Annotated in this window: 49 protein-coding genes (2 of these 49 cut by a window edge); 19 read left to right on the top strand and 30 right to left on the bottom strand. The window is 67.1% G+C overall.

All coding sequences use genetic code 11. From position 1 onward, the window contains the following. Positions 1-80: the 3' end of a hypothetical protein gene (locus V7787_RS12185; protein WP_336088455.1), read on the top strand. 556 nt of this gene lie to the left of the window's left edge; only the last 80 of its 636 coding nucleotides appear in the window; its start codon lies off the left edge, out of view; it ends in the stop codon at positions 78-80. A gap of 31 nt (positions 81-111) precedes the next feature. Beyond that, entirely contained in the window at positions 112-1,533 is a 1,422-nt protein-coding gene (locus tag V7787_RS12180; RefSeq protein WP_336088454.1) for an XVIPCD domain-containing protein, read from the top strand. An 18-nt stretch (positions 1,534-1,551) separates the two neighbouring features. Here V7787_RS12180 and V7787_RS12175 read toward each other — a convergent pair whose 3' ends face one another. The 5 genes from V7787_RS12175 to V7787_RS12155 form a co-directional block, all read right to left on the bottom strand. After that, on the bottom strand, positions 1,552-3,603 hold the full coding sequence (locus V7787_RS12175) for a carboxypeptidase-like regulatory domain-containing protein (RefSeq protein ID WP_336088452.1): 2,052 nt from the start codon (positions 3,601-3,603) through the stop codon (positions 1,552-1,554). Positions 3,604-3,613: 10 nt separating this feature from the next. Next, a complete protein-coding gene (locus tag V7787_RS12170; RefSeq protein WP_336088451.1) occupies positions 3,614-4,417 on the bottom strand; it encodes a hypothetical protein in 804 nt (267 codons plus the stop codon). Next, positions 4,417-4,890 (bottom strand): hypothetical protein, encoded by a 474-nt coding sequence (locus V7787_RS12165; RefSeq protein WP_336088450.1) that lies wholly within the window; start codon positions 4,888-4,890, stop codon positions 4,417-4,419. The genes V7787_RS12170 and V7787_RS12165 overlap by 1 nt, the downstream gene beginning before the upstream one ends. Then, entirely contained in the window at positions 4,887-5,510 is a 624-nt protein-coding gene (locus V7787_RS12160; RefSeq protein ID WP_336088449.1) for a hypothetical protein, read from the bottom strand. Before V7787_RS12160 ends, V7787_RS12165 begins: the two co-directional genes overlap by 4 nt. A 69-nt stretch (positions 5,511-5,579) precedes the next feature. After that, entirely contained in the window at positions 5,580-6,203 is a 624-nt protein-coding gene (locus V7787_RS12155; RefSeq protein WP_336088448.1) for a hypothetical protein, read from the bottom strand. A 435-nt stretch (positions 6,204-6,638) separates the two neighbouring features. Between V7787_RS12155 and V7787_RS12150 the strand changes: the two genes are divergently transcribed. Further along, positions 6,639-7,157 (top strand): DUF6622 family protein, encoded by a 519-nt coding sequence (locus V7787_RS12150; RefSeq protein ID WP_336088447.1) that lies wholly within the window; start codon positions 6,639-6,641, stop codon positions 7,155-7,157. Between the two features lie 159 nt (positions 7,158-7,316). Here V7787_RS12150 and phhA read toward each other — a convergent pair whose 3' ends face one another. Next, positions 7,317-8,210, bottom strand: coding sequence for a phenylalanine 4-monooxygenase (phhA, locus tag V7787_RS12145; protein ID WP_336088446.1), 894 nt, complete (start codon positions 8,208-8,210; stop codon positions 7,317-7,319). A 136-nt stretch (positions 8,211-8,346) separates the two neighbouring features. On the opposite strand from phhA, the gene V7787_RS12140 reads away from it, so the two are divergent. Next, positions 8,347-8,823 (top strand): Lrp/AsnC family transcriptional regulator, encoded by a 477-nt coding sequence (locus tag V7787_RS12140; RefSeq protein ID WP_336088444.1) that lies wholly within the window; start codon positions 8,347-8,349, stop codon positions 8,821-8,823. Here V7787_RS12140 and V7787_RS12135 read toward each other — a convergent pair. Beyond that, positions 8,795-9,385: a cytochrome c oxidase assembly factor Coa1 family protein gene (locus tag V7787_RS12135; RefSeq protein WP_336088443.1), complete on the bottom strand. Its 591-nt coding sequence runs from the start codon at positions 9,383-9,385 to the stop codon at positions 8,795-8,797. The two genes, V7787_RS12140 and V7787_RS12135, sit on opposite strands and share 29 nt — an antisense overlap. A gap of 79 nt (positions 9,386-9,464) precedes the next feature. After that, positions 9,465-10,175, bottom strand: coding sequence for an aspartate/glutamate racemase family protein (locus tag V7787_RS12130; RefSeq protein ID WP_336088474.1), 711 nt, complete (start codon positions 10,173-10,175; stop codon positions 9,465-9,467). 297 nt (positions 10,176-10,472) lie between these two features. On the opposite strand from V7787_RS12130, the gene V7787_RS12125 reads away from it, so the two are divergent. The 5 genes from V7787_RS12125 to V7787_RS12105 are packed head-to-tail and all read left to right on the top strand — an operon-like array spanning position 10,473 to position 17,886. Then, on the top strand, positions 10,473-15,821 hold the full coding sequence (locus V7787_RS12125; protein ID WP_336088442.1) for a hypothetical protein: 5,349 nt from the start codon (positions 10,473-10,475) through the stop codon (positions 15,819-15,821). A gap of 15 nt (positions 15,822-15,836) precedes the next feature. Beyond that, a complete protein-coding gene (locus V7787_RS12120; protein ID WP_336088441.1) occupies positions 15,837-16,772 on the top strand; it encodes an RHS repeat domain-containing protein in 936 nt (311 codons plus the stop codon). Further along, positions 16,769-17,287: a hypothetical protein gene (locus V7787_RS12115; protein ID WP_336088439.1), complete on the top strand. Its 519-nt coding sequence runs from the start codon at positions 16,769-16,771 to the stop codon at positions 17,285-17,287. The genes V7787_RS12120 and V7787_RS12115 overlap by 4 nt, the downstream gene beginning before the upstream one ends. A gap of 24 nt (positions 17,288-17,311) precedes the next feature. Further along, the gene (locus tag V7787_RS12110; RefSeq protein WP_336088437.1) at positions 17,312-17,533 is read left to right on the top strand and encodes a hypothetical protein; all 222 of its coding nucleotides are present in this window, start codon (positions 17,312-17,314) and stop codon (positions 17,531-17,533) included. A 38-nt stretch (positions 17,534-17,571) separates the two neighbouring features. Further along, positions 17,572-17,886 (top strand): hypothetical protein, encoded by a 315-nt coding sequence (locus V7787_RS12105; protein ID WP_336088436.1) that lies wholly within the window; start codon positions 17,572-17,574, stop codon positions 17,884-17,886. A gap of 195 nt (positions 17,887-18,081) precedes the next feature. Here V7787_RS12105 and V7787_RS12100 read toward each other — a convergent pair whose 3' ends face one another. The 4 genes from V7787_RS12100 to V7787_RS12085 form a co-directional block, all read right to left on the bottom strand. Continuing rightward, positions 18,082-18,678 carry a hypothetical protein gene (locus V7787_RS12100; protein ID WP_336088435.1) on the bottom strand — a complete coding sequence of 199 codons (597 nt, stop codon included), beginning with the start codon at positions 18,676-18,678 and terminating at the stop codon, positions 18,082-18,084. A gap of 58 nt (positions 18,679-18,736) precedes the next feature. Further along, the gene (locus V7787_RS12095) at positions 18,737-19,504 is read right to left on the bottom strand and encodes a transporter (protein WP_336088433.1); all 768 of its coding nucleotides are present in this window, start codon (positions 19,502-19,504) and stop codon (positions 18,737-18,739) included. Then, on the bottom strand, positions 19,501-19,869 hold the full coding sequence (locus tag V7787_RS12090; RefSeq protein WP_336088431.1) for a hypothetical protein: 369 nt from the start codon (positions 19,867-19,869) through the stop codon (positions 19,501-19,503). The genes V7787_RS12095 and V7787_RS12090 overlap by 4 nt, the downstream gene beginning before the upstream one ends. A gap of 436 nt (positions 19,870-20,305) precedes the next feature. Beyond that, complete coding sequence (locus tag V7787_RS12085) at positions 20,306-21,094, bottom strand: rhomboid family intramembrane serine protease (protein WP_336088430.1); 789 nt, start codon at positions 21,092-21,094, stop codon at positions 20,306-20,308. Positions 21,095-21,220: 126 nt separating this feature from the next. On the opposite strand from V7787_RS12085, the gene V7787_RS12080 reads away from it, so the two are divergent. Then, the gene (locus tag V7787_RS12080; RefSeq protein ID WP_336088429.1) at positions 21,221-22,390 is read left to right on the top strand and encodes a class I SAM-dependent rRNA methyltransferase; all 1,170 of its coding nucleotides are present in this window, start codon (positions 21,221-21,223) and stop codon (positions 22,388-22,390) included. A 160-nt stretch (positions 22,391-22,550) separates the two neighbouring features. Here V7787_RS12080 and V7787_RS12075 read toward each other — a convergent pair whose 3' ends face one another. From V7787_RS12075 to V7787_RS12060, 4 genes are all read right to left on the bottom strand, one after another. Continuing rightward, positions 22,551-22,787: a hypothetical protein gene (locus V7787_RS12075; RefSeq protein WP_336088428.1), complete on the bottom strand. Its 237-nt coding sequence runs from the start codon at positions 22,785-22,787 to the stop codon at positions 22,551-22,553. Between the two features lie 16 nt (positions 22,788-22,803). After that, positions 22,804-23,553 carry a hypothetical protein gene (locus V7787_RS12070; RefSeq protein WP_336088427.1) on the bottom strand — a complete coding sequence of 250 codons (750 nt, stop codon included), beginning with the start codon at positions 23,551-23,553 and terminating at the stop codon, positions 22,804-22,806. Positions 23,554-23,682: 129 nt separating this feature from the next. Then, positions 23,683-24,420: a hypothetical protein gene (locus V7787_RS12065; RefSeq protein ID WP_336088425.1), complete on the bottom strand. Its 738-nt coding sequence runs from the start codon at positions 24,418-24,420 to the stop codon at positions 23,683-23,685. 101 nt (positions 24,421-24,521) lie between these two features. Beyond that, on the bottom strand, positions 24,522-24,845 hold the full coding sequence (locus tag V7787_RS12060) for a hypothetical protein (RefSeq protein ID WP_336088424.1): 324 nt from the start codon (positions 24,843-24,845) through the stop codon (positions 24,522-24,524). A gap of 410 nt (positions 24,846-25,255) precedes the next feature. On the opposite strand from V7787_RS12060, the gene rmuC reads away from it, so the two are divergent. Further along, positions 25,256-26,836, top strand: a complete 1,581-nt coding sequence (gene rmuC, locus V7787_RS12055; protein ID WP_336088423.1) for a DNA recombination protein RmuC — start codon at positions 25,256-25,258, stop codon at positions 26,834-26,836. Here rmuC and V7787_RS12050 read toward each other — a convergent pair. The 7 genes from V7787_RS12050 to V7787_RS12020 form a co-directional block, all read right to left on the bottom strand. After that, positions 26,833-27,123 (bottom strand): hypothetical protein, encoded by a 291-nt coding sequence (locus V7787_RS12050; RefSeq protein WP_336088422.1) that lies wholly within the window; start codon positions 27,121-27,123, stop codon positions 26,833-26,835. The genes rmuC and V7787_RS12050 overlap by 4 nt on opposite strands. A 259-nt stretch (positions 27,124-27,382) precedes the next feature. After that, positions 27,383-28,669: an MlaA family lipoprotein gene (locus tag V7787_RS12045; protein ID WP_336088421.1), complete on the bottom strand. Its 1,287-nt coding sequence runs from the start codon at positions 28,667-28,669 to the stop codon at positions 27,383-27,385. 119 nt (positions 28,670-28,788) lie between these two features. Further along, positions 28,789-29,070 carry an STAS domain-containing protein gene (locus V7787_RS12040; protein WP_336088419.1) on the bottom strand — a complete coding sequence of 94 codons (282 nt, stop codon included), beginning with the start codon at positions 29,068-29,070 and terminating at the stop codon, positions 28,789-28,791. Position 29,071: 1 nt separating this feature from the next. After that, on the bottom strand, positions 29,072-29,734 hold the full coding sequence (locus tag V7787_RS12035) for an MlaC/ttg2D family ABC transporter substrate-binding protein (RefSeq protein ID WP_336088417.1): 663 nt from the start codon (positions 29,732-29,734) through the stop codon (positions 29,072-29,074). Continuing rightward, positions 29,731-30,291, bottom strand: a complete 561-nt coding sequence (gene mlaD, locus V7787_RS12030) for an outer membrane lipid asymmetry maintenance protein MlaD (RefSeq protein WP_336088416.1) — start codon at positions 30,289-30,291, stop codon at positions 29,731-29,733. The genes V7787_RS12035 and mlaD overlap by 4 nt, the downstream gene beginning before the upstream one ends. A 215-nt stretch (positions 30,292-30,506) precedes the next feature. Beyond that, a complete protein-coding gene (locus V7787_RS12025; RefSeq protein ID WP_336088414.1) occupies positions 30,507-31,256 on the bottom strand; it encodes an MlaE family lipid ABC transporter permease subunit in 750 nt (249 codons plus the stop codon). Beyond that, a complete protein-coding gene (locus tag V7787_RS12020) occupies positions 31,256-32,044 on the bottom strand; it encodes an ABC transporter ATP-binding protein (RefSeq protein WP_336088413.1) in 789 nt (262 codons plus the stop codon). Before V7787_RS12020 ends, V7787_RS12025 begins: the two co-directional genes overlap by 1 nt. Before the next feature lie 436 nt (positions 32,045-32,480). Here V7787_RS12020 and recC point away from each other — a divergent pair, with 436 nt between their 5' ends. The 3 genes from recC to recD are packed head-to-tail and all read left to right on the top strand — an operon-like array spanning position 32,481 to position 41,280. Continuing rightward, a complete protein-coding gene (gene recC / locus V7787_RS12015) occupies positions 32,481-35,873 on the top strand; it encodes an exodeoxyribonuclease V subunit gamma (protein ID WP_336088411.1) in 3,393 nt (1,130 codons plus the stop codon). Further along, positions 35,870-39,439: an exodeoxyribonuclease V subunit beta gene (gene recB, locus V7787_RS12010; protein ID WP_336088409.1), complete on the top strand. Its 3,570-nt coding sequence runs from the start codon at positions 35,870-35,872 to the stop codon at positions 39,437-39,439. The genes recC and recB overlap by 4 nt, the downstream gene beginning before the upstream one ends. Continuing rightward, positions 39,436-41,280, top strand: a complete 1,845-nt coding sequence (recD, locus tag V7787_RS12005) for an exodeoxyribonuclease V subunit alpha (protein WP_336088408.1) — start codon at positions 39,436-39,438, stop codon at positions 41,278-41,280. The genes recB and recD overlap by 4 nt, the downstream gene beginning before the upstream one ends. Positions 41,281-41,535: 255 nt before the next feature. Here recD and V7787_RS12000 read toward each other — a convergent pair whose 3' ends face one another. Further along, entirely contained in the window at positions 41,536-42,705 is a 1,170-nt protein-coding gene (locus V7787_RS12000) for a LysR family transcriptional regulator (RefSeq protein ID WP_336088407.1), read from the bottom strand. A gap of 517 nt (positions 42,706-43,222) precedes the next feature. Between V7787_RS12000 and V7787_RS11995 the strand changes: the two genes are divergently transcribed. From V7787_RS11995 to V7787_RS11975, 5 genes are all read left to right on the top strand, one after another. Next, a complete protein-coding gene (locus V7787_RS11995; RefSeq protein WP_336088405.1) occupies positions 43,223-43,504 on the top strand; it encodes a DUF2798 domain-containing protein in 282 nt (93 codons plus the stop codon). After that, positions 43,501-44,487 (top strand): SDR family NAD(P)-dependent oxidoreductase, encoded by a 987-nt coding sequence (locus V7787_RS11990; protein WP_336088403.1) that lies wholly within the window; start codon positions 43,501-43,503, stop codon positions 44,485-44,487. The genes V7787_RS11995 and V7787_RS11990 overlap by 4 nt, the downstream gene beginning before the upstream one ends. Beyond that, complete coding sequence (locus V7787_RS11985) at positions 44,484-45,701, top strand: efflux RND transporter periplasmic adaptor subunit (RefSeq protein WP_336088401.1); 1,218 nt, start codon at positions 44,484-44,486, stop codon at positions 45,699-45,701. Before V7787_RS11990 ends, V7787_RS11985 begins: the two co-directional genes overlap by 4 nt. 264 nt (positions 45,702-45,965) lie before the next feature. Next, positions 45,966-49,136 (top strand): efflux RND transporter permease subunit, encoded by a 3,171-nt coding sequence (locus tag V7787_RS11980; RefSeq protein WP_336088400.1) that lies wholly within the window; start codon positions 45,966-45,968, stop codon positions 49,134-49,136. After that, positions 49,129-50,580, top strand: coding sequence for an efflux transporter outer membrane subunit (locus V7787_RS11975; RefSeq protein WP_336088398.1), 1,452 nt, complete (start codon positions 49,129-49,131; stop codon positions 50,578-50,580). Before V7787_RS11980 ends, V7787_RS11975 begins: the two co-directional genes overlap by 8 nt. 584 nt (positions 50,581-51,164) lie before the next feature. On the opposite strand, the gene V7787_RS11970 is transcribed toward V7787_RS11975, so the two are convergent. The 6 genes from V7787_RS11970 to V7787_RS11945 form a co-directional block, all read right to left on the bottom strand. Beyond that, positions 51,165-52,442: a clostripain-related cysteine peptidase gene (locus V7787_RS11970; protein ID WP_336088396.1), complete on the bottom strand. Its 1,278-nt coding sequence runs from the start codon at positions 52,440-52,442 to the stop codon at positions 51,165-51,167. 431 nt (positions 52,443-52,873) lie between these two features. After that, positions 52,874-53,302 carry a ketosteroid isomerase-related protein gene (locus V7787_RS11965; protein WP_336088395.1) on the bottom strand — a complete coding sequence of 143 codons (429 nt, stop codon included), beginning with the start codon at positions 53,300-53,302 and terminating at the stop codon, positions 52,874-52,876. A 412-nt stretch (positions 53,303-53,714) separates the two neighbouring features. Continuing rightward, positions 53,715-54,464: an MHYT domain-containing protein gene (locus V7787_RS11960; protein ID WP_336088393.1), complete on the bottom strand. Its 750-nt coding sequence runs from the start codon at positions 54,462-54,464 to the stop codon at positions 53,715-53,717. Positions 54,465-54,609: 145 nt separating this feature from the next. Next, entirely contained in the window at positions 54,610-55,431 is an 822-nt protein-coding gene (locus V7787_RS11955; RefSeq protein ID WP_336088392.1) for a 4-vinyl reductase, read from the bottom strand. 221 nt (positions 55,432-55,652) lie between these two features. Beyond that, positions 55,653-56,633 carry a pyridoxal-phosphate dependent enzyme gene (locus V7787_RS11950; protein WP_336088391.1) on the bottom strand — a complete coding sequence of 327 codons (981 nt, stop codon included), beginning with the start codon at positions 56,631-56,633 and terminating at the stop codon, positions 55,653-55,655. 194 nt (positions 56,634-56,827) lie between these two features. Next, positions 56,828-57,671 carry the 3' portion of an ABC transporter permease gene (locus V7787_RS11945; protein ID WP_336088390.1) on the bottom strand. It continues 407 nt past the right edge of the window, so the window shows 844 of its 1,251 coding nt (coding positions 408-1,251); its start codon lies off the right edge, out of view — the gene reads right to left on this strand; its stop codon occupies positions 56,828-56,830.

Below are 57,671 nucleotides of genomic sequence, written 5' to 3'. Positions count from 1 at the left end.
GGCCGCAACATGCGTCTAAATCCAAGAGGTGCCTGTCCGAGATCACGGCGGCGGTGCGGCCTGCATCTTCGACACGCTGATTGCTTGGAGGCTGCAGGTTAAGGAAGAACGATGATGCGCGATATGCCTGTGGAACTGGTTCCGTTGTTGAATGGATTGTCGCCCGCCAGCAAGGCCGACATCGTAGCCTCGATAGAAAGCTCTCCCTATCTGGCCGCTACTCTGACGGACGCCGTTAGCCAAGGGCGTGTGGACCACATCGTCGTGACGGTCGATCCTCATGAGGGCGGGCACTACGACGTCACTACAAGAACCATTTCCGTAAGCGCCGACCTGTTCGCCGAGAAGAATGCCGGCGTGCGCATCGATGGCATTACCGCGACGCTGGGACACGAGGCCAGCCACGCTTACTTCAGCGGCCATCTTGAGAAAGCGCTCGCACGCTTTGACGCAGAAGTCTCCGGTGCCATCGGTCATGCGGAACCCGGCCACCGTATCGATTTGACCGGAACTTTCGAGCGTTATCTGTTGGCTGCGCGGGAAGGCGAGGCCCTGGCCGAAATCGGCAGCATGAACGCGCTTGCCAGCCGGGTACGCGAACAGAACGATGGCGAGTTCGACCGCAAGGACTTTCTTGTGCGGGCGGATGCGAGCACCCGCTGCATCGGTCGCGGAAAGGACGGTGTCCCAGCCTTCGCACGTGACATTCGCATGAGCGATGACGGACGCATTTACGCGGGTAGCGTCCCGCTCATCGCGGACAAACACAACCCGAATCCCAACCGGGAAGCCGTCGCCCTGTGCCATTTCGATTTGAAGCCCCGGCAGGCGAATTTGGGCCGTCAAGGCGAGTCGGACTATCCAAACTACTACGCTACCCGCGCGATCGAATTCGCATCGGACAGGCTGAGTAATCGGCTAAATCCCCTTGAGATATCGCTCGACCTGGACCGCCTGAAACTAGACCCCGCTCTGCTCGAACGCAACGGCCTCGACCTGGGCGGCCCCAACAAAGTCTTCAGCTTCATCGACACCAGCAAAGGCGGCATGGAGTGGAGGACGCTGCACCACACCAAGGTCGAACCGTCCGCGGTCGTTCCCGATTTACCGACCGAGCAACGCGCGTCACGCGCCGATCAATCCGAACACCCCGACCATCCGCAGTTCGAAGCCATCCGCAGCGTCGTCCACGCCGACGGCCGTTGGGATACGCAACAGACCCGCAACATCTCGGCGGCGGTATTGGCCGCGACCAAGGCCGACCCAGTCGTGGCCGACCGCATCGCCGGTGTCGTCGTGGGCAGAACCAGCGCGGACGGCAGCGTGCAGGTTTTCGCGTATTCGTCCCCGCATGGCCCACAAGGCCCGCACCACCACGTCGGCGTCGATGCCGCCACTGCGGCGCAGGCGTCGGCCGAGCGCAGCCTGGATCGAGTCGAACAGTTGAGCCAGCAACGACATGTTTCGCAACAGCCGGAGCAGCAGCCCGACCCTACCCAACCCGGCCCCGGCGCACCAACACCACGACACTGATCTTTCTGTCGCGAACCCTCAACGCGCCCGCGTCGCCCCGATATCCACCCGCCGCGTATCGCGCACCTCCACCGTCACCGGCACCGCGCCCTCCTCCAGCGACCACGGCAGCGGCAGGTTGTCGGCGATCGCCTGCACCCGGTGCGCGCCGACCGAGACGCGTTCGAACGCGAATTGGCCGTTGCTGTCGGTGCGCACCGAGTAGCGCCCGTCCAGCACCACGGTGATGTTGGCCGCGGCCAGTTCGGAGGCGGCGCGCACGCCGTCGCCGTTGTCGTCGAGGAAGATCGAGCCGGCGATGTCGCCGGTCGCCGCGCCCGGTGCGCCGCCGATCACCGGCAGCGCGCGCCCGGCGCTGTAGTCGTAGCGCAAGGTCAAAAAGCCCGAGCGTTGCCGCGGCAGGTTCTGGAACGGCGAATCCAACGCCAGCGGATCCAATGCGAACGGCGAGCGCTGCGAGCCGCGGCTTTGGTACAGCGCCGCGCTCAAGCCCCAGCCCGGCGCGATCCGCCAGTTCAAACCGACGTTGAGGTCCACCCCGCGCAGCGCCGACGGACCGTCGCCGCGGGTCCAGCGCGCGTTGCCGTCGAGCGACCAGCGTTGGCCCAGTTCGATGCCGCCGTAGACCGACAGCGTGGTGCCGCGGGTGCTGCCCTGGTCTTCGTAATGCAATTCGCCGTAACCCAGCGACACCGACAGACGCCGGCCTTCGCGCAGCGGCAAGGCTTGATCGATGCTGGCCTGCCAGCTCGCGCCGCTGCCGCCGCCGTCAGCGCGGTCCAACTGCAATCGGGTCAGGCCCCAATCGCTGCGTCGGTCGAGAAAGCCTTGCACCGCGTAACTGTCGCTGCCGTCGACGTGACGCAGGCTGGCGCTGGCGCCGTAACCGAGCGCGCTGCTGGCCTGGTAGCGCGCGAACGCGGTCGCGTACTGGCCGTCGAAGCCTTCGCCGCTGATCGAACGGATGTCGTCGACGCCGGCGTTCCAGATCCAGCGCCCGTATTGATAACCGATGCGGTAGTAGCCGCCGCGCACGTCGCGATTGATCGGCAACGCGCCCCAGACCAGCCCCGGATCGAGCGAGAACACGCCGTACTGATGACGCAAGCGCCCGCGTTTGGCGCTGGCGTCGATCCAGCCGCCGCTGGCGTCGCGGCGCACCGCGCCGGGATCGAGCGCGCTGGGATCGGGGCCGCGGCTGTTGAGCAGGTTGATCTGCACCGAGTCGCGCGCCGAACCCCAGGCCGCGGCCCAATGCACGGCCTGGCTGGAACCGCCGGCGAGGTCGGGTTGGCCGAGCGCGTCGGGCACGATCCGGCCGTCGGTGCTCAGCAGCGAGGCCGACGCGGTCCAGCCCGGCGCCGGCCGCCATTGCGCGCCGAGCGCACCGACCTGGCCGTCGGCGAGATCGAAACCGACCACGCGGGTGCCGCGGTACACGCCGGCGCGGCCGTAGGCGCCGTACACGCTCAGACCGTCGGCGTCGCGATGCCACTGCGTGCTCAGGCCGGCCAGCGAAACCGTGGGCAGGAAGAAGCGGTATTGATTGCGCTGCAGATCCAGCGATGGGGTGTTGATCGCGCCCAGGCCGTTGTCGACGCGCCAGCCGCCGTCGAGGAACAGGCCGCGTTGCCACAGCGTCGCCGCCCCGCCCGAGCCGCCGCGGCCGTTGTCGCGCTCGCGGTCGCTGTGGAACACGGTCGCATCCAGCGACCAACTGCCCCAGTCGGCGGTTTCCCAATAGCCGCCGGCCGACAGGCCTTGTTCGTCGTAGCGTTGCTGGCCTTGTTCGTTGCGGGCCAGATCCAGTTGCAGCCGCAGCGAGCGCGGCAGGCCGCTGCTGTCGCGGTCTTCGTCTTCGTCCGGCGGCAACGGCGCCAGCGATTGCGCGGCGATGATGCGGTCGCGGTACTCGCCGGGGGCGACCGCCCTGCCCTCGCCCGCGCTGGCGCTGGCGCCCGCATCGCTCGCCGCGCTTTCGCCGGCGTGCGCGCACGCGCCAACCGCCGCGAGCGCGACGGCTAGGCAGGCGGCGAGCCTGTGGCGGACGAAGGTTCGCGGCGGACTCAAAGCTTCGCGCTCACGGAGTCAGCCGGGCGTCGATCGGCAAGCGCTGCTTGTCCCAATCCAGCGCGCCCTTGAGCTGCAACGGATACACGAGCGTCGGCGCCGCGGAGTTGGCGTCGTCGGCTTGCGGATTCAGCGCGACCATGCGGGTTTCGCCCGGCATCAGCGGCACGCTGTCGGGCATGAAGCTGAGCTTGCGGCCGTTGCCGTCGGTGCCGTCGATCAATCCTTCCAGGCGGCTGTGCGCATTGCCCTCATTGCGTACTTGCAGCAGCGGCAGCTTGTTCGCGCCGACGCTGGTGCCGAGCAGACGCAGTTGCGCGGCGGCATCGCCGACGCCGAGGTACAGGATGATCCCGATGCGTCCTGACACCGGCAGCGCCATCGCCCCGCCGACGCTTTCCGGCTCGCCTTCCAGCAAGATCGCGAAGCGGCATTCGCCGACCGGCGCATCGGCCGGCACCGCCACTTCGAAGCGATAACGGCGCTTGCCGTTGGCCGCCACCTGGATCTGCGCGGCTTCCAGCCCCACCCACGGCCGGCAGCTGCCCGGCGCCAGCGCATCGTCGAACACCGCCGTGCCCTGCGCATCCAGATGCCAGTCGGCGGTCTTGAGCGTGTAGCGCGCGGCTGCGCCGGAGACGTTGGTGATCTCCACCACGTTGCGGTACACCGTGCCCGGGCGGACCCGGTCTTCGAACCGCGGCGGCGAGACCAGCGCGGAAAATCCCTGCGCGAACACGCAAGCCGGCGCCAGCGCGCACAGCGCGAACAACACGACGCCGCGCACGCGGGCGGCGGTAAGCGAGCGAGGCATCAGGATTCGTCCAGGTCGATTTCGAAGGTGAAGTTCAAGGTTTCCGCGCGCTGCAGGCGCTGGCCGTCGGTGTGCAGGGTCAGGCGCAGGCGGTCTTCCAACGCGGCGTCGGGAATCAACCCGCTGTAGACCAGGCCGCGCTCGCCCGCGCGCAACTGGCCCGACAACAAACGGCCCTGCGCGGTCCAGGCGACGTTGAGCGAACCCGACGGCGAGGCCGGCAAGCTCATGTAGATGCGGCCGACGCGGCCGCGCCAGGCGGCGACGTTCAAGCGCAGCGCGACGTCCAGCACGCCGGTCACTCCGCTGCCGGCGCCGCCGCCGGGCAACGGCGAATCCCAGCGCATCTGCACGTTCGGCGCCAACACCACGCTGCCGGTGTCGTCGACGCGATGGGTCGCCGCGGGCGCTGCGAACGCGGCGGCCAGCAGCGCCAGCGCGACGGCGCTGCGGATGTACCGAGCGCGGCTCATGGCGCGCTCAAGGTGTAAGTCACCCGCCCGTTGTAGACACCGGCGGCGACCAAGGCATCGTTGGAGTAACTGAAGCTGTGGCAGCTTTCGCGCCAGGTGTTGACCGGGAAGCTGGCCAAGGTCTGGCTGCCGCCGGTGAACTGCCCGGCCGGAATCGGCTGCGCGCCGGTTTCGTTGTTGCCGCTGCTGGTCCACTTGATCTGCGAGAACGCGATCGTCTCGCCCTGCGCATTGGTCAGCCCGGTCGGCGCGGTCGCGCTCAAGGTCGCGGTGCCGGTGGTGCCGGGGCGGCGATAGAACCCGCCCACGTAAATCTGCGCCGGCACGTTGCAGAACGCGAAGCCGTCGTAGTTGCTGTTGGGCTGGTTGGCGTTGGTGGTCATGGTCTGGTCGGTGCCGTTGCCCAGCGCCGCGGCCGGCACCGTCACCGACACCACGTTGAGCGTGCCGCCCGAACCCGGCGTGCCGCCTTGGCTGTAGTTGCCGGTGAACACGCCGTTGCCCACGCGCAGATAGACCGCGCGGGTGCCGGGGTTGATCGTGGCGGTGAACGCGCCGGCCGTCTGGCTGTACGCCGAAACCAGCAGCAACAGCGTGCAGCCGCGGGAAAGTGCGGTCATCACGGACCTCGGGGAGAAAACGCGCCGTCGCCCGAATGGCGACGGCGCGGGACGCGCGTGCAGTGCCGCTTACGGCATCGACGCGGTGTAGGTGACGCGGCTGTTGTTGGCGTTCACGCCGCCGTAGGTGCCCGGGGCGACCAGCGCGGTGTTGTTGTACTTGTAGGTCCACTTCGCATCGGAGTTGACCACCTTGCCGGAGGTCGGAGCGACCGCGAGCGTGGTGGTGGCGCCGTCGGCCAGCGCGGGGTGCAGCAACTTGGTCGGCAGCGCGCCCGGATCGGAGGTCACGTTGATCTGGCCGTAGGAAATCGTGTCGCCCGAACCGTTGCCGAGCGCGCCCAGCGTGGTCGAGGAGAAGCTGATGTTGCCGTTGTTGCCGACCAGCTTGGCGGTGACCGCGCCGTTGCCCTGATCGCCCGAAGCGGCGGTGGCGTCGACGGCGGTGCCGTTGCCGATCTGCGCGGCCGGAACCGCGAAGGCGATCTGGTTGATGGTCGCGCTGGTGCCGAAGTCGGTGCCCGCGCCGACGCGCAGGAACAGGATCTTCGGCACGGTGATCTGGAAGTCCAGGCGCGCGGTGGCGGTGATGGGGGTGGTGCTGCCGGTGGTGAACTGCGACTCGGCCTGGGCGATCAGGGGCACGCTGGCCAGCAGCGAAACGGCCAGAAGGGCTTTCGTGAGCTTGCGCATGATGGGTTGGGGTTCCACAGAAGGGGCTGCCGGGGAATCCGGAGCTCCGGCCAAACGAAGCAAAATCTGTGCCATAACCGTGATTTATGTCGCATTGTGATTTGTTACGGGGACGTGATGAATTGCTTTGAAAATGTGACCGGTGTCCGATCCGGATTACGTGCACCGCGCCGGGGCGGGAAGCGTCGTGTTTGGTCAGGTGGTATCGAAAGCATGTGACGCGCCGGGGCGGAAGCCTTAACCCTTCAGCTGGGCGAACCCCGACCCTCCCCCCGCGATGACTTCCGGCAGGTCGGATCGATGACCGCCGGGACTGCGCCGACGCCGCGCCGCGGCCGAGCATGGGCACCGCAACGCTGCCGCCCGCGACCTTCCGATCGAAGCCCACGGCGGCGCCCGACCCTTCCTTCGTCGTTCCAGCGCCCGAGGCCCGTCATGCCCCTCTCCGCCCTGCTCACCCACACGCCGATCTGGGTTTATGCCCTGCTCGCCCTGTTGATCTGGCTCGGTGCGCAACGCCTGCGCCCGCGCACCACCTCGATCGCGCGGGTGTGGGCGGTGCCGGCGATCTTCATCGCCTGGGGACTGGCCGGCTTGTTCACTCACGACGGCGGCGCGGCCGCGGTCTTGGGCCATTGGTTCGCCGGCGCGCTGATCGGCGTCGGCCTGGGCGCGTGGTCGCTGTCGCCTGCCAGCTTGAGTTTTGATCACCGCAACGGCCTGGTCCGCCAGCCCGGCAGCGTGCTGCCGATGCTGCGGATGCTGGCGATCTTCCTCGGCCACTACGTGTTTCAGGCGATCGCCGCGGCCAGCCCGCAACTGCGCAACGGCGCGATGACCAACGACATCTACGTCTCCGGCATCAGCGCCGGCTTCTTCATCGGCTGGACGATCCGCTTCGTACTGGCGCAGCGGCGCGCGCCGCAGACCGATTTGCTCGCGGCGGCGGCGTGAACCCGGCGACTTTCGGCTGACTGCCTGCAGGAGCTGCGCAAGCTGCGACCGCGAACCCGCAACGATTGCGCAAGTTTCGAGGTAGCCGAACCCACGCGGTCGCGGCTTGCGCCGCTCCTACAGCTAGGCCATGCGGCCACGGTGGTGCGCTCGGCGCGATCAAACGTCGCCGTCGAGCAACCAACCCTCGCCGGTGCCGCGGTTGTAGACCGTATCGCCCGCCAGCACCTCGCCGGCCGGAATCGAATCCTGATGCGCCAGGCGCTCATAGATCGGGGTGAAATCCGGCTCGGTCGCGCGCATCAACTGCTCGAAGCTGTCGATCACGAAGTAGGTCTTCTGGAACGTGTCGATGCGGTAGCGCGTGCGCATCACCCGTTCCAGATCGAAGCCGAACCGGTTGGGCGCGCTGGATTCCAGGCTGTAGATCGATTCGCTCTTGGACGAGACGATGCCGCTGCCGTAGATGCGCAAACCGTCGGCCTGCTTGATCAAGCCGAACTCGACCGTGTACCAGTACAACCGGGTCAGATGCACCAGCGCATCGGGATTGATGCCGTGCGCCTTGACGCCGCCGCGGCCGTAGGCCTGCATGTAATCGGCGAACACCGGATTCATCAGCAGCGGCACGTGACCGAACAAGTCGTGGAACAGATCCGGTTCGGACAGGTAGTCGATCTGCTCGGGCGTGCGGATCCACCAGGTCACCGGGAAGCGGCGGTTGGCCAGGTGATCGAAAAAGTCCAACTCCGGCAGCAGGCCCTGCACGCCGATCAACTCCCAGCCGGTGTGCGCGCGCAGCACCCGGTTGAGATCGTCGAACTTGGGAATCGCGTCGGGGCTCATCTTCATCGCGCGCTGGGCGAGGATGAACTCATCGCTGGCGCGGCCGACCAACACCTGCTGCTGGCGCTCGAACAACTGCGCCCACACCGCATGGTCGGCGGCCGAATACGACGCCCACGGCTGCTCGATCACCGCGGTCGTATAGACCGGCACGTAGCCCTTGTCGGTGAGCTGATGTTCGACGCGCTGCGGGGTGGCGGTATTCATGCCGTGACGCTCCAGACCACGAGGGGAGGGGATCACACGACTCTAATCGCGTTACGGCGCAATTAGCTTGCGTTGTTGCGCACCCAGCCCAGTTTGGCGCAACATTATTGCGTCATAAAGGGGTAGGGCGCTGAAAATGGCCACCATCGAACTGGACCGCACCGACATCGTCCTGCTGGCCGAATTGCAGCGCGACGGCCGCCTGACCAACGCCGAGCTGGCCGAGCGCGTGCATCTGTCGGCCTCGGCCTGCCTGCGCCGGGTCCAGCGGCTGGAACGCGAGGGCGTGATCTCCGGCTACCACGCCGAAGTCGACGCCGCGCGCCTGGGCCTGGGCCTGCAGGCGTTCGTGCGGGTGCGCCTGGGCCGCCACGACAGCGAAGCGGTCGGCGCCTTCGCCGAGTTCGTCGAGACCTGGGACGAGGTGGTCGCCTGCTACGCGCTCACCGGCGACATGGACTACCTGCTGCAGATCGTGGTGCGCGACCTGGAGCACCTCTCGCGCTTCCTGCTCGACCGCCTGCTCAATCAGGCCGGCGGCGCCGACATCAATTCCAGTCTGGTGCTGCGCACGGTCAAAGCCTTCAAGGGGCTGCCATTGCCACCGCGTTGACCTTCGGGCCGGATTGTTCCTGCTCCGGATCGGCTTGCTCCGGGTCGGCAGGCTCCGAATCGTGTTGCGGCTCGGCATCCGACGGCGGCCGATCGATATCCGGCGGCGCGATTTCGCGATCGCGCGGCGCGGCGCCGCCTCGGCCGAGCAGATCGAAGCGCTGATCGCTGCCGTCCACGGCGATTTCGATCAGCGAATACGTCCAGCGCCCGGCCGAACGTTCGGCCTTCAGATACAGCTTGCCGCTGCCCTTGGGCCCGGTGACCGGCAACGACAGATCGGCGCTGCCGTCGTCGTTGTGGGTCTGCATGCTGCCTTGAATCATCATCCCGGCCTTGAGCGGCTTGCCCAGGGCCGCGACCACGCCCGGATCGGCCTCGGCCAACTGGATCGAATGCTTGACCGGTTCGGAACCGGCGAACAGCCCGGACATGCCCTTCAGGCCGAGCCCGACCAGAAGCGCCACCAACAGCGCGCCCAACAGCAGCAGCGTCAGGCAGCCGGTGGGCACGAACCATTTCCAGTTACGGCCGAACCAGCCGGGATTGGGGCGGTCGTTCATCGCAGGCTCCGTTTGCGCGAGTCAGGCGCGCAGTGTGGCTGCAGCGCGCCCGCGACGCCACCGTGGCGTCGCCGGCGCGTCAACCCGGCGCTTCGGCATCGCCGACGCAAACCAGCGCCGCCGCCCGCGCATGCAAGGCGGTGGTGTCGAACAACGGCGTCGCCACATCGTCCGGCCCGATCAACAGACCGATCTCGGTGCAGCCCAGGATCACGCCCTGCGCACCGCGTGCGACCAGGCCGGCGATGATCCGCCGATACGCCTGCCGCGACTCTTCGCGGATCTGGCCCAGGCACAGCTCCTCATAGATCACCCGATGCACGATCTCGCGCTCGGACGCTTCCGGCACCAGCACCTCCAGTCCGTGACGCTCGATCAAGCGTTGCCGATAGAACTCCTGCTCCATGGTGAAACGCGTGCCGAGCAGCCCGACCCGCTGCAAGCCCGCCGCGCGGATCGCCGCGCCGGTCGGATCGGCGATGTGCAGCAGCGGCAACCGCGACGCCGCCTCGACCGCATCGGCGACCTTGTGCATGGTGTTGGTGCAGATCACCAACACCTGCGCGCCGCCATCGCGCAACGAAGTCGCCGCGCGCCCGAGCAAGGCCCCGGCCGCGTCCCAGTCGCCGGCATGCTGCAAGCGCTCGACCTCGGCGAAGTCCACGCTGTAGAGCAGCAACTTCGCCGAATGCAGACCGCCGAGGCGCTCGCGCACGGTTTCGTTGATGAGGCGGTAGTAGGGCAGGGTGGATTCCCAGCTCATGCCGCCTAGCAGGCCGAGGGTTTTCATGGGGGTTGGGGTCATGTTTCGAGTATAGCCATGGCCGTATCGGGCCCCCGACCACAGTCAAAGGATGCGCTCGCGCAGCGATGGGTGGAAAAACGGAGTTGCTCTTGATCTAGCGCCGGCACGGAAACTCGACAGTCCTCGTGCAACTGGCGTGCTCGGCAGTAATGCGACTTGCGTAGTGCTCAATTAGGGAGTTGCATCTCATTCTCCGGGCAGCGAGTATCGCGAAACGGGGCGGGCAATCAGGGCCCGGGAAGTCAGTTTCGGCCGCAATGGCCGAGTCACAGGGACGGACGCATGGAATCTTCTGTTTCGCAGAACGGTCGCGGCGCGCTGCGAGTCGTATTGGCGTGGTTCGCTTTCATCGCATTGTGCGTGGCCTTGGGCGACGCCAGCGCACAAGGCACGGACTGGCCCAACGAATACGCCAAGCGCGTGCGTTCGACCGAGAACGTTTCGCCCCTGGGCGATGAGGCGTTCGGCGACAAGGTCAACTTGTTCAACGGCACCGTGCGCTTTAGTCACGATTTGATTTCGATACCGGGCAACAGTGGATTGCCGGTAGCACTAGGCATTTTCTTCGACCCGCACGACATCACCCAAGGCCACCTCAACGGCTATTGGGATCTGGATATCCCGCATGTCAGCGCGACCCACGCCGCCGAGGATTCCAAGACCGCCGGTTGGCAGCCCGAGCCGCCGCATCAGGTCAGCAATGGCTACGTCAACTTCAACCGTTCGATGTTCTGGAACGGCAATCGGCTGACCATCAACGGCGGCGGCGGTGGCGACCTGCTCAAGATTCCGGTCGATCCCAAGCGGGTCAAGCCAAACAACTCGGTCACCTACACCTATGCCACCAAGGACGGCTGGTTCTTCTCCGAGCTGCCCAGCGTGCAGAACGGGCCGGGCAAGGGGCTGATCGGGTACGCGCCCGACGGCACCAAGTACACCTTCGATTGGCTGGTGTACCGGCGCTACTCCACCATCTCCCATCCCTGGGGCTACAACGTCGCCAACGCGCTGATGCAGCGCTACAAGCTCAAGCTCTACGTCAGCAAGATCGAGGACCGCTACGGCAACTGGGTCAAGTACGAATGGGAGCACGACTATCCCAAGCGGATCTACGCCAACGACGGTCGCCAGATCACGATGGCGTACACGGCGCCGCGGACGGATTTGTTCGAAGGCAACTACCATGCCGAAATCCTGTCGGCCACCGCCAACAACCGCACCTGGACCTTCACCGATCAATCGGCCACTGGCGGAAACGTCCAGAACCCCGATGGGACCCAATGGAAGTTCGAGGGCATCGGTCAGCCGACACCTTTTGGCGAGACCACGCCGTACCGACTGTCCGTTGCCGAATACTTGCGAGATCCCAGGAACAACCAAACCTATCAGGATCAGAAGGTTCCTTGCTCGCCCGGCTCCATCCTCGCCGACACCCGATACAGCGTAAGGATCACCCATCCATCGGGCGCGATCGGCGAGTATCTGTTCAAGCCCATGCGGCACGGCCGTACGAACGTTCCCTATCTGTGCATGACCGGAGCGGACGAAGGCAACAGCCAACGCAACTTCTATTCGACCTATCACGACACCTGGTCGCTGATCGAGAAGCGCATCTCCGGCCCCAACGTTCCGGCCCAGACCTATGCCTATGCGTACGACGGCCGGGGCGAGGGCTATCAGACCCAAGACGAATCGCGCTGGGACATCGGCCCGGGCTGGAACGCTCAGTACGCTCCGCCGGCGCCGAACTACAAGATCGTCACGGTGACCGAACCGGACGGCACCCAGAATGTCCACACCTTCGGCCGCGACCGCGACATCAACGAAGGCCAACTGTTCCGGGTAGAGACGCGCAAGAACGGCACGGTCTACAAAACCGTGCAGAACGAGTACATCTCCGAGGCCGAAGCCGCCAATCAGCCGTTCCCGGCGTGGATGGGCTCCAGCGGCGACGATTACGCCGATCGCCTGCCCAACTCCAATCGGCCGCTGAAGCTGGTGGTCACCTCCCAGGACAGCGCGACGTTCAATCGCAGCTACAACAGTTTCGACGCCCAGGCGCGCCCGCTCAACATTCGCAAGTGGGCCGTGGGCACGCTCAGCGACCGCAGCCGCAGCGACACCAGCGAGTACCACGACGATCTGGCACTGTGGGTGCTCGGTCAGTCCAAGAAAGAAACCAACACCGACACCGGCCGGGTGGTTTCGGAAACCGTCTACAACGACAAAGCGCAACCGGTGCAGCGCTTCTCGTTCGGCCGCCTGGTCGAAAGCTACGGCTACCACGCCGACGGCACCTTGGCGAGCGTGACCGACGGGCGCAACAACGCGATCTCGCTGAACAACTGGAAGCGCGGTTTGCCGCAATCCATCGGCTATCCCGATCAAACCGGCGAATCGGCGGTGGTGGACGACAACGGCTGGATCACTTCGGTGACCGACGAGAACACGTTCACGACGTCCTACGCCTACGACGCGGCCGGCCGGTTACAAACGATTTCCTACCCCGGCGGCGACACCAACGCGTGGTCGGCGACCACCATGAGCTTCACCCGCCGCGACATCGACGAGCACGGCTTGGCGCCCGGCCACTGGCTGCAAAGCACGGTCACCGGCAACCGAAGCAAAAACGTGTTCCTGGACGCGCTGTGGCGGCCGGTGCTGACCCACGAATGGGACAGCAGCGATCTGGCCGGTACCTTGCGCACCACCGCGGCGCGCTATGACGACCAAAACCGGCCGGTGTTCGCCAGCTACCCGGGCGCCACCACCGTCGCGCCGACCCAAGGCACGTACACCGAGTACGACACCCTCGGCCGCACCACGCTGGTCAAGCAGGACAGCGAACTCGGCCAGTTGATCACCCGCACCGAATACCTGCCGCAGCTGATGACCCGGGTGACCAATCCGCGCTTGCAAACCACGGTGACCTCATTCCAAGCCTACGATCAGCCCGGTTACGACCTGGCCGTCGGCATCAATCACCCCGAGGCCATGTTCACCGAGCTGTATCGCGACGTATTCGGCTCGTTGCAGGCTCTGCGCCGACGCAATGCCGATGGCAGCGTTCAAGCCTGGCGCCAGTACGTTTACGACGACCGCAACCGCCTGTGCAAATCGATCGAACCGGAAACCGGCGCGACCATCGTCGACTACGACGCTGCCAGCAATGTCGCTTGGTCGGCCTCCGGCGTGGCGGCGCCGGCGACGAACGACTGCAATCGCAGCCAAGCCGTCGCATCAGGGCGCGCGGCCGTGCGCGGCTACGACAGCCGCAACCGCGTCAAAACCCTGAACTTCCCGGACGGGCGCGGCAACCAGAGCTGGTACTACTACCCCGACGGCCAGCTCAAGCAGATCGTCACCGACAACATCAGCGGCAGCGCCACCGTCGTCAACACCTACGAATACAACAAACGCCGCCTGCTGACCCGCGAACGCCTGCAGTTCGACGGCATCGACTGGGCGATTGGCTCGAGCTACACCAACGACGGAAACCTCGACGCCCACAGCTATCCCAACGGACAAGCCGTGGCCTACGCCGCCAACGCCCTGGGTCAACCGCGCCAAGCCGGCACCTACGCCACCGGCGTGAGCTACTTCCCCAACGGCGGCATGTCGCGCTTCACCTACGGCAACGGCATCGTCCACACCTTGCAGCAGAACCTGCGCGGTCTGGCCGAACGCAGCCGCGACGCCGGCAACGCCGTGGTCCACGACGACAGCTACGACTACGACGCCAACGGCAACGTCGCCGCGATCAGCGACGGCCTGCCCGGCGCGCGCGGCAACCGAAGCATGGTCTACGACGGCGTCGACCGCCTGACCGCCGCCGCCTCGGCGATGTTCGGCAACGCCAGCTACAGCTACGACGTGCTCGACAACCTGCGTACGGTCAAGGTGGCCGGACGCGATCACACCTACGTCTATGACGGTTCCAATCGCCTGACCAACGTGCAGTTGACCGGAACCGGGCAATCGGTGATCGGCCTGGGTTACGACGTCCAGGGCAACCTGGACAACAAGAACGGCCAGCAATTCCAGTTCGATTTCGGCAACCGCCTGCGCACGGCGGTGGGCAAGGAAACCTACCGCTACGACGGCCACGGCCGGCGCGTGCTCTCGACCAGCCCGACCTTGGGCAACATCGTCTCGATGTACGGCCAGGACGGCGTGCTGCGTTACCAGCGCGACTACCGCAAAGAGAAAGACATCGCCTACATCCAGTTGAACGGCAGCCTGGTCGCCCGCGCTACCACACCGATCGCCCCCGACGTGCCGGTGTTGAGCGCCCCCAACTTCGTCTCGCAAAGCAGCTTCACCGTTCAATGGACGGCGACCACCACCGCCGGCAGCTACGAGCTGCAAGAGCAGGCCAACGGCGGCGCCTGGCAGAGCGCCTACAGCGGCAGCGAACGCAGCCGCGCCATCTCGGGCAAGACCGACGGCAGCTACGGCTACCGCGTGCGCGCCTGCAACAGCGCAGGCTGCGGCGGCTGGAGCGCGACCGCGACAGTGGTGATCCAGCGTCCGCCGAGCGCCGCACCGGGATTGAACGTCCCGGGCACGGCCTTGAACGGCCAGTACAGCGTCAGCTGGTCCGCCGCCGGTGGCGCGACCGACTATGTGCTGGAAGAAAGCTTCAATAACGGCGCATGGGCTACTGCCTACAGCGGCAATCAGTTGAGCCGGTCTTTCAGCGGCAAACCGTCCGGCGCATTCGCCTACCGGATCAAGGGCTGCAATCCGGCTGGCTGCGGCCCAGTTTCCGCCGTGGGCACCGTCAACGTGATCTACCCGCCCGCCAGTGCGCCGACGATCAGCGCACCGGCGCAAAGCAACGCGGGCAGCTTCACCGTCAGTTGGAACGCGATCGGCGGCGCGGCGAGCTATCAACTGGAACAAAGCGCCTTAGGCGGCGGCTGGGCATTGATCCAGGACGCCAACGCCACCAGCCGTGTCATCAGCGGCGGAGTCACCGGCACCTACAGCTACCGCGTGCGCGCCTGCAACGCCGCCGGCTGTGGCGCCACATCGGCGCAAGCCAACGTGCAAGTGATCGGCCCGCCGACCGCCGCACCTACGGTCAGCGTCGCCGCCGGCAGCAACACCGGCACGTTCGCGGTCAACTGGACCGGTGTGGCCACGGCTACGGTCTATCACCTGGAAGAAAGCCGCGAAGGCGCGGCGTGGAATCTGATTCACCAGGACGGCAGCGGCGGCACCACCGTCGGCGGCCGCGGCGATGGGCGCTATGGTTATCGCGTGCGCGGCTGCAATCCCGCCGGTTGCGGGCCGTACAGCGATGCACAGTTCATCACCGTGGATTTGCCGCCGGCGACGCCGAAGGTCACTTTCGCCGATTTCCTCGACAGCACACGCGGAGGCCGGCTGATCAAGAGAACCTGCACGCTGCAATGGACCAGCGCGGCCAAGACCACCAACTACGAGCTGCAATCCGCGGATAACGGAACGCTGTTGTATCGGGGGGCGGTGATTTCGATCCGGTCGAACACGAGCGGTCAGTACTGCGCTTACAACTACGCGGTGCGCGCCTGTGGCTCGGGTGGTTGCTCGGCGTGGTCGACGCCGCCGTTCCCGGCGACCGTTCGCGAAGTGTCGATGGACTGACAGGAGGACAATCACATGAAATGGATATCCAAGTTCGTGACGGTGGCGATCTTCGCCATCGCGGCCTCCGCGGCAAACGCGCAGACAGTCGTCGAGTACATCCACACCGACGCGCTCGGAAGCCCTGTCGCGGTGACCGATGCCAATCAGAACGTCATCGAACGCACCGAGTACGAGCCGTATGGGGCGCAGGCCAATCGACCGGTTCTAGATGGGCCGGGGTATACGAGTCATGTCAGCGACGCGGTGACAGGGTTATCGTACATGCAGCAGCGATACTTCGATTCTGGCGTCGGCAGATTTTTGTCTGTCGATCCCGTTAGCGCCTACAGCGCGCCGGGGGTGAACTTCAACCGATACAAGTACGCAAACAACAATCCCTACAAATTCGTAGACCCCGATGGTAGATGCGAAGCGCCAACCGGAACGCGTATTTGTGTGACCAAGATCTACACGGCAAAGGACATCACTGTCGTGCAGTCATACGATGCAAAGGCGCAGTTGCCGATCCCGTTGCCTGAAGGGTCCACCAAAGCCGCCGAGTTGCGCCCGAACCTGGAAAAGGCCGCAGATGCGCTCAACCGCGCGGGTAAGGAAATAGCGAATAGAAGGCTTCAGGATCATGCAAAGATATTCAATAGCATGAAGGTTTACATGTCGGTGGATCAAATAGGCACCGAGAAAGCATTTGTAACCAAGCCTCCCGTCTACGACATGGTGATCAATGCCGCTCCTTTTTCCAAGCTATGGGCCGGTCATCAAATAGGCCTGATGCTCCACGAGATACATCATTTCACTCCGGGAAATGTAAGGATGTACAACCTTCAGCGCGATTCAGGTGAGCCGATGGGAACAGGCACTCCGTATGAAGACGATGCTTATGATTTTCAGCGGCGGTTGGGATTTCCGTCCAGCGGACCAAGCGCCTTCGACAAGGAGCAAAGCCAGTGAACAACTGGGTACTCGCAGCAGCAATGTGCTTCCTCGTTTTCTCATCCGACAGTTACGCAAGCGTCGGCGAAACGCGTCCACTCCAAACGGTGATCGACGACTCCGACGATATAGTTTACGGGCTCATTACTGAGGCCAGATTGGGCGCCTGCAATGGTGAGGTGGCAAGCAGGATCTATGTGATGCAAATTCGCCAGTCGCTTAAAGGCGATGTTGCAAAAGATACTCGGTTAACTATCTGCGGGCCAGCTCCCATATTGCTGGGTCGCAACTACATTGTTGCGGGCAAAAAAGAAGCTTCAGGAGAGCTGGTCTTTCAGGCTGATGCGGCCATCTTGTTCGTTCCATTCGATAGATATTTCAGACTGATTTCTTACGACAGTCCTTATGTGGATTCGGAACGAGGTGTTGTCTTTGGAGTGGGCATCGAAGACCCCAACTTCCTCGATCGTTTTGGCAAAAAACTCGGGTTGAAGCCTGATCAGGTGAGGCCACCTAAACAAAGCGATCCCTAAAGGAAGCACATTGCGAGTTGCCGCATGGAAGCCGAAGCGTCGAGCATTGGGATTCATGGCGTGTCGCGGAGCACAGCAAAGCCAGACATGCCGTGTTCAAGCGAGACATGCGGACAGCTTGAAGCCGCAGGCTTCAAGGTGCATGACACCCCTACGCGCGCCGATAAGAATCACAAGACGATTGAGATGCCGAAACCTGTTACAAAAGAAGACGCTAAGAAATTCAACCGTGCCTTTGAGAGATAGCGATGACGGTGCATTCTGCGAGTGTTCTGGTTATTGCAGTGGACTACTACGATGGCGAGACGGAGGGATTGGCACGGTGGGACAATAACTGTCGTTACTTTCGCCGCGAAAAGTATGGTTTGGGGGACGAGGTAAGCGAGTACGTTTCGGTCGCGATTGACTGCTCAGGATTCGGAGAGATCGCCGATCTAATGGATGTGGTGAATTTTGAAGGGGTTTTCGTCTATTCGGGCTCGAACCACGATGCAAACGAAAAATTGGATGAAGTCCTTCCCTTGTGGCGCGCGCAATGCGAAAGCAGTGGCCGGAAGAGTAGCGGGCACAGCTACTTGGACTCGATTGGCACTCAATGAGAGGGCCAGCCGCGGCATTGGAGTGCTTAGGCGGCTTTATGTCTCGACTCCGCAGCCCGCAGGCGCGGAGTCGTTGGGCTACGCAGTCGACGCAATGCGCGCGAATACCAATCGTTGTGGTTTGGCGATTTCAGCAACGCCCATGCAACAAAGCGACAAGGCCGTGGTCGCCACAGTGACATAGGCCGTGTGAGCCTAGCCCTCGGGCAAATACGGCATCGCCAATCCGAAGATCACCAACACCCACAACACCACCCCAATCGCCAGCCAAACATAGTTGGCCGGAGTCAATCGCCGATTCGACTCCCCCTGCGCGTCGCCGCAAGCGGCATTGGCCGCGCGCTGGATGCTTGCCAGCGCCCAGCCGGTGGGCAGGATCAGGGCCAGGGTGAGTGCGTCCAGGTAAGCGGCGCTGGACTCGGGCCAAGGCAGGCGGTCGGCCAGGTTGGTGATCAGCTGCGCGATCACATACACCGTCGCCGGCACCGCGGGCGTCCACACGAATCCGCGGTCGCCGGTGCGCAGGGATGAGTCGATCCGGTTGGCCAGCGAGTGGGCGTAGAACAGCGAGAAGATCGCGCGCGGCACCGGCCACAAATTCAGGCGGTGGGTTCGCGAGTAGCGCGACCAGTGCACGTAGAACCAGTACAGCTGATACAGCGAGAAGGTGAAGAAGAACAGCAGGTAGAACTTGCGCGCAGAGACGATGTAGAACTCGTTGCTGCGGTCGGTGGGGCCGGAGATGTCGGCCACTTGGCTGGCCGGCGGTGCGTAGAGATTGCGATCGTCCATGGTCGTCTCGGTGCGGGTTCGATGTGTGGGTTAAGCGTATCGAGCCGATCGGCGGCAGTTATTCGAAGTAGAACGCCACGCCGACGCCGCCTTGCAGGTCGGGGCTGTCGCGATCCAGTCCGGCATCGAGCGATGCGTCGAGCTGGATGCGCGCGGTCGCCATGTAGGTGATGCCGACGCCAGCGACCGAGGTGGTGGCCTGGTGGTCGGCGTGGGCCCAGCCGGCTTCGATGTAGGCGCCGACGCGGTCGCTGATGGCGTAGCTCAGGCTCGGCGACCAGCTCCAGGTGTCGCTGCCGTCGCTGCGGTCGAGGTTGAAGTACAGCGAGCCCGACAGCGCGTCGTTGAAGTCGTAGCCCAACGTGGTTCCGAGCGAGTACTGGGTGGCGCCGTTGCTGAATTCGCGGTCGCCGCTGGCGGCGGTGACGCCGCCGAGTACCGCCCAGGAGAAGCGCTCGTGTGCGGACGGCAGGGCGATCTTCAACGCCAGTCCGGTATCGCCCGCGCCGTGGCGCGAGCGGCGGCCGTCGTCGTCGCGTTCGCGCAGGTAGTTGAACGGCGAAGTCGCCAGTTGCACTTCGACCCGGTCGCTCAGGCCCAGGCGCAAGGTGGTGTTGGCGCTGTAGGTGGTGCTGCGGGCTCCGCCGTCGTTGTCGCGTTCGAAATCGGGCAGGCCTTGTTCCCAGGCGAATCCGCCTTTGGGCAGGGTGCCGGTGGAAAAGGCGATGCCGGGGCGGTCGAAGGAGGGCGTGTCGGCGCGCGCCGGCTGCCACGCGCTTGCGGCCGCGACGGCGAGCGTCAGCGCGGTGGCCGCGCGTGCGATCACTGTGCGATCCACTTGCCGCGTTGCATTTCGCAGGAGTATTTGATCGTCGCCAGTTGTTCGGCGCTGCGCTTGTAGTAGTGGATCTTGGCCTTGGCGCCCATCGGCGAGTCGCACACGCCGTTGGCGCCGGACGGGCAGGTGGCGACGATTTTGGCGTGGGCTTCGCCGCCGAATTGTTCCAGGCCCGGCATTTTGCCGTTGCACTGTTCTTTCAGTTGCGCTTCCGGCACCGGCTGGGCCGATTCGGTGCAATCGTTGATGACTTGGCCGCCGACCTGGCCTTCGATGTGGCAGGCGGGGCCGGCGTGCGCCAGCGGAGCGGCGGCGAGCAGCAGGGCGAGGGCGAGCGGGGCGGACAGGCGCATGGCGAACTCCGAAGTGGAGATGGGGCAGAGTGCGCCAGGCAGCGTGAAAGGTCGGGCGACCGGTGCTTCCGCTGCGTGGGCGCGCCGTCACTGTAACGCGAGGTGTCGGGCCGTGGGGCCGGATCTGTTCCGATCTGTGGGTGATTCGCCACGCAGGCCGGGATTTTCCCATCCCGTCGTTTCGGCGAAAGCCGGACGTAGGCCGGAACGCTCCCATCCCGTTATTCCGGCGAAAGTTGGACGTAGGCCGGAACTCTCCCGCCCCGTCATTCCGGCGAAAGCCGGAATCCATTTTGCTGTTGCTCGATGCTCATGCGGATCGAGCAAAGGCAAAGTCAAAATGGATTCCGGCTTTCGCCGGAATGACGGTGGGGAGGGTGCGGGGTGCGGGGTGCGGGCGCGAGAGGGCGGGCGCGAGGATCCGGGAGGCGAGCGCTTACGATCCCGGCCGATCTTCATCGCGTCCCGGAAACCGCAACACCACCCCGGTCTGCACATCGCGCGGATCCGGACGGTTCCACAGCACCGGCACCTGGCGCGGGCTGGGCGGTTCGAGTTCGTCGTTGAGCGGCACCATCTCGGCGTCTTCTTCGTCTTCCCAGCTGTAGCGCTTGCGCGGCGGCAGCGGGTCGCTGAGTTTGAACAGGAACGCGCCGACGACGCCGGCCACCGCGCCGCCCAGGTGCGATTGCCAGGACACGCCGACTTCGCGCGGCAGCACCGTCAGCAGCATGCCGCCGTAGAGCAGGAAGGCGATGAACGCGGCGGCGATGGAGGCGCGGTCGCGGCGCAGCAGGCCCAGGGTCATGACCAGGAACATCAGGCCGTGGGTCACGCCGCTGGCGCCCAGGTGGTGGCTGCCGGGGTCGCCGAGCAGCCACGCGCCCAGGCCCGAGCCCAACCACATCAGCGGCAGGGCGCGGATCGTGGCCTTGGGGTAGACCGCGCCGGCCAGGGTGCCCAGCAACAGCAGCGAGGTGGCGTTGGCGGCCAGGTGCTCGACCGAGCCGTGCAGCAGCGGCGCAGTCAGCAGCCCGATCAGGCCTTCGGCCGACCACGGCTGCACCGTGAAGGCGGGCACGTTGAAGCTGCCCTGGGCGCTGAACACCGCCACCAGCAACAGCACGAACGCCAGGCTCGCGTTGAGGGCCCGGATCAGCCGCGCGCGGTCGGCTTTGCGCTGGGCCGGGGTGTCGGGGATCGGGGCGTCGGTGGGCAGGTGCATACGAATCAGATTGGCACCCTGGGCGGGCAAAACAAGCCGGACCGGCTGGGCTTCTTTGTCCCGCCGGCGGGACTGAGACGCCGGTCGAGCGCCGGCCCCGGCGCCCGGCCCCGGTAGAATGTCCGGATGACTACCGAAATCCCCACCGTACGCCTCAAGAACGCCTGGAAATCCACCCACCCCTGGATCTTCCAGCGGCTGGTCGACAAGCCGGCCCAACGCCCCAAGCCCGGCGCCATCGTCAACGTGGTCGGCGTGGACGGGGTGTGGATCGGCCGTGGCTTCTACAACGGCCATTCGCGCATCGCCCTGCGCATGCTGGAAAACGACCCCGACATCGAAGTCGACGCCGACTGGTTCGCGCGCAAGATCGCCGCGGCCGTCTCGCTGCGCCGCGATGTGCTCAAGCTCGATGAAGTCAGCGACGCCTGGCGGGTGGTGCACAGCGAAGGCGACGGCATCAGCGGCCTGGTGGTCGACCGTTACGGCGATCTGCTGGTGGTCGAATACTTCAGCGCCGGCGCGTTCCGCCACCGCGAATGGATCTACGACGCGCTGCGCGCGCAGTTCCCCGGTTGCCGCTTCTACGCCTTCGCCGACGAACACGTGCAGAAGCAGGAGAGCTTCGATTTCCGCGGCACCGAGGCGGTGCCGCCGGCGACCATCACCGAATACGGGGTCAAGTTCCGCGCCGATCCGGCCGGCGCGCACAAGACCGGTTTCTTCGCCGACCAGCGCGAGAACCGCGAATGGCTGTCGCAGCAGGTCGCCGGCAAGCGGGTGCTGGACCTGTGCTGCAACACCGGCGGTTTCGGCGTCTACGCCAAGGTCCGCGGCGCCGAGGAAGTGATCGGCGTGGACATCGACGCGGACGTGATCAACATCGCCAAGGGCAACGCCAAGCTCAACGGCGCCAGCGTCAAGTTCGTCCAGGCCGACATCTTCCCGTACCTGCGCGACATGGGTAACTCGGGCGAGCGCTTCGACGTGGTGATCCTGGATCCGGCCAAGATGACCCGCGACCGCGAGCAGGTGATCGCCGCGCTGAAGAAGTACCTGGACATGAACAAGCTGGCGCTGAGCGTGGTCAAACCGGGCGGTTTGTTCGCCACGTTCTCGTGCACCGGTCTGGTCAGCGAGGACCAGTTCCTGGACATGCTGCGCCGCGCCGCGTTCTACGCCGGGCGCACGGTGCAGGTGTTGAAGGTGTCCGGCGCGGGCGCGGATCATCCGTGGCTGGCGCAGGTGCCGGAGTCGCGGTATTTGAAGGCGGTGTTTTGCCGCGTTCTCGACTGAGTTGGTTGTAAGTCCCCTCTCCCGCTTGCGGGAGAGGGCTAGGGTGAGGGCGCGCCGAAGGCGCGTGCTTGCGTTGAAATTCGTCGCGAGCTTGAGCTGCCCTCACCCCAACCCTCTCCCGCAAGCGGGAGAGGGGGCTGATTGCGGTGCGGGGTGGGGTTTACGTCGGCGCTTGAAACCCCGCCACATGCCGCGGCTTGTAACTGTCCGGCCGATACGACACCTCGCGCGCCAACCCATCCAAAAATCCCGGCTCGCCGATCCGCGCGCGTTCGCCGGCATCGAGTTCCAGGGTGAGCTCGTACATCGCGATCGTCCCGCACAGCACCGACAGATAGCGTCGCTCGCCGTCGGCGTACAGGGTCCAGGCCCAGTCGCGTTGGTCGATCAGTCGCATCGGTCGGCCTGGCCTTTCAGCTGATGATCTGTAGGCTATAACCAACAACGCCGACGTACTTCCAGCGCCCTTTCCGCAGCTCGAACAGTTCCATCTGCGAGTGTATGCCCGACAGGCGGGAATGCGTCTCGACATACAGCAACGCCCGGTCGCCACGCGCCGATATCACCGGCCGGCCGATCCGAAGAATGCCGTCGGCTTGCGGGTATTCGCGCTGCAGGTCCTGCCAAAAACTCATCGACGTGAACATGGCCGCTACGCGCTCGCGGTCGACCGGAACGGTGTTGGGAATCGACCGATTGTCCAGCGGTTGGCGCGCGAGATTGACGTCCCGCAACGCACCGATCAGCTTCGTGGCCAGACGGCGGTCGATCAGATCGTGAGTTTCGGAGGCTTCGTCCGGCCCCGATGGCAATTCGCTGCAGCGTCGCCGGCTTTGCTCACGCTCGGCGCAGATGGCGACCGTGGCGTTTTCGAGGATGATGTCGCGCTGTTCTGCATTAGCGCCGAAGTATTGCGCCCGGTCGGCGGACTGCAGATGTTCGACAGCCGCGATCAGAATCGCGCGTTGTTCCGCGTCCGTCGCCGCGCGCGGCGATCCGATGGTTGCGGCGAATGCAGCGAATGCATCGAGCTTCAATGAGACCGCGACGGCAAGCGATGCCGACAATGCGATGCATGCGGCGAACCACAGCGATCTTCGCAGCGACGGGCCGCGAGGATCGCGACTGCGGACGTCCTGGTTCGAGGAAGACGGAGAATTCATGGCCGGCACTCCTTAGTTGGCCCGAGTGGGGTCCCAGCTGCCTGGACGGCCGTGCGCGCGGCTGGCGAACGCATGGGCCGTTGCGGCTCGATCCGGGTTGAGTCGCATTTTTGGTTTCAACCGAAGCGCTTAGCTCATCCACAAACCGACGTGACCGATGACTCTCCATCGTCCTTGCCGTAGTTCGAGCAATTCCAGTCCGCCTTCACCGCCCAAATTTCCATAGGACCTGGCTACATACATCAATGCGTGATCGCCGCGCGAGGAGACGACGGCTCGACTGATCCGGAGTATGCCGGCGGATTGTGGGAAGGTTTTGTGGAACTCCGGCCAGAAGTCGATACCCGAGATCGCCGCGACGCGTCGATGGTCTATCGGGAGGATGCCGGGCACATTCTGGTTGTCCAGTGGTTGTTGCCCGGCATTGAAGCGCGGCAAGGCGTCGACCAGCACGTTGGACAAGCTGCCCACGCCTCTCAGAGTTTCGGCCGATTGCGGCGGTACCTCCCTACAGCGCTTCTGGCTTCGCCTCGGGTTGGCGCAAACCGCCACGGTGACGTCCTCAAGAGAGAAGTGAAGCGGTGCCCCGCGGGCATCCGATCTCGGGAACCACTCGGGTTGCCGGTGCTCGACGACCGCGATCAATATCGCGCGCTGTTCGGCGGCCGTCGCCACACGCGCCGGCCCGGTGGATTCGGCGAACGAATCGGATTTCAATCCATTGGGTTTCAACGCCGTGACCGCGACCGCAAGCGATGCCGACAATGCGATGCACGCGGCGAACAACAGCGACCTGCGCAATGAGGGTGCACGAGCATCGCGGCCGCGAGCGTCCTCATTCGAGGATCGGGAAGACGATGAATTCACGGCCGGCAGTCCTTGGTGGCCCGAGTGGGTTCTCGCAGCCTAGGCGGCCGGTCGCGCGGCTGGCAATACGCCGGAGCGATGCGGGTCGATCAGGGCTGGGCTCAATCCTTCCACCACAACACCGCCGGCGGATCCTCCGGCCGCGCCTGCTCGAGCCGGCGCAGCGCTTCCACGTCCAGACCAGGCAAGTGCACGCTCAAGGCGGTGGCGACTTCGCGATAGCCGGGCCAATCGGTACGCAGCTCCAGGCGCTCGCCGGCGGCGGTGCCGAGTTCGACGAATACCAGCTTGCGGTCGATCGCGTCGATCGCATAGCCGTCGATGCCGTCGATGTCGTGCCAGCGGATGCCGTGGACGCGGCCGGCGCCGTCGTCGCGCCAGACGCCGCGCGGGTCGGCGTAGAGCCTGGGATCTTGCAGGTTCATGGCTGCGTTCCTTGCGCGCGCTCCGGCGAGCGCCGGGCGGTTGATTGAGCAAGATTGGCACAGTCGCCGCGACCGATCCTGTGCCGTATGGAACTCGGTGGGGGTGGTCTTATGGTCTTTTGTGACCGGCATCGCCCTTTGCTGGGCGGTTGGAAGGGCGGTCTGGATGAAGCCCTGGATCCCCGCCTTCGCGGGGATGACGGCAGGTGCGGGTAGGAGCGGTGTGTGCGCAGCGTTGCCGCGTTCGCCGCACCCGTCGGCGCCCGCGGGCGCCCGTCTCAGGGCCTGAGACTCACCCGCTTAGACTGGACGCTTAGACTAGGCACGCGATCCGTGTTCGTCTTCCCAGCGCCTGATCCGGGCGTCCGGCCACGGAACGGCCTTTCTTCCGCACGTTCCCTGAGTCTTCGATGTCGCCGACCGTTGTTGTGATCGCCCTGGTTTTCGCGCTGATCGGCGCCGCGCTCGCCTGGTTGCTGGCGCGAGCGAGTTCGGCGCGCGCGCTGGAAGCGGCGCGGGCGGAGCTGGGCGCGCAATTGAACGCGGCCAACACCGAGCGCGCGCAATTGCTCGAGCGCAGCGCGCGCATTCCCGAATTGCTCGCGCGCCTGGACGAGGCCGAGGCGCTGCGCAATCAGTTGCAGCGCGACAGCGGTCTGCTGCGCGAAAGCATCGGCCGTACCGGCGCGGAACTGGACAAAGAACAGCAAGCGCTGCAACGCCTGCGCCTGGAATTCGAACAACTCGAACGCGAGCGCGATGCGGTCGCCGCCGAGTTGAGCCGGCGCACGGTCGAGGCCGGCCGCCTGCACACCCAGCTCGAAGCCGAGCGCGGCCAGGCGCAGGAAAAGATCGCCCAGCTCAAGGACGTGCGCGACGAACTCAGCAGCCAGTTCAAGAACCTGGCCAACGAAATCCTGGAAGAAAAGAGCAAGCGCTTCACCGAACAGAACCGCAGCCACCTGGGCCAGCTGCTCGACCCGCTGCAGCTCAAGCTCGCCGAATTCCAGGCCAAGGTCGAAACCGTCTACGACAACGAAACCCGCGACCGCACCGCGCTGGGCGAGCAGGTGCGGCAGTTGATGGCCTTGAATCAGTCGCTCAGCGAGGACGCCAAGAACCTCACCACCGCGCTCAAGGGGTCGAGCAAGGCCCAGGGCGCCTGGGGCGAGTTGATCCTGGAGCGGGTGCTGGAATCGGCCGGCCTGCGCAAGGGCGAGGAATACGACGTGCAGGAGAGTCACGGCACCGAGGACGGCGAACGCCGGCCGGACGTGACCGTGCACTTGCCCGAGGATCGCCACCTGGTGATCGACTCCAAGGTCTCGCTGACCGCGTACGAGGAGTTCGCCAGCGCCGAAGACGATGAAGTGCGCGGGCGCGCGCTCAAGCGTCATGTCGAATCGGTGCGGCAGCACATGCGCGGGCTCTCGGAGAAGCGCTACCAGGATCTGTACGGCCTGCGTTCGCTGGATTTCGTGCTGATGTTCGTGCCGGTGGAGCCGGCCTTCATGTTGGCGGTGACCCACGACCGCAACCTGTTTATGGACGGCTGGCAGCGCAACGTGCTGGTGGTGAGCCCGTCGACGTTGCTGTTCGTGCTGCGCACGGTCGCGCACCTGTGGCGGCAAGAGGCGCAGAACCGCAACGCGCAGGAAATCGCCAAGCGCGGCGCGGCGCTGTACGACAAGTTGGCGGCGTTCGTGGCCGATCTGGACAAGGCCGGCGCGCAGTTGCAGCTCGCCCAAACCAGTTTCGAGGCCGCGCGCGACAAGCTGGCGCGCGGCCGCGGCAACGTGATCCGTCAGGCCGAGATGCTGCGCGACATGGGCGTGAAGCCGAACAAGGCCTTGCCGGCGAAGTTGGTGGAGTTGTCGGCCGATGAGGACAGTGCGGACGATCTGGCTCCCGACGGGCCGGCGCCGATCGAAGGCGCCGCGGGGTTGCCGGCGCCGGAGCAAGCCGAGCGCGCGCAGGATCCGGCGAGCTAGTAGAACAGCGCGTGGATCGCCCGCGCCGCCGAGCCGATCAGCAACAACAACCCCGGCAGCAGAAACGCCGCCACGGCGGTTTTGCGACGGCCGCTCAAATAGATTTTCAGGCCGATTTCATAAACCATCGCCAGCATGAAGAACGCACCGATCCAGGTGCTGATGTTCTCGCGACGCGTGTACGGGCCGAACCATGCCAGGCCCGCGGCGATGTACAGGGCGAAGGCGATGAACGCCAGGGTGACGTTCCAGAGGCGGCGTTCGACCAGCGGATCGAGCCCTTTCATCGGCCGCTCCGTGCTTGCGGTCCGCTAGCGAGTCCGGCGCGACGCCGGCCGTCCGCGTGGCCGCAGCTGGGCGGCAGTTTTGCCTTCGATGTTCGCCCGATCCCGGTCGATGCCTTCATGCGCAGTCCTTGCGTTGGCGTAGCGGGCGTGGATGCGCGCTGCGCCAGAGCATCCTAGCGATTGTGCGCGACAAACAAAACGGCCCGGACTCGCGTCCGGGCCGTTCGTGTCTGGGGTTGCCTGACGGGGCCGCGCGCGATCAGCGCACGCCGGTGCCGTCGGTCGGCATCATCGGCATCGCATCGGCCGGCACGCTCGGGTTGCTGTCGTCCTGCAGATACTCCGGCAGCTGGGTTTCGCCGTTCTTTTCCATGCGGTCGCCGAAGATCTGGTAATCGCGGCGCTGGGTCCAGGAGTCGCGGACCAGGGCGTACTCGTCCTCGGCGCCGTCGCGCAGGCTGTCCAGCGGAAGCAGCTGCGCGCGCACGTCGACCAGTTGCAGGCCCTGCAGCGGGATGCGGATGCGGTCGCGTTCGATCTGGCGCAGCGGGCTCAGCGGCGCGTCGCCGACCATGCCGAAGGTGTCGCGCACGGTGCGCGGGCCGAAGAACGGCAGCTCGACGTAGCGCGAGCGCTTCCAGCCCCACACGCCCAGGGTCTGGCCGAAGTCTTCGCTGCGGTTGGGCAGCTTGGCCGCGGTGGCCGGATCGAAAATGCCGCCGATGCCCAGGGTGGTGTTGAGGGCGAAACGGCCGAACGACTGCAGCGCCTGCTTGGGCTTACCCTGCAGCAGCGCGTTGAGGATCGACACCGGCTGGCCGAGGTTGTTGAAGAAGTTGCTCACGCCCAGACGGATCGGACGCGGCACGACTTTCGAGTACGCGCGCGCCAGCGGCCGGGCGACGCCGCGATCCACCGCGAGGTTGAAGCGGTGCATGCGGCGGTTGTACTTCTCCCACGGGTCGTAGGCGCCGGGCACGTTGGCCGGGGCCGGCAGGGTGGGATCGGCGACCGGGTCGTAGCTCTGCACGCCGTAGATGTCGTCGAAATCGCGTTCGGCGTCGGTGCGCGGGTCGGGCGTGGCGGTCGGATCGACCGTGCCGCTGCTGGGCGGGGCCGAGGCGGGATCGATCTGGGCCAGGGCGTAGTCCAGCGACAGCGGGCTCAGGGCCAGGCCGTCGAGGGTCTGGGTGACGTCGAGCGCGGTCGCTTCCTGCTCGGTCGCGGCGACGGTGTCGGCCGGCGCGGCCTGGATCGGCGCCGCGCTGAGCGGTTCTGCGTCGGTGTGCACGCCAGCCGCGGCCAGGGCCACGGCCGAATCGGTCTGCACCGCGAGCTGGGTCGATTCGAGCGGCTCGGCGGCGTTCGCCGTCGGCACGGTCTCGATCGCCAGCGGTTCGGCGACGATTGCGGCTTGGGCCGCATCGGCCTGCGCCGGTTGCAGCGCTGTCGCGGGAGCCGGGGTCGCCTCGAAGGCGAGGGCCGGAACGGAATGCAGCGCGGTCAGGGCCAGGGCCAGCGCTAAGGGGAGTGCGTGGGGGCGCATGGTTGCAGTCTAGTCTTCCAGGACAACGGTGGGGGCGGCCAGTTCACGTCCGTGGGCGTCGGCGACCGCAACGATCGGGGTTATGCGACGGCGGTCGCCGTGAGGGTGGGTCAACGGCGTCAGCTGCCGAAACCGAGCGAGGCATCGAGCCGGTAGGCCGCGCGCAGCTCGGCCAGACCGGCGGGATCGCCGGTCACGGCCACGCCGGGCGCCTGCGTGGCCAGTTCGGCCAGCAGCGCCAGACCGGCGCTGTCGACCGATTCGACCTGGCTCAGGTCGAACCGGCGCACGCCGGCGGTCAGCGCGCGCGCCTGCGGCCACAGCGCGGCGACCGCGGCGCGATCCAGCGCGCCGGCGAACAGCAACGCCTCACCGTCCTTGCGCACGCTCGCGGCGCTCATCTCAGTTGCCGCTCGCCTGCGCCTGCAGCTTGCCGGCCTTGATGTCGGCGGCGACCTGGGCGATCGACTTCTGGCTCAGCGGGGTGTCGAACTGATTGCGGAAGGTCTGCACGAAGCTGACGCCTTCCACCATCACGTCGAACACCTTCCACTGCGCGCCGTTCTTGCGCAGCAGGTAGTCGACCGGAATCGGCTCGCCGCCCTGGCGCAGGAACTCGCTGGAGACTTTTACGATGGCGCCACCGCGCAGCGGCGTCTCGGACTTGATCCGGACCTGCAGGCGGGTGTTGAAGTCGAGCAGGGCCGAGCCGTAGCGCTGCATCAGGCTGCCGGTGAGGGCGTCGGCGAACAGCTTGACGTCGCTGTCGGCGGCGCCGCGGCCGTGGGTGCCCAGGACCAGGCGCGCGGCGTAGTCGCGGTCGAACACCGTGTTGAATTCGGTGGTGATGAACTCGCTGAGCGCGGCGCGGTTCTTGCTGAACTCGGCGCGGCGCGATTCCAGGGTCGACAGGATCCGGGTGCTGTTGCTCAGCACCATCGCGCTGGGCGAACCGGCGGCCGGCGTGGCCTGGCCCGGAGCGGCGGTGGCCTGGGCCAGGGCCAGGGAGGGCGCGCCGGCGATCAGCGCCGAGGCGAGGAGGGTGGCGGTCAGGATGCGCTTCATTTCTTGCTCTCGTCGGAGGGGGCGGCTTCGCCCTTGAGGTAGTCGGGGACGTCGGCGTCGGCCGGCTTGGCGGCGCCGCCGCTGTTGCCGCCTTGTGCGCCACCGCCGCTGAACATGTACTTGCCGACCAGTTGGATCAGGTCGACGGCCGGTTGGGTCAGGTAGATCTCATCGCCGGGCTTGAGCGTGTCCGGATCGCCGCCCGGGCCCAGGCCGATATAGCTTTCGCCGAGCAGGCCGCTGGTGAAGATGCCGGCGGAGGTGTCGGCGGACAGGTTGTTGTAGCGGTTGTAGATCGACAGGGTCACCACCGAGCGGAAGCTCTTGGGATCCAGCGAAATGTCCGAGACCTGGCCGACGGTGACGCCGCCGATCTTGATCGGCGCGTTCGGCCGCAGCGCACCGATGGTGGTGAACTTGGCCGTGACCTGATAGCTGTCGCCGCCGAAGCCGAACTTGCCGTTGGTGGAGGCGATCGCCAACACCAGCAGCGAAGCCAGGGCGAGCAGCAAGAACGCGCCGACGGCGAATTCGATACGGGGACTGCGGACGGACATGGCATCACCTTGGGGATAAAGCCCGCGCGGATCAACGCGGCTGTGGGAACGGTATGTCTGGAACGGTAAGCGTGTCGCGAATCTGAAGCCCCTCTCCCGCGGAGCGGGAGAGGGGTTGGGGTGAGGGCGCGCGGATTTCGCGGTTCGACCTCACTCGGGCCCTCATCCGCCCTTCGGGCACCTTCTCCCGCAAGCGGGAGAAGGGAACAGCAGGGTTACTTGAACAAAAACGCCGACATCACGAAGTTGAACATCAGCACCAGCAACGAAGCGTTGACCACCGCGCGGGTGGTCGCCACCGAGGTGCCTTCGATGGTCGGTTCGGCATGGAAACCGACGTAGGCCGCGACCAGCGCCGCGGTCCCGCCGAACACCGCCGACTTCACGAACGCCATCAAAAAGTCGTTGTGGAAATCCACGCTGTCCTTGAGCACCTGCCAGAACGTGCCGGCCTCCAGGCCGATCACGTGCACCGACTCGAAGTAGCTGGCGGCGATGGCGAAGCTGCAGAAGAAGCCGGTCAGCAGCGGCACGCACAGCACCGCCGACCAGAACCGCGGCGCCACCGCCTTGCCGACCGGGTCGATCGCCATCAGGCCGAGCGCGGTGATCTGGTCGGTGGCGCGCATCAGGCCCAATTCGGCGGCGATCGAGCTGCCGGCGCGGCCGATGAACAGCAGCGCGGTCAGCACCGGGCCGAGTTCGCGGTACAGGCCCAGACCGAGCATCGCGCTGACCTGGTTGGCCGCGCCGTAAGTATCGAGTGCGCGGTAGCCCAGCAGAGTCACCGAAAGTCCGACGAACGCGCCACCAACGGCGATGATCGGCAGCGAACGTGCGCCGATCTTGTAGATTTCGCGGATCAGCTCGCGGAACAGGTCCATCGTCGGCTTGGACGACCGCAGCACCGACAGCGAGAACAGGCCGGCGCGGCCCAGCGAGCGGGTCGCTTCAATGAAGGGCATCAGGCGGCCTCCGAGGTGCGCGGCGCGGCGTCGAAGCCGATCGGGCCGTCGGGCTCGCCGCGCAGGAATTGGCGAACCAGCGGGTCGCTGCTGTGTTCCAGTTCGACCGGCGTGCCCGAAAACACGATGCCGCCGTTGGCGATGACGATGGCGTGGTCGGCCACCGGCAGGGTTTCGTGGACGTGGTGGGTGACCACGATGCTGGTCAGGCCGAGGGTGTCGTTGAGCCGGCGGACCAGGCTCATGACCACGCCCGAGGCAATCGGGTCCAGGCCGGTCAGCGGTTCGTCGTAGATCATCAGCGGCGGGTCCAGCGCTAGCGCGCGCGCCAGCGCGACCCGGCGGGCCATGCCGCCGGAGAGCTCGCGCGGGAACGCGTCGGCGGCCGCGCTCAGGCCGACCGCGTGCAGTTTCATCAGCACCAGGCGGCGGATCACCGCCGGCGGCAGCTTGGTGTGGGCGCGCAGGGGCAGGGCCACGTTTTCGGCCGCGGTCAGGTCGGTCAGCAGGCCGTTGCCTTGCAGCAGCACGCCGATGCCTTTGCGCAGCTCGAGCAGTTCGCGTTGGTTCTGCGGCACCTGTTGGCCGAACACCTCGACCTTGCCCGCGGCCGGCGCCAGCTCGCCGGTCAGCGCCGACAACAAGGTGGACTTGCCGCTGCCGGACGGGCCGAGCACGGCGACGATGCTGCCGCGCGGCACCGACAGATTGATTCCGCGCAGCACGCTGCGGCCGCCGCGGTCCAGGCGCAGGTCGGTCAAGCGGACGATGGGCGATGGCGTCGTCATGCGGGAAGGCATCCGGTGCGGGACCAGCGGGGAAGCGGAAGCTGCAAAACGGCGCAGCTTGGCGCAGCGAGGCTGAACAGGGTGGGAGCGTGGGGCATTGTCGCAGCTTAGCGGCCTTGGCTTGGTTGTGCGGGGCGGTGGCTGGGACGAGTGTGGTGGGGGGCGATTAAAGCGGGTTTAAGTTCGGTGGCTGGTGGGAGCAAAAGCAAATCCCCCCTGGCCCCCCTTTTTCAAAGGGGGGAACGCTGGTGGGAGTTGCGAGGCGATCTTGTGGCTGCGTGGCTTCGGCCACACCAAGCCACGCGCCCACACGATGCGCGCGCACTCCCCCAAAGACGCGTTCCCCCCTTTGAAAAAGGGGGGCAGGGGGGATTTGCTCTTGCTTCCGCCACACCACACCCCGGCACCCACCGCGCGCATACGGCAAGATGTCCGAATGCCCGCGCGCCCCGATTTCCGTCTCTACCATTCCAATGCGCTGGACGTGCTGGCCGGATTGCTGGCGCAGGAACTGCGCACGCCCGCGCCCGGGCAGGCGCTGCTGGCGCCGGACACGGTGTTGATCCCGCAAGTGGCGATGCGGCGCTGGCTGCAAGCCACCCTGGCCCAGGCGCACGGCATCGCCGCCAATCTGGAATTCCTCACCCCCGGCGAATTCGTCCAGCGCGCGCTCGACGCCAACGAAGCCGACGGCGAGGCCGCGCGCGAGGACGATCTGGACGCGGCCGCGCTGCGCTGGCGCGTCTACGCCAACCTGTCGCAACCCGCGGCGCTGCGCGAGCCGGCGTTGGCGCCGCTGCGGGCGTACCTGGACGGCGACGATCCGATCAAGGCCTGGTCGCTGTCGGGCGAACTGGCCTCGCTGTTCGAAAAATACCAAGCCTGGCGTCGCGATTGGCTGCTGGCCTGGGACGCCGGTCGCGATCGCAACGACGCCCAGGCCGCGCTGTGGCGCCGCGTCGCCGCCGGCCGCCGCTACCGCGCGCGCCGGATCGACGACTACCTGCGCCGCTTCGGCGCCGACGACAGCGCGCCGCCGCGCGGGCTGCCGCCGCGCGTGTTCGCCTTCGCCACGCTCAATATCTCGCCCGACGTGCTGCGGGTGATCGCCACCCAGGCCCTGGCCGGCAGCCTGCATTTCTATCTGCCCACGCCGACGCGCAAATACTGGGGCGATCTGGGCAGCCTGGCCGAGCGCCTGCGCCAGGGCGAAGCGGCTGCGTTCGGCGAAGACGACAACCCGCTGCTGCAAGCCTGGGGCGCGGCCGGCCGCGATTTCATGGCGGTGCTGGGCGGTTATGAAGTGGTGCATCCCTCCGGCGAGATCGCCGCGTACGCCGATCCGGAAGACAGCCGCCACGACGATCCCTCGCGCGACAGCCTGCTGCAGCGTCTGCAACGCGATCTGCTGCACCGGCGCGCGCTGCCCGCAGTGCCGTGGCGCCAGTCGCTCGATCGCACCGATGCCAGCGTGCAAGTCCACGCCTGCCACACCCGCCTGCGCGAAGTGCAGGTGCTGCACGATCAACTGCAGGCCTTGCTCGACCGCGATTCGCCCGAGGGCCGCCGTTTCGATCCGCCGCTGCAACCGCGCGAGATCGCGGTGCTGGCGCCCGACATCGATCCGTACGCGCCGCACATCGCCGCGGTGTTCGGCGGTCTGTCGGGCCGGCCGGGCTTCATCCCCTACGCCTTGGCCGACGTCAGCCCGCTCGCCGCCGAACCGCTGGCCGAAGTGTTCCTGCGCCTGCTCGCCCTGCCGGTGTCGCGTTTCGGCCTGAGCGAAATTCTCGACTTGCTGGCGACCCCGGCGATCGCCGATCAAGCCGGCCTGGACAGCGCCGGCCTGGAGCGCCTGCGCGTATGGCTGGGCGATGCCGGCGCGCGCTGGGGCATCGACGCGGCCCACCGCAGCCGCCACGACGCGCCCGGCGACGACGCCTACACCTGGGCCTTTGCGCTGGACCGCTTGCTGATCGGTCACGCCATGGGCGGCGACGACGGCGCGGCGGCCGATACGGTCGCCGGCATCGCGCCTTACTCCGAACTCGAAGGCGCCTCGCTCGACGCGCTGGATGCGTTGATCCGCCTGCTGCGGGTGCTGGCGCGTTTCGAGCGCGGGCTCGCCGCGGACCTGAGCCCGGCGCAATGGGCCGACCGCCTGCTCGGCCTGCTGCGCGCGCTGCTGCCCGAGCGCCCGCGCGAGGCCGCCGATCAACGCACCTTGGAACGCTTGCGCACGCTGATCGAAAGCTTCGCCGCCGATTCCCTCCGCGCTGGCTTCGACGGCACCGTACCGCCGGAGGTGGTGCGCGCGCATTTCCGCGCCGCCCTGGCCGAGGCCGACACCCGCGCGCCGCTGCTCACCGGCGGGGTCAGCTTCGGCCGGATGGTGCCGATGCGGCTGATTCCGTTCCGCGCGATCTGCCTGCTCGGCATGAACGACGGCGACTACCCGCGCCGCGATCCCGCCGGCGGCCTCAACCGTCTGGCCGCCGAACTGGGCACCGCCGCGCGCCGCCACGGCGACCGCTCCTTGCGCGACGACGACCGCTTCTTGTTCCTGCAGTTGTTCGCCGCCGCCTCGGACACGTTCTATCTGAGCTACCTCGGCGCCGATCCGCGCGACGGCAGTCAGCGCGAACCCTCCAGCCTGGTTTCGGAACTGCTCGACACCATCGCCCGCTATCACGCCGACCCGGCGCGGGTGCGCGCGCAATTCACCGTGCGCGAACCCTTGCAGCCGTTCGCGCCGGCCGCGTTCGGCGCCAGCGCCGACGCGCAAGGCGAAGGCGAGCCGCGCCGTTTCAGTTATCGCGGCGAATGGCGGCCGGCGGTCGAGGCCGGCGCGCGCGCATTGCGCGGCGAACCGGGGCCGTGGCTGCGCGATCCGCTGCCGCCGCAGGCGCAGGCCGAAGCCGATGAGACGGGCGTTATCGACTACCAGGACTTGCGCGGTTTCCTGCGCGATCCGCCCAGCGCGTTCCTGCGCCAACGCCTGGGCCTGAAACTGCCGCAAGAAGCCGATGAGGCTGAGGATGTCGAACCGCTGGTGCTGCCGGGCCCGGGCTTGTTCCGCCAGCAATTGCAGCGCGCGGTGTTCGAGGATCTGTTAGCCGGCGATGGCGGCGCGATCGACCGCGAACGCTTGCAGGCGTCGTTGCGCGCGCGCGCGTTGCTGCCGAGCGGGCCGCTGGGACGGCGCCAACTCGATGCGCTGCTGGCGCAAGTGCGCCCCTACGCCGATGCGTTCGCGCGCTGGCGCGGCGGCGAGCCGCAGGCGTTGCCGTTCGAGGTCGACCTGGGCGATGCGCGCCTGCTCGGCCGGCTCGACGATGTGTATCCCGGCGGCTTGGCCCGGTTGCGCTTCGATACTTTGCACGGGCCTTCGCAGATCGCCCACGGCCTGGATTGGCTGGTGTTGTCCGCACTCGGCGATCCGCGCCCGCTGGCCCAGTTCGCCCAGGCCGCCGACGGGCCCGGCCCGCATCTGCGTCCGCCGCTGAGCCCGCGCGCGGCCAAGAACGCGCTGCGCGGTTTGCTGCGCTTGCGCGACTACGGCCTGCGCATGCCGCTGCCGTTCCTGCCGCGCGCCGGTTGGCTGTGGTACGAAGCGGCCGCGCAGAACAAGGACGGCTGGGGCAAGGCCGAGGGTCAATGGCACGGCAGCGCGCGCAGTTGGGGCGAGGCCAGTCCGCCCGGCGTGCGGCTGGCGCTGCGCGGGCGCGATCCGTTCGCCGATCCGGAGCTTGGCGAAGAATTCCGCGCGATCGCCAAGCGCGTATTCGACGCGGTCGTGCATGGCCGCGACGAGGACGGCGAAGCATGAGCGCCGGCCGCGACCCGTTCCTCGACCTGCCGCTGGACGGCCTGCGCCTGATCGAGGCCAGCGCCGGCACCGGCAAGACCTATACCCTCGCCACCCTGGTCGCGCGGCTGGTGATCGAGCGCGGTTTGAACGTCAGCGACATTCTCGCCGTCACCTTCACCGACGCGGCCACCCAGGAACTGCGCGAGCGTCTGCGCCGGCGCCTGCTGCTGGCCGCGCGCATCGCCGCCGACGATCCGGCCTTGCCGGCGCAGGACGACGATGCCGAGCGCGCGATCACCCGCGAGTTGGTCGACGCGCAGCGCCAGGTCGAAGGCGCCGCGGCGCTGCGCCTGCGCCTGCAACGCGCGGCGCGCGAGATCGACCTGGCCGCGGTGGTCACCATCCACGGCTTCTGCGCGCGGGTGCTGAGCGAGCATGCGCTGGAAACCGGGCAGCCGTTCGCGGCGCCGGAAATGATCGGCAGCGAACGCGAGTTGATCGATGAGATCGCGGTCGACCTGTGGCGCGCGTTCGGCAACGAAACCGGCGACGCCGAATTGCTGTCGCTGCAATGGCCGGGCGGTCCGTCCGCGTTGGCGTCCGATCTGGGCGCGCTGCTGCGCACGCCGCGGTTGTTGCCGCCGGCGCCGCCGCTGTCGGCCGATCCGCTGCCGGCGTTGCTCCAGGCCGGGCAAGCGCTGCGCGCGAGTTTCCGCGAGCACGGCGAGGACGCGCTGGCGCGCCTGGACGCGGCGATCGCGGCGAAGACGCTCAACGGCAACAGCTACCGCGCGAACTTGCCCGCCGAGTTGTGGGCGGCGCTGGATCAGTGGTGCCGCAACGACGATCCCGCGCAAGCGCCCGACCCGCGCCTGGAAAAACTGACTCCGTCCGCGTTGGCGGCCAAGACCAACAAAGGCAAGGAAGCGGCGACGCCGAGTTCGCCCTTGTTCGACGCGGTGGCGACCTACCTGGACCGCGCCGGACAACGCGCGCAATGGCTGGCCGGGCAACAGGTGGCGATGGTCCACCGCGTCCGCGAGGCCGCGCGCGCGCGTCTGAGCGAGCTCAAGCGCACCCGCCGGGTGCAGAGCTTCGACGATCTGATCGCCGAGGTCGCCGACGCTTTGCAAGGCGAGCACGGCGAGGCTTTGGCGCAGCGTCTGCGCGCGCAGTACGCGGTGGCTTTGGTCGACGAATTCCAGGACACCGACCCGCGCCAGTGGGCGATCTTCCAGCGCGTCTTCGGCGCGCACGCGCTGTTCCTGATCGGCGATCCCAAGCAGGCGATCTACGGCTTCCGCGGCGGCGACGTGCACACCTATTTGTCGGCCGCCGCGCAAGCCGAACCGGCGCCGCCGCTGGAGCACAACTTCCGTTCGCGCCCGGCGGTGTTGCGCGCGGTCTCGGCCCTTTACGCGCAAGCCGGCGAGGCCGCTTTCGTCGATCCGCGCATCCGCTTCCGCGAAGTCGAGGCCGGCGGTGCGGTGGTCGATGCGGATTTGCAGCGCGATGGCGCCGACGCGCCGGCGCTGACCGTGCGCGCGCTGCCGCCGCCCTCGGACGAACGCAAGAAAGCCGAATGGAGCGCGCCGGAATCGCGCGAACTCGCCGCGCGCGCCTGCGTCGCCGCGATCCACGCCTGGCTGGGCGATGCGCGCGAAGGCCGCGCCACCATCCAGGGCCGCGCCGTGCAACCGGCCGACATCGCCGTGCTGGTGCGCAGCCACGACGAAGCCGCGCGGATCCAGCAGGCCCTGATCGCCGCAGGCATCCCGGCGGTCGCCGCCGGCCGTCGCAGCTTGTTCGCGACCGAGCAGGCGATGGACATCCTGACCTTGCTCGACGCCTTGCTGCACCCCGGCGACGGCGGCCGTCTGCGTGCGGCGCTGGCGACGGTGTTGATCGGCCTGGACGGCGCGGACATCGCCCGTCTGGCCGGCGACGAGCACGAGCAGACCCGCTGGCAGGCGCAGGCGCTGCTGTGGCGCGAGCGCTGGCAGCGCCATGGCGCGCTGGCCCTGATCGCCGACCTGTGCGCCGAACACGCGCCGCGTCTGCTCGGCTTGAACGACGGCGAACGCCGCCTGACCAATCTGATGCAGCTCGGCGAAACCTTGCAGGAGGCCGACGCGCGTTCGCTGGGTCTGCACGGCCTGCGCGATTGGCTGCGCCTGCGCATCGCCGAAGCCGACGACAGCGACGAGAAGCAGCAACTGCGCTTGGAGTCGGACGCGCATCGGGTCCAGATCCTGACCCTGCACAAGAGCAAGGGCCTGGAGTTCGGACTGGTGTTCCTGCCGTTCGTGGCGATCGGCCGCGAACCGCGCGGCGGCCGCTGGTGCGAATACCCGGATCCGGACCACGGCCGGGTGTTGCAATTGCAGACCGAGGCGATCGGCGCGGACGCCGATATTCCCGAGTGGAGCGTCGCGCGCGAACGCTCCGCTCTGGAGGCGCAGGCCGAAGACGCGCGCTTGCTGTACGTCGGCCTGACCCGCGCGCGCCACGCCTTGTGGATCGCCGCCGGGCCGCTGTACCTCGCCCAGTCCTCGCCGCTGTGGCCGATGCTCGGCGATGTCGATGCGCTCGCGCGCGGCCACCAAGGCGACATCGTCGTCGACGCCGCACCGCTGCCGCCGCCGCCGTCGCCGCTGCCGCCGATCGCCACCGGCGCGGTCCCGCCCGCGCGCGAAGCCCGCCGCGCGGTGCCGCGCGACTGGTGGGTCTACAGCTTCACTCAGCTCACCAACGAAGACGGCGGCGTCGCCCAGGCCGCGCCGGAAGAGCGCGGCGCCGAGGACGAACCGGACACCGCGTCGGCGCCGCTGACGCCGTTCGATGCGCGCTATTCCGGCAGCCGCTTCGGCAACGTCGTGCACAACGCCTTGGAACGGGTCGACTTCGGCCCGTGGCGCGACTGGCAACCCGAACAACCCGCGCCGGCCGAGGCCGCGCAGGTGCTGGCCGCGGCGATGCGCGCGGAGGGCTATGTCGAATCCGACATCGACGACGGCCTGCCGCTGCTGACCGGACTGGTCGGCATGACCCTGACCGCCGCGCTGCCCGAAGGCGCGCGCCTGTGCGACGTGCCCGAGCGCGAGCGCCGCAACGAAATGGAGTTCCACTTCGCGCTGGAATCGGTGCCGGTGGACGCGTTGCTGGCGACGCTGCACGCGCACGGCTGGCTGCGCGAGCGACGCGCGTTCGGCCTGCGCCGGCGTCTGGAAGGTTTGATGACCGGCAAGATCGACCTGGTCTACGCCGTCGACGGCCGCTATTACGTGCTCGACTACAAGACCAACCGTTTGTCCGACTACGACCCCGCCCAGGTCGAGCGGGCGATGAACGAAAGCGAGTACACCCTGCAATCGCTGATCTACACCATCGCCCTGCACCGTTGGTTGCGCTTCCGCCTGGGCGAGGGCTACGACTACGCGCGCGACTTCGGCGGCGTGCGTTATCTGTTCTGCCGCGGCCTGAACCGCGAGGACCCGCGCGCCGGCGTGCACGCCGACAAACCGGCGCGCGAACTGGTCGACGCGGTCGATGCCTTGTTCGCCGGACAGGGAGTGGCGGCATGAGCCTGTTCGACGCGCTCTACCGCGAAGGCGCACTGCGCACGGTCGATCACGCGCTGGCGCAAGCCTTGCGCCGGCTCGATCGCGACACTCCCGACACGGTGCTGGCTGCCGCCGCGCTGGCCTCGCAGGCGATCGCGCGCGGCCATGCCGCGTTCGATCCGCGCAGCCCGCAGTGGCTCAGCGAAGCGGCGATCGAATGGCCCGACGGCGATGAGTGGTTAGCGCAACTGGCCGACTCGCGCTGGATCGCCACGCCCGACGCCGAGCAGGCCGCCGATGCCGCCGCGCCGCTGGTGCTGGAACGCGGCCTGCTGTATCTGCGCCGTTATCGCGAATACGAGCGCCGCCTGGCCCAGGGCCTGCGCCGGATCGCCGCGTTCGCGCCGCCGCCGGCCGATCTGGACGCGCTGGCGCCGATCTTCGCCGCGCTGTTTCCGCAAGCGCGCGACGACGACCGCCAGGGGCGCGCGGCGGCGTTGGCGTTGCTGCAATCGCTGTTGCTCGCCACCGGCGGGCCGGGCACCGGCAAGACCACCACCATCGCGCGCTTGCTGGTGTTGTTGATCGCGCAGGCGCAGCTCGACGGCGTCGCGCCGCCGCGCATCGCCCTGGCCGCGCCGACCGGCCGCGCCGCCGAACGCATGGCCGAAAGCCTGCGCGCGGCCGGCGAACAGCTGGGCGCGCTCGACGGCATCGATGCGGCCTGGTGCGAAGCCTTGCCGCGCCAGGCCAGCACCTTGCACCGCCTGCTCGGCAGCGTGCCCGACAGCCCGCGCTTCCGTCACGACGCGCGCCATCCCCTGGCCTTCGACGTCATCGTCGTCGACGAAGCCTCGATGGTCGATCTGCCGCTGATGTGCAAGCTGGTCGAAGCCGTGCCCGACGGCGCGCGCCTGATTCTGCTCGGCGATCGCGACCAACTGCCGTCGGTGGAAGCCGGCGACGTGCTCGCGGCGATCGTCGATGCCGCCGGCGACGACGATGGAGTACCGGCGGCGCTGGCCGCGCGTCTGCAGCCTTTGCTGGGGCCGTTGCCGGTGCGCGCCGATCCGATGCCCTTGAGCCCGTACCGCGTGCATCTGCGCCGCGGTTACCGCCAGGCCGACAGCCTGGATCTGGCCCCGCTGGCCGAAGCCACCCGCGCCGGCGACGCCGATACCGTGTTGGCGTTGCTGCGCGAGGGCGGCCTGAGCGGCGTGCATTTCCACGAAGACGTGCACGACCCGCTGTCCGGCGCCGGGCGCGAGCGCTTGTTGCCGGCGTGGCGCGCGATCGGCGACGCCGCCGATCCCGCCCAGGCCCTGCAACGCGCCGCGCAACTGCGCCTGCTGACCGCGCTGCGCGACGGCGGGCAGGGCGCGGCGCCGTTGAATGCGCGGATCGAGGAGGCCTTGGCCGGCGTGCATCGGCCGGCGTACTTCCACGGACGCTTGTTGCTGATTACCGAAAACAGCTACCGCCACGGCTTGTTCAACGGCGACATCGGCGTGTGCCTGCGCGCGCGCGGCGACGACGGCGGCGAATTGCCCGGCGCGGCGACGGTGGCGTGGTTCGCCGGCGGCAGCGAGGGCGTGCGCGCGTTCCACCCGTCCGCGCTGCCCGCCCACAGCGGCGCGTTCGCGATGACCGTGCACAAGGCGCAGGGCTCGGAATTCGACAGCGTCTGGCTGCAACTGCCGCGCCAGGACGCGCGCCATCTGTCGCGCGAGTTGCTTTACACCGGCATGACCCGGGCCAAGCGCGAGCTGCACTTGGCCGGCAGCGAAACGGTGCTGCGGCTGGCGCTGTCGCGGCATGCGGCGCGGGTGTCGGGGTTGTCGTGGCGGTTGGCGGAGCGCTAGGCGCCCGCGCTGTCGCTATACCCTGCAACCACCAGATTCCCCACCCGTTATTCGAAACTCCCCCACCCGTCATTCCGGCGAAAGCCGGAATCCATTTTGACTTTGCTGTTGCTGTTGCCGTCAGGAGCTTCGAGCAAGAGCAAGATCAAAATGGATTCCGGCTTTCGCCGGAATGACGGGGGGACAGTTCTTCGTCGCTCCTGCAGAGAGCGTTCGAAACATCCACCCCGTCCAGCGCAGGTGGATGCTCCGGCTTCAAACCAACGCCGCATCCTCATCGCTAGGCGTATCGTCCTTGCGCGAAGGCGCCGCCTCGCCCGGCTTGCCCGCAACCACTCTTGTCGCCTTACCCGGCCGCTGGTTGTCCACCGCCTCGGCGATGGCCTCGATCGCTTCGACCACCGGTACCGCGATCGTGCGCGGTTCGCCGGCTTCCTTGGCCAGGCCGTGGGCGAGGGCGGCTTCGGCTTCTTCCGAGGCCTTGCGGAAGCGCTTGGCGTCCGGGCACAGCACCTGCATGTAGTCGGCGTCGAAGTTCAGCCGTTCGACCAGGAAGTCGACGAAGGCCCGCACCTTGGGCGATTGCACCTGCCCGCGCGGGAACACCGCATTGAACTCGTACTCCGGCCCGGTCCAGCCGGCCAGCACGCGCTGGACGTAGCCTTGTTCGGCGAAGGCCTTGACGGTGACGTCGGCGGCCAGCATCAGCGCTTCGCCGCACAGCAGCGCGCCGCGCAGCGGGCCGGGGTCGTTGGCGACCATCACCGGGTCGACCACGTAGTCGACCGTGCGTTCGCCGTCGCTGAGCGTCCACACGTACTCGTTGTTGCTGCGGCGCGACTTGGGCATCGCCAGGGTGCGGTGATGGCGCAGGTCGTCGGGGTGCAGCGGTTCGCCGTGGCGGGCCAGGTAATTCGGGCTGGCGTAGATCTGGGTGCGGAAGATCGCCAGGCGCCGCTTGATCAGGTTCGAATCGGGCAGGTCGCCGACGCGCAGGGCGACGTCGATGCCCTTGTCGATCATGTCCACGGTTTCGTTGCTGAGGTTCATCTCCACCCGCACTTCCGGATGGCGGGCGTGGAATTCGCCCAGCAGCGGCGCGATCCAGGTGATGCCGACCGAGTACGGCGCGGTGATGCGCAGCCAGCCGCGCGGGCCGCCCTGCAATTGGCCGACCGCGCTTTCGGCTTCGGCCAGCTCGCGGGCGATGCGTTGGCAATGCTCGAAATAGATGTTGCCCGCTTCGGTCAGGCCGAGCTTGCGGGTGGTGCGATGAAGCAACTGCGCGCCCAGGCGCGTTTCCAGTTCCTGCACCTTGCGGCTGACCGTGGTCTTGGGCAGGCGCAGCACGCGCGCGGCGGCGATGAAGCTGCCGCTTTCGACCACCTTCACGAAGATCAAGGTGTCGTTGAGATCGTGAGCCATGGGGGATGGCCTCCTGAAGAGTGGATCGATAGAGAGACGGCGCGCGCGCCCGCGGTTGCGGAAGAGTGCGCTGAAACGAGGGATACCGGTATTGCGATGTGTGGCGGTGTCGTAGTCGGCCGAGTTCGGATTTGAAGCGTCGAGCGAATGCGTGGGCAGCTGCGGCGGCGAATCGGAATCGGGCTGTCGCGCCGGTGTTGGTTCGCCGACGTTGAGCTTGCGCTTCCGACCTTCCAGGCGCTGATGACGCTTGTCACCGGCGTTGGTTGATCCCGTCCACTGACGTGCGCGCGGATAAGCGCCGACAGTAGCGTCGTCGTCTCGCCAGTGCGGTGGAGCCCTTCCAGGGTCTCCAGGACCGCCCTTGCTTCTCTGCGTAGGGGCCGCCCTTGGGCCATTCAAGGGGGCCGAAGGGACATTGGACCGTTGCCGGGACAATTATTCCCTTAATCGCGGGCTAATCAAGTGCTGTTCTCATCTCTACTCTGTGCCGCAGATCGACACGAGGTCCCCCGCCATGTTGAGCCCCCGCCAAGCCCGTTTCGCCTTTCTACCTTTGATGTTGGTGGCCATGTCCGCCCTGATCGGGCTGGCTGTGGTCGTTTTCCGCCAAGGCCTCGCCCAGGGCGCCGAAGAAGCCTGGATGCTGGCCTGGGTGCTGGCCTTCACCATCGCGTTGCCTGCGGCCATGCTGCTGATGCCCGCGGTCGGTGCTTTGCTCGCCCACTACACCCGGGATGACAAGCGTCACGCCATCGTCCCGGTCGTGGGAGAGAAAGTCCCAGGAGCGGGACAATGAAAGCCCCTTTGGTTGTACTCGGTGCCACCGGCGGCGTCGGCCGCGGGGTCGTGCAGGCCGCGATCGACAGCGGCCGCCCGGTCATCGCGGTCGCCCGTCAGGCAGGCGAACTCAAGGCGCTCAAGGCCGGCTACCCCCACGCCGACCTGACCACCATCGCCGGCTCCGTCGCCAACGACGCGGCCGGGGCCAAGCTTGCCCGCGCCCTGCGCAAGCTCGGCCGCCCGCTTGCGGGCGTGGTCGCCGCGGTCTGCGGCAGCGCCGAACGTGGCCGCCTGCTGGATAACCCGGCCGAGTTCCTGCGCCGCAAGCTGGACGAGGATCTACTCCCCCACCTCGCCGCTGCGCGCCATTTGCTGCCCTTGCTGGCCGAACACGATCGCGGCGGCACCTACGTGCTGGTCGGCGGTCCCGGCAGCGAGCACCCGTGGGCCGGTTACGGCCACCGCTCGATCGGCGCGGCCGCGTTGCGCATGCTCGCGCGCGTGCTGCACGACGAGGCGCGGCAACTGGCGGTGCGGGTGCAGCTGCTGGCCGTGGACACGCCGGTGTGCACCGAGTTCAACCAACGCCATTCCTGCCCCGAATGGCCCAGCGCCTTGTCGGTCGGCCAACGCGCGATGGCGTTGATCGATCACGACATCAGCGAAGAGCCGCCGCGGCCGATCGTGGCCTACGCCGCGCGCGGCGTGTCGCCGTCGGTGCTGCCGCCGCGCATTCGCATCCCTTCGCCGCCCGCCAGCCGCGCCGATGCCGGCGCGCCCGCCAGCCAACCTCCGCTTACCGATACCGCTACCGACGATCTGCGCGCTGCACCCACTACCAGCTTCGACACCGTGCCCAAGACCGCTCCGGTTTCCGCCTGTGCGCAAGATCCGGAAAGCGCGTCGGACGAAAAAACGCAACGCTGTTTGCAGGACGCGCGCGCGTTGCTCAAGTCGTTGACCTCCAAGAATCCCAACCAGGAACCCACCCCCCGATGAGCACCAGTCATTTCAACGTCCGTTCCGGCCGACCCGGCCTCGGACTCTCCGTGCTCGCGCTGACCGCGAGCGTCGTCATCGCCCTGGCCGCCGTGGGTTGCGGCAGCCAGGCCGCGACCCCGGAAGGCGCGCCGCCGCCGCCGGAAGTCAGCGTCGCCCAGGTGCTGAGCAAGCAGGTGCGGCAGTGGGACGAATTCACCGGCCGGGTCAGCGCGGTCGAATCGGTCGAACTGCGCGCCCGCGTCAGCGGCTACGTCGACCGCATCGCTTACAAGGAAGGCCAGGAGGTCAAGAAGGGCGACCTGCTGTTCGTGATCGACCAGCGCCGTTACCGCGCCGAACTCGCCCGCGCCCAGGCCGAACTGGAACGCGCGCGCGCCGAAGCGCGTCTGGCCCAGACCCAGGACAAGCGCGCGCAGACCTTGGTCGAAGCCAAGGCGATCTCGCGCGAAGAGTTCGAGACCCGTCGCGCCGCCAGCACCCAGGGCGACGCCGGCGTGCGCGCGGCCGAAGCCGCGGTGGCCTCGGCGCAACTGGACCTGACCTTCACCGAAGTGCGCTCGCCGATCAGCGGCCGCGCCGGCCGCGCCCTGGTCACCGTCGGCAATCTCGCCTCGGCCGACCAGACCGTGCTGACCTCGGTGGTCTCGCAGAACCCGATGTACGTCTACTTCGAAAGCGACGAACAGACTTACCTGCGCTACAACGAGCTGGCCCGCAAGGGCGAGCGCGAAGACAGCAAGAACCCGGTCCGCATCGGTCTGGCCAGCGAAACCGGCTACCCGCACAAGGGCACGGTCGACTTCACCGACAACCAGGTCGATCCCCGCACCGGCACCATCCGCGCCCGCGCGGTGGTCGACAACAGCGACCGGATCTTCACCCAGGGCCTGTTCGCGCGCGTGCAGCTGGAAGGCAGCGGCGACTTCAAGGCCATGTTGGTCGACGACAAGGCCGTGCTCACCGACCAGGACCGCAAGTACGTCTACGTGCTCGGCGACAAGAACGCCGCGGTGCGCAAGGACGTGGTGCTGGGCCGGATGATCGACGGTCTGCGCGTGGTCAACTCCGGCCTGGCGCCGACCGACAAGGTCATCGTCCACGGCGTGCAGAAGGTGTTCTTCCCGGGCATGCCGGTGTCGCCCAAGACCATCGCGATGGGCGCTCCGGCGCCGGTCCCGGCGGCGCCGGGCGCGGCGGCCGGGGCCTTGTGATTCAACGATGACGGACGCGCCGTGGCTTTGCCGCGGCGACGCTCGACCTACACGAAACCGCGCAGCCCTCACCCCGTCATTCCCGCGAACGCGGGAATCCAGGGACTTTCGGGCGAGAGCGTTTGAAGTCTCTGGATTCCCGCGTTCGCGGGAATGACGGGCTCAAGCAGACGCGCTCATCAAGGTTTCCGCAATCAAAGGCCCGCGTCGCCACGACGCGGGCCGGGGACTCATGCGGCTCAACCCCGCACCAAGGAATCCGTCATGGACTTTTCCAAATTCTTTATCGATCGGCCGATCTTCGCGGCGGTGCTGTCGATCGTGATCTTCGCCGCGGGCTTGATCGCGATACCGATCCTGCCGATCAGCGAATACCCCGAAGTCATTCCGCCGTCGGTGATGGTGCGCACGGTGTACCCGGGCGCCAACCCCAAGGTCATCGCCGAAACCGTCGCCACGCCGCTGGAAGAAGCGATCAACGGCGTGGAAGACATGATGTACATCAAGTCGGTCGCCGGTTCCGACGGCGTGCTGGCGATCACCGTCACCTTCCGTCCCGGCACCGATCCCGACGATGCGGCGGTGCGGGTACAGAACCGGGTCAGCCAGGCGCTGGCGCGATTGCCCGAGGACGTGCGCCGGCAAGGCGTGACCACCCAGAAGCAGTCGCCGGTGTTCTTGATGGTGGTGCATCTGACCTCGCCCAACGGCAAGTACGACACCCTGTACCTGCGCAACTACGCGCGTCTGCACGTCAAGGATCAGCTCGCCCGCCTGTCCGGCGTCGGCGATGCGCAGATCTTCGGCGGCGGCGACTACGCCATGCGCGTATGGCTGGACCCGGACAAGGTCGCCGCGCGCGGCCTGACCGCCAGCGACGTGCTGCGCGCCATGCGCGAGCAGAACGTGCAGGTCTCCGCCGGCCAGCTCGGCGCCGAGCCGATGCCCAACAGCGAGTTCCTGACCCTGATCAACGCCAAGGGCCGCCTGCAGAACGAGGAAGAGTTCGCCAACATCGTGGTCAAGAGCGGCAACGACGGCGAGATCGTGCGCCTGTCCGACGTCGCTCGCCTGGAACTGGGCGCCGGCGACTACAGCCTGCGCTCGCAGCTCGACGGCAAGAACGCGGTCGGCATCGGTATCTTCCAGTCGCCCGGCGCCAACGCCCTGGAGATCCAGGAGCAGGTGATCGCCAACATGGATCGCCTGTCCAAGAGCTTCCCGGAAGGCATCAAGTACGAGGCGGTGTACGACACCACCATCTTCGTGCGCGATTCGATCAAGGCGGTGGTCACCACCCTGCTCGAAGCGATCGCGCTGGTGGTGCTGGTGGTGATCCTGTTCCTGCAGACCTGGCGCGCTTCGATCATTCCCTTGATCGCGGTTCCGGTGTCGATCGTGGGTACTTTCGCCGCGCTGTACCTGCTCGGCTTCTCGATCAACACCCTGAGCCTGTTCGGCCTGGTGCTGGCGATCGGCATCGTGGTCGACGACGCGATCGTGGTGGTGGAAAACGTCGAGCGCAACATCGAAGAAGGCCTGAGCCCGCTGGAAGCGGCGCACCAGGCGATGAAGGAAGTGTCCGGCCCGATCGTGGCGATCGCGTTGGTGCTGTGTGCGGTGTTCGTGCCGATGGCGTTCCTGTCGGGCGTGACCGGCCAGTTCTACAAGCAGTTCGCGGTGACCATCGCCATCTCCACGGTGATCTCGGCGATCAACTCGCTGACCCTGTCGCCGGCGCTGGCCGCGCGTCTGCTCAAGCCGCACGGCGCGGAGAAGGACGCGCCGACCCGTTTGATCGACCGTTTGTTCGGCTGGATCTTCCGTCCGTTCAACCGCTTCTTCGCTTCCAGCTCGCAGAAGTACCAGGGCGCGGTCTCGCGCACGCTGGGCAAGCGCGGCGCGGTGTTCGTGGTCTATGCGCTGTTGCTGCTCGGCACCGGCTTCATGTTCAAGATCGTGCCGGCCGGCTTCATCCCGTTGCAGGACAAGCTGTACCTGATCGCCGCGGTGAAGTTGCCGGAAGGCGCTTCGATCGCGCGCACCGACGCGCTGTTGAAGAAGGTCACCGACGTCGCCGGCAACATCGAAGGCGTGCAGCACACCATGGCGTTCCCGGGTTTGAACGCGGTGCAGTTCACCAACACGCCCAACACCGGCGTGGCGTTCCTGCCGCTCAAGCCGTTCAGCGAGCGTAGCCGCAGCGCGGTAGACATCACCGCCGAGCTCAACCAGAAGGTCGCCGGCTTCCAGGAAGGCTTCGCCTTCGGCCTGATGCCGCCGCCGATTCTGGGCCTGGGCAACGGCGCGGGCTATCAGATGTTCATCGAAGACCGCGGCAACCTGGGTTACGGCGCGCTGCAGAACGCGGTGAGCGCGTTCCAGGGCACGGTGATGCAGACCCCGGGCATGGGTTACGCCAACAGCACCTACCAGGCCAACGTGCCCCAGCTCGACGCCGAAGTCGACCGGGTCAAGGCCAAGGCGCAGGGCGTGCCGCTGACCGAGCTGTTCGATACCTTGCAGACCTACCTGGGTTCGGCCTACGTCAACGACTTCAACCAGTTCGGCCGCACCTGGCAGGTGATCGCCCAGGCCGACGGTTCGTTCCGCGACAGCGTGGAAGACATCGCCAACCTGCGTACCCGCAACGACCGCGGCGAGATGGTGCCGATCGGTTCGATGGTCAGCATCAAGCAGACCTTCGGCCCCGACCCGGTGCTGCGCTACAACGGCTACCCGGCCGCCGACATCGCCGGCGACGTCGATCCGCGGGTGATGTCCTCGGCCCAGGCCATGGACGTGGTCCGCGACGTCACCTCCAAGGTGCTGCCGCACGGCATGGAAATCGAATGGACCGACCTGAGCTATCAGCAGGCCAGCCAGGGCAATGCCGCGTTGATCGTGTTCCCGCTCGCCATCCTGCTCGCGTTCCTGGTGCTGGCCGCGTTGTACGAAAGCTGGACCCTGCCGCTGGCGGTGATCCTGATCGTGCCGATGTGCATGTTGTCCGCGCTGCTCGGCGTGTGGCTGACCGGCGGCGACAACAACGTGTTCGTGCAGGTGGGCCTGGTGGTGTTGATGGGCCTGGCGTGTAAGAACGCGATCCTGATCGTCGAGTTCGCCCGCGAACTGGAACTGCAGGGCAAGGGCATCGTCGAAGCCGCGCTGGAATCGTGCCGCCTGCGTCTGCGTCCGATCGTGATGACCTCCATCGCCTTCATCGCCGGCACCGTGCCGCTGGTGCTGTCGCATGGCGCCGGCGCGGAAATCCGCTCGGTCACCGGCATCACCGTGTTCGCCGGCATGTTGGGCGTGACCTTGTTCGGTCTGTTCCTGACTCCGGTGTTCTACGTCGCTCTGCGCAAGATGGTCGGCACCAAGCTGGTCTCGCACGGCGACCATCACAACGCTTCGGAGAAAGTCCATGCGTAATCTGAAACTTCCCGCGGTCGCGTTGCTGACGCTCGCGCTGGCCGCCTGCGCCGTCGGTCCGGACTATGTCCGGCCGACCCTGGCTACGCCGGACAAGTTCGCCCGCGGCGACGCGCAAGCGGCCACCGACGGCACCGTCGCGGCCGAACCCGACGCCGAGTTCTGGCGCGGGTTCAACGATCCGCTGCTGACCCGGCTGATCGAGGAATCGCTGTCGGCCAATCACGATCTGCGCATCGCCCTGGCCAACTACGACCGCGCCAACGCCTTGCTGCGCGGCGCCAAGTTCGACCGCTTCCCGACCATCACCGGCAGCGCCAGCGGCAGCGACACCCGCTCCAGCTCCGACCAGATGCCCGGCGCGTCGAACTCGGCGCGCGACAACGAGAGCTACAGCGCCCAGGCCAATGTGAGCTGGGAGTTGGATCTGTTCGGCCGGGTGCGCCGCAACGTGGAATCCGAGCGCGCCGAAACCTGGGCCAGCGCATCGGACCTGCAGGCGATGCAGGTGTCGATCGTCGGCGAAGTGGCGCGCAGCTACGTCGAGTTGCGCGGCCTGCAGGAACGCCTGCGGGTCGCGCGCGAGAACGCCGAGAACCAGACCGAGACCCTGCGTCTGGTGCAGGCGCGCTTCGACGCCGGCCGCGGCACCGAGTTCGATACCTCGCGTGCCCGCGCCCAGCTCGAAGCGACCTTGGCGCGGGTGCCGAACCTGGAAGCCCAGGTTGCGGTCACCGAGCACCGCCTGGCGGTGCTGAGCGGGCAAACGCCCGACGCCCTGGTCGCCGAGCTCAATCAGGCCGGCGCCTTGCCGGCGCTGCCGGCGCGACTGGATGCGGGCACGCCCGGCGAGTTGTTGCGCCGCCGTCCCGACGTCTCCGCCGCCGAGCATCGCCTGCACGCAGCCACCGCGCGCATCGGCGTGGCCACCGCCGATCTGTTCCCGCGCTTCACTTTGAGCGGATTGATCGGCTCGCAAGCCATCGACACCAGCGCCTTGTTCGAACGCGCCAGCGAAACCCGTCTGGTCGCGCTCGGCATCGACTGGTCGTTCCTCGACATCGGCCGCGTGCGCGCCCGGATCAAGGCCGCCGACGCCACCGCCGAAGGCGAACTGGCGCGGTATCAGCAGAGCGTGTTGCTGGCGCTGGAAGACACCGAGAACGCGCTGGTGCGTTATGCCCGGGCGCGGGTCGAGGACCAGCACCTGGAGCGCGCCGCGCAGGACAGCCTGAAGGCCGCCCAGCTCGCGCGCGTGCGCTACGAGGCCGGCGCCGCCGACCTGTTCGAAGTGCTCGACGCCGAACGCACCCAGTTGCAGGCGCAGGACGCGTTTGCCGATGGACGTACCCGCAGCGTCACTGGCGCGATCGCCTTGTACAAGGCGATGGCCGGCGGTTGGCCGGGGCGCGAGCCGGTGCGTGAGGGTGTGGCGCGGAACTGAAAAAGCGGGAATGGGGAACTGGGAATAGGAAACCGATGCGTACCATCGTTCCGATTCTTCGTTCCCTGTTCCCCGCTCATGGTTTCCCTTGACCGAAGACTGCAAAGACGCGACGAAGCCCCCATCCCCTCTCTTTCGTCGTGATCGGTTTTCGGTCTTTTTATTCCAAGTGGGGGATAGAGGTTGGGCAATAGGGAAGTGCAAGCACGAGGCACCTGATCGGCTTCGTTCTCCAGTTCCCTATTGCCCAACTTCTACTCCCCGCTTCAACGCCTCCGACGGGCCGGTCGCGGCGCCACCCGCGTCGCGGCACTGGGTTCCGACCGCCAGCGGTGGGCCGGCTGCGCGACCTGGTAGCACGCAGCCGCCGCGAGCGACGCGGCCGTCCCGTCGGGTTTCGATTCGGGATTCGACTACTTGAAAAAACGCGCGGCCGAGGCCGCGCGTCTAGCCCCTCTCCCGCTTGCGGGAGAGGGGTTGGGGTGAGGGCCACGGGATCACGATCTATTTCGCAACCTGACCGCCCCTCATCCGCCCTGCGGGCACCTTCTCCCGCAAGCGGGAGAAGGGAACAGCAGTGGCGATCAGTCCGTCGGCACCGAAAACACCGTCTTCAAGAACCCCGGCCACGCCGATTCCTTGACGTAAGCGATCGGACGATCGGTATTGCTGACCTTGTAACCGTCGCTCGAATAATCGGCATTGAACTCCTTCGCGCTCTGCGGGAAGAACACCGCCAAGCCGGTGTCGCCGTAGAACTTGTTGCCGATCTTGTTGCCGCTGCTGTAGTTGTTCTTGATCGCCAGGGTCAACGCATCCTGCGCGTCCTGCACCGCCGCCTTGCTGTCGGCGTCGATCGCCTTGGTCTTCAAGGTCGCCAGCCACGCGCCGATGTCCACCCCGTAGGAGGTCTCATACGGCGTCATCGCCTTGCGCGCATCGCGCGCGGCCTGCTGTTCGGCGGTGGTGGTCAGGCTCGCGGTCACCGCGTCCAGCGCATCGGCCACCAGCGCGGTCTTGCTCAAGTCGATCGACGACAGCGTGGTGTGGCCGGACGGGTTGTTGGTGTAATACGCCTTGTAGCTGTCGACCACGAACTTGCCCAGCGCCTGCGCCTCAGTGGTCGCCGGTTGCTTGGCCAGATTGGCCAGGAAGCCGTAATCCCAGCCTTCGCCCGGTTCCAGCTCTTCGCTGCCGACCAGGAACTTGGCGCGGTCGCGCAACTCGTAAGCCGGTTCGATCATCGCCATCAGGCACGCATCGAACGAGACGATGTCCAGCTTCTTGTCGCCCAGCGCGGTCTTGATCGCATCGGCGACGTCGGAGTTGAAGATGATGTTGCCGGTTTCCTCATCTTGCGACACCGAGCGATGGGTGTCCTTCATTCCCGGCGCGGCGCGGAAGCCTTGGCCGTGGTTCCAGATCACCAGCATCGTGCGCTTGGCCGGATACTTTTCGGTGCCCCACTTGATGAACTCGGCCAGCGTTTCCTTGTCGCCCATGTCGGTGTTCAACTTGGACTTGCCCAAATCCATCAGCGCGCCCGCGGCGGTCGGCTTGTCGCCTTTCTTGACCCGGAAACGCTTGACCCCGGTCCAGTTGCCGTTGCTGTTGTCGTAGCCGGCGATGCGGCCGTACTCGACCAGGATGTTGACCTTGTCGGAGCTGCCGACCTTGGCCATCTGATTCCAGTTGTGGACGGTGAACGGTTCCAGATTGTTTTTGCCGTTCATGAACACCAGCACGTTCCACTCGGCCTGCGTCGCCTTGGCCGCGGGTTTGGCCGGAGCTTTGGCCGCATGGACCACGCCGCAGCCGGCCAGCAGCGCAGCGGCCAGTAACGCCTTGTTGAAAGATCGCATTGAATTGAATTCCTGAAAGGTGGGAGGGTTTCGCCGCGCGGACGGCGCGCTTCGTCGCGCGGCGAAGGCGAACACGGGTTCGCTTAGTAGTAAAAGCGCAAGTGGGCGCATCGCCCCCCTGGCCACCCCATGCGCTCAGGCCGATGGAAACGTGATCGCAACTGAAGAACGCGAATGTGTGATTCGATTGTGGCCGTGGCGCGCGCTCAGGCACGCGGCTCGGGGCGATGTTTGCGTCGGCGTCGAGGTCGGCTTGTGGGTGATGTCGGTCAGTCGGCGATCGCGAAGCCGGTCGCACTCGCGTCGATACATGCAGCGCCGTCGCGAACGGCGCCGCGCGCTATCCGCGCCGGATTCGTGGCGAGGCATGAGTCGATGCGAGTGTCGAATCGGCGCGCGGCCGATACCGAGCCAGCGGGATTGGGCAAACCTCAGGCGCTGACCTGGGCCACCCAGTCTTCGAGGTTGTAGTAGTTGCTGACCCGCGCGATCTTGCTGTCGCGGATTTCGAAGAACGCGCCGCCGGGCAGCACATAGCGTTGACCGCGCGCCTCGGGCAGGCCGGCGTCGGTGCTCAGGTACTCGCCGTGGACCACGTACTCGGCCGCGGCGCGGGTGCCGTCGGGCGAGACCATCACCACGATGTCGCGCAACTGCTCGCGGTAGTGGCGGTCCATGCGTTGCAGGAACGCGGCGAACGCCTCGCGGCCGACCTCGCGCGCGCCCTGGTTGAGATCGTGCGCCACCGTCTCGGCCAGGGTGGCGAGCATGCCGGCCCAGTCGGCGCGGTTGAACGCGGCGTAGTAGGACAGCACCAGCTCGGTGGCGCGGTCGTGGCTGCGGGTGCCGTCGATCTTCATGGGTCGGTCCTGCGGGGCTATGGCGGGGCAGGCTGATGATCGCGCAAATGCCGGGCCGGGAGAATCCGGCTTAGGTGCTAGGCGCGGGCCGTGGCGTCGCCCGCAGACAGGTGCCCGCGTCTCTCCCAGTCCGTCATTGCCGCGAACGCGGGCATTCAGAGCCAAGAGCCTTCAACGCTATCCTCCCAGAACGTCATTCCCGCGAAGGCGGGAATCCGGAGACTTCAGCGTCATCCTTCCTGTCCGTCATTCCCGCGTTCGCGGGAATGACGGACGAGGAGGCGCACACGGCCGGGGAGGCGCGCAAAGAAAAAAGGCCCGCGTGAGCGGGCCTTTTTCATCTTGAGCGAAGCGGTGAAGCCCAGCGAACCGATCCCGTGCTCGCGACCTCCCGCCCCGCCCGCAACCGACCTCAGATCCGCACCATCGCCCGCTGCCGCTGACGCAGCAGACTGATCGTCAACACCGCCGCCAGCAGCGCGGTGGTGACCACGAAGATGCCCACGCCCAGGTAGCCGCCGCTGACGCCGCCGGCCAGGACGCTGCCGCCGGCCTTGTTCGGCACGAAGCTGGCCGCGAGCATGCCGGTGTAGTGCATGCCGCACACCGCCACGCCCATCACCAGCGCGCTGCCGAGCATCTGGCCCCAGCCGCGCAGGTTGAAGGCCAGCCACAGGGCGACGATCGAGGCGACGATGGCGATCGCGGCCGAAGCCATCACCAGCGAGTTGTCGTAGACGATATCGGCCGGCATCAGCATCGCGGCCATGCCGGCGTAGTGCATGCCGGTCACGCCCAGGCCCATCAGCACGCCGCCGACGATCAACTTGCCCCAGTTGAAGACGCCGCTGCCGGCGATGGCCAGGCCGGCCATGCACGAGATCACCGCTACCACCGCCGAGCCCAGGGTGATCGGCAGGTCGTAGGTGACTTCCACGTTCATGCGGCAGGCGAGCATGGCGATGAAGTGCATCGCCCAGATCGCGCCGCCGCCCATGGCGATGCCGGCGGCGGCGACCGCTCGCCATCGCGCCGCGCCGGTGGCGTTGGGGATGGCGATGGCCAGCTGCAGGGCGGTGAACGAGCCCAGCACCGACACTACATAGGACAGGATGACCAGCAACGGGTCATGGATGCATTGGATGGCATGATCGAGCGGCATGACGAACCCCCTGAGGTGGATGGGTTGAACGGCAATCAATCGCCTCGACGCCGTCCCGCGCCGCGACGACAACGCACGCCGGCGCCTGCCCGGCGTGCTGTGCGCCACGGCAGTCCCTGACCGCGGCGATCGACCGGTGGTCCGGTCAGCTTTCGAATTCGAAGCGGCAGGCTTCCGCGCCGGTATTGCGGCACTGGCTCTCGATCACATGGACATGCACGCCGTGCTGGCCTTCCAGCAGGCCGCCGAGCATGCCGCGCAGGAAATGGCAGCACTCGCCGCTTTCGCCGCGATGGCAGAAGGGGCTGTTGCGCACCCGCAGCACGTCGTCGTGCAGCTCGGCCTGGACCAGCTGGCGCATCGCCGGCAGGGCGATGCGGCGGACCGAATCGGCCAGCGGCAGCTGTCCGCCGAGGGCGAAATCGCGCTTGTAGACCCAGGCGCCGACGCGCTGGCCGATGTAGCGCAAGGTCGCCTCGCGCTGCGGCGGCGGCAGTTCGCGTTCCAGCGCGACCAGCTGCAGCAGGATGTTGGGGTAGTTGCGGGCCAACTGGGGTAGCAGAGTTTCTACGCGCTGCGTATCAATCGGCGCAGCCGCATGCCCAGCCGCCGCTCCTCCCGCCGCCGAAGCACTAGGAGCAGAAGCCCCAGCCGCAGGCGCCGAAGCCGCATGCCCATTGCCATTCCCCGCAGCCCGCGGCGCCGCAGCAGCAGCCGGCGCACTCGGCGCGGCCTCGTACGGCGAGGCTTCGAAGCTCTGCACCAGATGGTGCGTGCCCAGTTTCTCTTCCAGCATGAGCAGCGATTCGGCCGGACCGCGCACGACCATCACCAGCACCACGCCTTCCTCGCTGTTGAGCATGCGTTGGCGCAACAGCGTGAACCCGTTGGCGATGACCACCTGCCCGAGCGCGAGCAAGAGGCCGTCGCGGCGGTCGGACACCACGCGAAACTCGACATCCACCATGTAGTACTCCCCTGGCCTGTGCGCAGGTCCGTCTTCCGACTCGTTTTATGTCGCGCGCTCTGGCCAAGGCGACGGCGCGCGATGGCGCAGCGTGCCAGCTGCGTTAACAAAAAACATAAACCAACATCACAGAAAAGTCCGCTTTTTACGCACTTTATGCGGCTTTTTGTACGCGTCGAGAAACGCACCGCATAACAAACGCAAAGCGCGTCAGGAACCGGTCAAGCGCGGTTCGCGGCGAACCAATCGGCGGCCAAATCCAGATCGACGTTGCCGCCGGAGACGATCAGTCCGACCCGTTGTCCGGCGAACAACGCCGGATGGGCCAGCACCACCGCCAGAGGCACCGCGCCGGAGGGTTCGACCACCAGCTTCATGCGTTCGAAGATCAAACGCATCGCGGCGATGACCTGGCGGTCGTCGGTCAGCAGAATCTCGCGCAGGTGTGAGCGAAGGATAGGAAAGGTGAGCGTGCCCAGTTCCGCGCGCAGCCCGTCGCAGACGGTGTCGGCCTTGCGTCCGGTGATGCGGCGGCCTTCGCGCAGCGAATCGTGCGCGTCGGCGGCGCCGGCCGGTTCGGCGCCGTAGACGGCGATGTCCGGGTCGTGGCCGTGCGCGGCGATCGCGGTGCCCGAGCACAGCCCGCCGCCGCTGACCGGCGCGATCACCGCGTCCAGCCGCGGCGCGCTGGCCAACAACTCCAGGGTGGCGGTGCCTTGGCCGGCGATCACCCGCGCGTCGTTGAACGGATGCACCAGCACGCCGCCGGTGTGGGCCAGCACCTGGGCGGTGGCGGCGTCGCGCGAGGCCTGGTCGGGTTCGCAATGGACGATGCGGGCGCCGTAGGCCTGGATCGCTGCCAGTTTGACCTTGGGCGTGTTGTGCGGCGCCACCACGGTGGCCTGGCCGCCGCGCAGGCTCGCGGCCAGGGCGATGGCGCCGCCGTGGTTGCCCGAGCTTTGGGTGACGATGCCGCGCGCGACCTCTTCGTCGCTGAGCGAGTACACCGCGTTGCAGGCGCCGCGGAATTTGAACGCGCCGCCGCGTTGCAGGTTCTCGCATTTGAAGTGCAGTTCGCAGCCGGCCAACTGGTCGAGTGCGCGCGAGCGCAACACGGGGGTGGCGTGGGCGTGCGGGGCGATGCGCGCGGCGGCGGCGAGGATGTCGGCGTAGGTGGGGGCGATGGTGTTGGGGTCGGTCATGGGGCAAGCGTAGCGCGGAAAAGCAAAGGCAAAAGCAAATCCCCCCTGCCCCCCTTTTGCAAAGGGGGGAATCGGAAGGTGGGAATGTGGTGGTTTGTGAGAGCGCGACGGCTGTCGCCATTGCCCCCTTTAGAAAAGGGGGCGGCGCTCGCGCAGCGAGCGCGGGGGATTTGAGCTTTTGCCTTTGCCGCCGCTCAATCGTGCCGCAGCGCCGCAATCGGATCCAACCGCGCCGCCTGCCGCGCCGGATACACGCCGAACGCCAAACCCACCGCCGCGCAGAACAGCGCCGACAGCAGCACCGGAATCGGCGCCCACGCCACCTGCCACCCGGCGAAGGCCGCGATCAGATAAGCCAGCAACACCCCGAACAACAAGCCCAGCGCCGCGCCGGCCACGCAGATCACCGTCGCCTCGCGCAGGAACTGCGCGACCACATCGCGCCGGCGCGCGCCGAGCGCGCGCAGCAATCCGATCTCGCGCCGGCGTTCGAGCACGTTGGCCAGCATGATGTTCATGATCCCGATGCCGCCGACCAACAGGCTCACCCCGGCGATCGCGCCCATCACCACCCGGAAGATCCGCTGGGTCTTTTGATGCTGCTGGAACAACTGCTGCGGCACCACCAGACGGAAATCGGCCATGCCGGCGTGGCGCTGACCGAGCACGGTCGACAGCACCCGCGCACCGGCCGCCAGTTGCGAGGGATCGCGCAGGCGCAACAAGAACCGGTCGATTTCGTCTTCCTGCGGCTGGAACTTGAAACGCGCCCGCGCGCTGGCCAGCGGCAGGTAGACGCGGTTGCTCTCCAGGCCCAGTTGCACGCCCTCGAACTGATCCTTGCTCAGATCGCGGTCGGCCAGCACGCCGACCACTTCCAGCCAGACGTGGTTGACCTTCAGGTACTGCCCGAGCGGATCCACGCCGGGAAACAGATCCGCCGCGGCCTGATGGCCCAGCACCGCCACCGCGGCCAGGGCGCGGTCGTCGGTCTCGCTCAGGGCGCGGCCCTTGGCGATGCGCAGCGACGACAGCGCG

It is taken from the genome of Pseudomonas sp. CGJS7 (assembly GCF_036961695.1).
The sequence above is the reverse complement of the archived record's forward strand: the minus strand, read 5'-3'. Positions and strand labels throughout refer to the sequence as shown.

Coding starts and splice junctions, on each gene's coding strand:
- V7787_RS12180 (WP_336088454.1), top strand. CDS start 112: ATGATGCGCGATATGCCTGTGGAACTGGTTCCGTTGTTGAATGGATTG.
- V7787_RS12170 (WP_336088451.1), bottom strand. CDS start 4,417: ATGCCTCGCTCGCTTACCGCCGCCCGCGTGCGCGGCGTCGTGTTGTTC.
- V7787_RS12165 (WP_336088450.1), bottom strand. CDS start 4,890: ATGAGCCGCGCTCGGTACATCCGCAGCGCCGTCGCGCTGGCGCTGCTG.
- V7787_RS12160 (WP_336088449.1), bottom strand. CDS start 5,510: ATGACCGCACTTTCCCGCGGCTGCACGCTGTTGCTGCTGGTTTCGGCG.
- V7787_RS12155 (WP_336088448.1), bottom strand. CDS start 6,203: ATGCGCAAGCTCACGAAAGCCCTTCTGGCCGTTTCGCTGCTGGCCAGC.
- V7787_RS12150 (WP_336088447.1), top strand. CDS start 6,639: ATGCCCCTCTCCGCCCTGCTCACCCACACGCCGATCTGGGTTTATGCC.
- phhA (WP_336088446.1), bottom strand. CDS start 8,210: ATGAATACCGCCACCCCGCAGCGCGTCGAACATCAGCTCACCGACAAG.
- V7787_RS12140 (WP_336088444.1), top strand. CDS start 8,347: ATGGCCACCATCGAACTGGACCGCACCGACATCGTCCTGCTGGCCGAA.
- V7787_RS12135 (WP_336088443.1), bottom strand. CDS start 9,385: ATGAACGACCGCCCCAATCCCGGCTGGTTCGGCCGTAACTGGAAATGG.
- V7787_RS12130 (WP_336088474.1), bottom strand. CDS start 10,175: ATGAAAACCCTCGGCCTGCTAGGCGGCATGAGCTGGGAATCCACCCTG.
- V7787_RS12125 (WP_336088442.1), top strand. CDS start 10,473: ATGGAATCTTCTGTTTCGCAGAACGGTCGCGGCGCGCTGCGAGTCGTA.
- V7787_RS12120 (WP_336088441.1), top strand. CDS start 15,837: ATGAAATGGATATCCAAGTTCGTGACGGTGGCGATCTTCGCCATCGCG.
- V7787_RS12110 (WP_336088437.1), top strand. CDS start 17,312: ATGGAAGCCGAAGCGTCGAGCATTGGGATTCATGGCGTGTCGCGGAGC.
- V7787_RS12100 (WP_336088435.1), bottom strand. CDS start 18,678: ATGGACGATCGCAATCTCTACGCACCGCCGGCCAGCCAAGTGGCCGAC.
- V7787_RS12090 (WP_336088431.1), bottom strand. CDS start 19,869: ATGCGCCTGTCCGCCCCGCTCGCCCTCGCCCTGCTGCTCGCCGCCGCT.
- V7787_RS12085 (WP_336088430.1), bottom strand. CDS start 21,094: ATGCACCTGCCCACCGACGCCCCGATCCCCGACACCCCGGCCCAGCGC.
- V7787_RS12080 (WP_336088429.1), top strand. CDS start 21,221: ATGACTACCGAAATCCCCACCGTACGCCTCAAGAACGCCTGGAAATCC.
- V7787_RS12075 (WP_336088428.1), bottom strand. CDS start 22,787: ATGCGACTGATCGACCAACGCGACTGGGCCTGGACCCTGTACGCCGAC.
- V7787_RS12070 (WP_336088427.1), bottom strand. CDS start 23,553: ATGAATTCTCCGTCTTCCTCGAACCAGGACGTCCGCAGTCGCGATCCT.
- V7787_RS12060 (WP_336088424.1), bottom strand. CDS start 24,845: ATGAACCTGCAAGATCCCAGGCTCTACGCCGACCCGCGCGGCGTCTGG.
- rmuC (WP_336088423.1), top strand. CDS start 25,256: ATGTCGCCGACCGTTGTTGTGATCGCCCTGGTTTTCGCGCTGATCGGC.
- V7787_RS12050 (WP_336088422.1), bottom strand. CDS start 27,123: ATGAAAGGGCTCGATCCGCTGGTCGAACGCCGCCTCTGGAACGTCACC.
- V7787_RS12045 (WP_336088421.1), bottom strand. CDS start 28,669: ATGCGCCCCCACGCACTCCCCTTAGCGCTGGCCCTGGCCCTGACCGCG.
- V7787_RS12040 (WP_336088419.1), bottom strand. CDS start 29,070: ATGAGCGCCGCGAGCGTGCGCAAGGACGGTGAGGCGTTGCTGTTCGCC.
- V7787_RS12035 (WP_336088417.1), bottom strand. CDS start 29,734: ATGAAGCGCATCCTGACCGCCACCCTCCTCGCCTCGGCGCTGATCGCC.
- mlaD (WP_336088416.1), bottom strand. CDS start 30,291: ATGTCCGTCCGCAGTCCCCGTATCGAATTCGCCGTCGGCGCGTTCTTG.
- V7787_RS12025 (WP_336088414.1), bottom strand. CDS start 31,256: ATGCCCTTCATTGAAGCGACCCGCTCGCTGGGCCGCGCCGGCCTGTTC.
- V7787_RS12020 (WP_336088413.1), bottom strand. CDS start 32,044: ATGACGACGCCATCGCCCATCGTCCGCTTGACCGACCTGCGCCTGGAC.
- recC (WP_336088411.1), top strand. CDS start 32,481: ATGCCCGCGCGCCCCGATTTCCGTCTCTACCATTCCAATGCGCTGGAC.
- recB (WP_336088409.1), top strand. CDS start 35,870: ATGAGCGCCGGCCGCGACCCGTTCCTCGACCTGCCGCTGGACGGCCTG.
- recD (WP_336088408.1), top strand. CDS start 39,436: ATGAGCCTGTTCGACGCGCTCTACCGCGAAGGCGCACTGCGCACGGTC.
- V7787_RS12000 (WP_336088407.1), bottom strand. CDS start 42,705: ATGGCTCACGATCTCAACGACACCTTGATCTTCGTGAAGGTGGTCGAA.
- V7787_RS11995 (WP_336088405.1), top strand. CDS start 43,223: ATGTTGAGCCCCCGCCAAGCCCGTTTCGCCTTTCTACCTTTGATGTTG.
- V7787_RS11990 (WP_336088403.1), top strand. CDS start 43,501: ATGAAAGCCCCTTTGGTTGTACTCGGTGCCACCGGCGGCGTCGGCCGC.
- V7787_RS11985 (WP_336088401.1), top strand. CDS start 44,484: ATGAGCACCAGTCATTTCAACGTCCGTTCCGGCCGACCCGGCCTCGGA.
- V7787_RS11980 (WP_336088400.1), top strand. CDS start 45,966: ATGGACTTTTCCAAATTCTTTATCGATCGGCCGATCTTCGCGGCGGTG.
- V7787_RS11975 (WP_336088398.1), top strand. CDS start 49,129: ATGCGTAATCTGAAACTTCCCGCGGTCGCGTTGCTGACGCTCGCGCTG.
- V7787_RS11970 (WP_336088396.1), bottom strand. CDS start 52,442: ATGCGATCTTTCAACAAGGCGTTACTGGCCGCTGCGCTGCTGGCCGGC.
- V7787_RS11965 (WP_336088395.1), bottom strand. CDS start 53,302: ATGAAGATCGACGGCACCCGCAGCCACGACCGCGCCACCGAGCTGGTG.
- V7787_RS11960 (WP_336088393.1), bottom strand. CDS start 54,464: ATGCCGCTCGATCATGCCATCCAATGCATCCATGACCCGTTGCTGGTC.
- V7787_RS11955 (WP_336088392.1), bottom strand. CDS start 55,431: ATGGTGGATGTCGAGTTTCGCGTGGTGTCCGACCGCCGCGACGGCCTC.
- V7787_RS11950 (WP_336088391.1), bottom strand. CDS start 56,633: ATGACCGACCCCAACACCATCGCCCCCACCTACGCCGACATCCTCGCC.